At 57.0% G+C, this 56996-nt stretch carries 48 protein-coding genes and 1 tRNA gene (1 of these 49 cut by a window edge); 16 read left to right on the top strand and 33 right to left on the bottom strand.

The features are described 5' to 3' along the window. The first annotated feature begins 201 nt into the window (after nt 1-201). Nucleotides 202-3933, top strand: a complete 3732-nt coding sequence (locus EF096_RS04985; RefSeq protein WP_123888502.1) for a two-partner secretion domain-containing protein — start codon at nt 202-204, stop codon at nt 3931-3933. A gap of 107 nt (nt 3934-4040) precedes the next feature. Here EF096_RS04985 and EF096_RS04980 read toward each other — a convergent pair whose 3' ends face one another. Next, nucleotides 4041-4472: a putative quinol monooxygenase gene (locus EF096_RS04980; protein ID WP_218565700.1), complete on the bottom strand. Its 432-nt coding sequence runs from the start codon at nt 4470-4472 to the stop codon at nt 4041-4043. A gap of 166 nt (nt 4473-4638) precedes the next feature. Between EF096_RS04980 and EF096_RS04975 the strand changes: the two genes are divergently transcribed. Beyond that, complete coding sequence (locus EF096_RS04975) at nt 4639-5514, top strand: AraC family transcriptional regulator (RefSeq protein WP_123888501.1); 876 nt, start codon at nt 4639-4641, stop codon at nt 5512-5514. 151 nt (nt 5515-5665) lie between these two features. Here EF096_RS04975 and guaA read toward each other — a convergent pair whose 3' ends face one another. Both guaA and guaB read right to left on the bottom strand, forming a co-directional pair. After that, complete coding sequence (guaA, locus tag EF096_RS04970; RefSeq protein WP_123888500.1) at nt 5666-7246, bottom strand: glutamine-hydrolyzing GMP synthase; 1581 nt, start codon at nt 7244-7246, stop codon at nt 5666-5668. 84 nt (nt 7247-7330) lie between these two features. Next, nucleotides 7331-8800, bottom strand: coding sequence for an IMP dehydrogenase (gene guaB, locus EF096_RS04965; protein ID WP_123888499.1), 1470 nt, complete (start codon nt 8798-8800; stop codon nt 7331-7333). A gap of 135 nt (nt 8801-8935) precedes the next feature. On the opposite strand from guaB, the gene xseA reads away from it, so the two are divergent. The 3 genes from xseA to leuA all read left to right on the top strand — a co-directional run bounded on the left by xseA (nt 8936) and on the right by leuA (nt 13027). Continuing rightward, a complete protein-coding gene (xseA, locus tag EF096_RS04960) occupies nt 8936-10312 on the top strand; it encodes an exodeoxyribonuclease VII large subunit (RefSeq protein WP_123888498.1) in 1377 nt (458 codons plus the stop codon). A gap of 3 nt (nt 10313-10315) precedes the next feature. Beyond that, nucleotides 10316-11146, top strand: coding sequence for a M23 family metallopeptidase (locus EF096_RS04955; protein WP_123888497.1), 831 nt, complete (start codon nt 10316-10318; stop codon nt 11144-11146). Nucleotides 11147-11356: 210 nt separating this feature from the next. Next, on the top strand, nt 11357-13027 hold the full coding sequence (gene leuA, locus EF096_RS04950; RefSeq protein WP_123888496.1) for a 2-isopropylmalate synthase: 1671 nt from the start codon (nt 11357-11359) through the stop codon (nt 13025-13027). A 15-nt stretch (nt 13028-13042) separates the two neighbouring features. Here leuA and EF096_RS04945 read toward each other — a convergent pair whose 3' ends face one another. Beyond that, nucleotides 13043-13423 carry a winged helix-turn-helix transcriptional regulator gene (locus EF096_RS04945; RefSeq protein ID WP_256671226.1) on the bottom strand — a complete coding sequence of 127 codons (381 nt, stop codon included), beginning with the start codon at nt 13421-13423 and terminating at the stop codon, nt 13043-13045. A 139-nt stretch (nt 13424-13562) separates the two neighbouring features. Between EF096_RS04945 and EF096_RS04940 the strand changes: the two genes are divergently transcribed. Further along, nucleotides 13563-14669, top strand: a complete 1107-nt coding sequence (locus EF096_RS04940; RefSeq protein ID WP_123888495.1) for an alkene reductase — start codon at nt 13563-13565, stop codon at nt 14667-14669. A gap of 66 nt (nt 14670-14735) precedes the next feature. On the opposite strand, the gene der is transcribed toward EF096_RS04940, so the two are convergent. The 12 genes from der to trmJ form a co-directional block, all read right to left on the bottom strand. Continuing rightward, nucleotides 14736-16169: a ribosome biogenesis GTPase Der gene (der, locus tag EF096_RS04935; RefSeq protein WP_123888494.1), complete on the bottom strand. Its 1434-nt coding sequence runs from the start codon at nt 16167-16169 to the stop codon at nt 14736-14738. A 91-nt stretch (nt 16170-16260) separates the two neighbouring features. Next, nucleotides 16261-17406: an outer membrane protein assembly factor BamB gene (gene bamB / locus EF096_RS04930; RefSeq protein WP_123888493.1), complete on the bottom strand. Its 1146-nt coding sequence runs from the start codon at nt 17404-17406 to the stop codon at nt 16261-16263. After that, the gene (locus EF096_RS04925) at nt 17406-18050 is read right to left on the bottom strand and encodes a YfgM family protein (RefSeq protein ID WP_123888492.1); all 645 of its coding nucleotides are present in this window, start codon (nt 18048-18050) and stop codon (nt 17406-17408) included. Before EF096_RS04925 ends, bamB begins: the two co-directional genes overlap by 1 nt. 40 nt (nt 18051-18090) lie before the next feature. Next, complete coding sequence (gene hisS / locus EF096_RS04920) at nt 18091-19368, bottom strand: histidine--tRNA ligase (RefSeq protein WP_256671227.1); 1278 nt, start codon at nt 19366-19368, stop codon at nt 18091-18093. Between the two features lie 24 nt (nt 19369-19392). Continuing rightward, on the bottom strand, nt 19393-20505 hold the full coding sequence (ispG, locus tag EF096_RS04915; RefSeq protein WP_123888491.1) for a flavodoxin-dependent (E)-4-hydroxy-3-methylbut-2-enyl-diphosphate synthase: 1113 nt from the start codon (nt 20503-20505) through the stop codon (nt 19393-19395). 14 nt (nt 20506-20519) lie between these two features. Continuing rightward, nucleotides 20520-21491 (bottom strand): RodZ domain-containing protein, encoded by a 972-nt coding sequence (locus EF096_RS04910; RefSeq protein ID WP_123888490.1) that lies wholly within the window; start codon nt 21489-21491, stop codon nt 20520-20522. Between the two features lie 2 nt (nt 21492-21493). Beyond that, nucleotides 21494-22243: a type IV pilus biogenesis/stability protein PilW gene (gene pilW / locus EF096_RS04905; protein ID WP_123888489.1), complete on the bottom strand. Its 750-nt coding sequence runs from the start codon at nt 22241-22243 to the stop codon at nt 21494-21496. Nucleotides 22244-22266: 23 nt separating this feature from the next. Continuing rightward, nucleotides 22267-23421, bottom strand: a complete 1155-nt coding sequence (rlmN, locus tag EF096_RS04900) for a 23S rRNA (adenine(2503)-C(2))-methyltransferase RlmN (RefSeq protein ID WP_123888488.1) — start codon at nt 23419-23421, stop codon at nt 22267-22269. A gap of 39 nt (nt 23422-23460) precedes the next feature. After that, nucleotides 23461-23892, bottom strand: coding sequence for a nucleoside-diphosphate kinase (gene ndk / locus EF096_RS04895; RefSeq protein ID WP_123888487.1), 432 nt, complete (start codon nt 23890-23892; stop codon nt 23461-23463). A 116-nt stretch (nt 23893-24008) separates the two neighbouring features. Continuing rightward, entirely contained in the window at nt 24009-25163 is a 1155-nt protein-coding gene (locus EF096_RS04890) for an IscS subfamily cysteine desulfurase (protein ID WP_123888486.1), read from the bottom strand. Between the two features lie 9 nt (nt 25164-25172). Next, nucleotides 25173-25991, bottom strand: a complete 819-nt coding sequence (gene cysE, locus EF096_RS04885; RefSeq protein WP_123888485.1) for a serine O-acetyltransferase — start codon at nt 25989-25991, stop codon at nt 25173-25175. 2 nt (nt 25992-25993) lie between these two features. Continuing rightward, nucleotides 25994-26773, bottom strand: coding sequence for a tRNA (cytosine(32)/uridine(32)-2'-O)-methyltransferase TrmJ (trmJ, locus tag EF096_RS04880; RefSeq protein ID WP_123888484.1), 780 nt, complete (start codon nt 26771-26773; stop codon nt 25994-25996). Between the two features lie 135 nt (nt 26774-26908). Here trmJ and suhB point away from each other — a divergent pair, with 135 nt between their 5' ends. Next, nucleotides 26909-27724 carry a type III secretion system regulator SuhB gene (gene suhB / locus EF096_RS04875; RefSeq protein WP_123888483.1) on the top strand — a complete coding sequence of 272 codons (816 nt, stop codon included), beginning with the start codon at nt 26909-26911 and terminating at the stop codon, nt 27722-27724. A gap of 377 nt (nt 27725-28101) precedes the next feature. On the opposite strand, the gene secF is transcribed toward suhB, so the two are convergent. The 5 genes from secF to queA all read right to left on the bottom strand — a co-directional run bounded on the left by secF (nt 28102) and on the right by queA (nt 33530). Continuing rightward, nucleotides 28102-29016: a protein translocase subunit SecF gene (gene secF, locus EF096_RS04865; protein WP_123888482.1), complete on the bottom strand. Its 915-nt coding sequence runs from the start codon at nt 29014-29016 to the stop codon at nt 28102-28104. Nucleotides 29017-29026: 10 nt separating this feature from the next. Continuing rightward, nucleotides 29027-30898 (bottom strand): protein translocase subunit SecD, encoded by a 1872-nt coding sequence (gene secD, locus EF096_RS04860; protein ID WP_123888481.1) that lies wholly within the window; start codon nt 30896-30898, stop codon nt 29027-29029. 63 nt (nt 30899-30961) lie between these two features. Beyond that, on the bottom strand, nt 30962-31297 hold the full coding sequence (yajC, locus tag EF096_RS04855; RefSeq protein WP_123888480.1) for a preprotein translocase subunit YajC: 336 nt from the start codon (nt 31295-31297) through the stop codon (nt 30962-30964). Between the two features lie 59 nt (nt 31298-31356). Next, complete coding sequence (gene tgt, locus EF096_RS04850) at nt 31357-32475, bottom strand: tRNA guanosine(34) transglycosylase Tgt (protein WP_123888524.1); 1119 nt, start codon at nt 32473-32475, stop codon at nt 31357-31359. Between the two features lie 5 nt (nt 32476-32480). Beyond that, nucleotides 32481-33530: a tRNA preQ1(34) S-adenosylmethionine ribosyltransferase-isomerase QueA gene (gene queA / locus EF096_RS04845; RefSeq protein WP_123888479.1), complete on the bottom strand. Its 1050-nt coding sequence runs from the start codon at nt 33528-33530 to the stop codon at nt 32481-32483. 152 nt (nt 33531-33682) lie between these two features. Between queA and EF096_RS04840 the strand changes: the two genes are divergently transcribed. Further along, nucleotides 33683-33769: transfer RNA gene (locus EF096_RS04840), tRNA-Leu, on the top strand. Between the two features lie 102 nt (nt 33770-33871). Here the strand turns inward: EF096_RS04840 and EF096_RS04835 are convergent. The 5 genes from EF096_RS04835 to EF096_RS04815 form a co-directional block, all read right to left on the bottom strand. Beyond that, nucleotides 33872-35806 carry a DUF7844 domain-containing protein gene (locus tag EF096_RS04835; protein ID WP_235869631.1) on the bottom strand — a complete coding sequence of 645 codons (1935 nt, stop codon included), beginning with the start codon at nt 35804-35806 and terminating at the stop codon, nt 33872-33874. Further along, complete coding sequence (locus tag EF096_RS04830) at nt 35803-36117, bottom strand: DUF2388 domain-containing protein (RefSeq protein ID WP_123888478.1); 315 nt, start codon at nt 36115-36117, stop codon at nt 35803-35805. The genes EF096_RS04835 and EF096_RS04830 overlap by 4 nt, the downstream gene beginning before the upstream one ends. A gap of 131 nt (nt 36118-36248) precedes the next feature. After that, a complete protein-coding gene (locus EF096_RS04825; RefSeq protein ID WP_123888477.1) occupies nt 36249-36965 on the bottom strand; it encodes a ZIP family metal transporter in 717 nt (238 codons plus the stop codon). Between the two features lie 111 nt (nt 36966-37076). Beyond that, nucleotides 37077-38024, bottom strand: coding sequence for a thioredoxin-disulfide reductase (gene trxB / locus EF096_RS04820; RefSeq protein WP_123888476.1), 948 nt, complete (start codon nt 38022-38024; stop codon nt 37077-37079). A gap of 113 nt (nt 38025-38137) precedes the next feature. Further along, the gene (locus EF096_RS04815) at nt 38138-38737 is read right to left on the bottom strand and encodes a peroxiredoxin (RefSeq protein ID WP_123888475.1); all 600 of its coding nucleotides are present in this window, start codon (nt 38735-38737) and stop codon (nt 38138-38140) included. 138 nt (nt 38738-38875) lie between these two features. Here EF096_RS04815 and cysZ point away from each other — a divergent pair, with 138 nt between their 5' ends. Further along, nucleotides 38876-39619, top strand: a complete 744-nt coding sequence (cysZ, locus tag EF096_RS04810; RefSeq protein WP_123888474.1) for a sulfate transporter CysZ — start codon at nt 38876-38878, stop codon at nt 39617-39619. A 29-nt stretch (nt 39620-39648) separates the two neighbouring features. Then, a complete protein-coding gene (locus EF096_RS04805; RefSeq protein WP_235869630.1) occupies nt 39649-40875 on the top strand; it encodes a glycosyltransferase family 4 protein in 1227 nt (408 codons plus the stop codon). Nucleotides 40876-40896: 21 nt separating this feature from the next. Here the strand turns inward: EF096_RS04805 and EF096_RS04800 are convergent, their stop codons facing one another. From EF096_RS04800 to EF096_RS04790, 3 genes are all read right to left on the bottom strand, one after another. Continuing rightward, nucleotides 40897-42006: an NADH:flavin oxidoreductase gene (locus EF096_RS04800; protein ID WP_123888473.1), complete on the bottom strand. Its 1110-nt coding sequence runs from the start codon at nt 42004-42006 to the stop codon at nt 40897-40899. 87 nt (nt 42007-42093) lie between these two features. Next, complete coding sequence (locus tag EF096_RS04795; protein WP_123888472.1) at nt 42094-42681, bottom strand: TetR/AcrR family transcriptional regulator; 588 nt, start codon at nt 42679-42681, stop codon at nt 42094-42096. 156 nt (nt 42682-42837) lie between these two features. Further along, the gene (locus EF096_RS04790) at nt 42838-43323 is read right to left on the bottom strand and encodes an FKBP-type peptidyl-prolyl cis-trans isomerase (protein WP_123888471.1); all 486 of its coding nucleotides are present in this window, start codon (nt 43321-43323) and stop codon (nt 42838-42840) included. Nucleotides 43324-43548: 225 nt separating this feature from the next. On the opposite strand from EF096_RS04790, the gene EF096_RS04785 reads away from it, so the two are divergent. Genes EF096_RS04785 through EF096_RS04775 form a run of 3 tightly spaced genes read left to right on the top strand, consistent with a single transcriptional unit; the run spans nt 43549 to nt 47863 of the window. Then, nucleotides 43549-44754, top strand: coding sequence for an acetate kinase (locus tag EF096_RS04785; RefSeq protein WP_123888470.1), 1206 nt, complete (start codon nt 43549-43551; stop codon nt 44752-44754). Then, the gene (pta, locus tag EF096_RS04780) at nt 44751-46892 is read left to right on the top strand and encodes a phosphate acetyltransferase (RefSeq protein ID WP_123888469.1); all 2142 of its coding nucleotides are present in this window, start codon (nt 44751-44753) and stop codon (nt 46890-46892) included. Before EF096_RS04785 ends, pta begins: the two co-directional genes overlap by 4 nt. A 50-nt stretch (nt 46893-46942) precedes the next feature. Next, entirely contained in the window at nt 46943-47863 is a 921-nt protein-coding gene (locus tag EF096_RS04775) for an acyltransferase (RefSeq protein WP_123888468.1), read from the top strand. A gap of 83 nt (nt 47864-47946) precedes the next feature. Here the strand turns inward: EF096_RS04775 and EF096_RS04770 are convergent, their stop codons facing one another. The 4 genes from EF096_RS04770 to EF096_RS04755 form a co-directional block, all read right to left on the bottom strand. Beyond that, on the bottom strand, nt 47947-48600 hold the full coding sequence (locus tag EF096_RS04770) for an OmpA family protein (protein WP_123888467.1): 654 nt from the start codon (nt 48598-48600) through the stop codon (nt 47947-47949). A gap of 117 nt (nt 48601-48717) precedes the next feature. Next, nucleotides 48718-49362, bottom strand: a complete 645-nt coding sequence (locus EF096_RS04765; protein ID WP_123888466.1) for an MBL fold metallo-hydrolase — start codon at nt 49360-49362, stop codon at nt 48718-48720. A gap of 265 nt (nt 49363-49627) precedes the next feature. Then, complete coding sequence (locus tag EF096_RS04760) at nt 49628-50989, bottom strand: DUF1329 domain-containing protein (RefSeq protein ID WP_123888465.1); 1362 nt, start codon at nt 50987-50989, stop codon at nt 49628-49630. 445 nt (nt 50990-51434) lie between these two features. Further along, on the bottom strand, nt 51435-53117 hold the full coding sequence (locus EF096_RS04755; protein WP_123888464.1) for a fatty acid--CoA ligase: 1683 nt from the start codon (nt 53115-53117) through the stop codon (nt 51435-51437). 217 nt (nt 53118-53334) lie between these two features. On the opposite strand from EF096_RS04755, the gene EF096_RS04750 reads away from it, so the two are divergent. From EF096_RS04750 to urtB, 3 genes are all read left to right on the top strand, one after another. Then, complete coding sequence (locus EF096_RS04750; protein ID WP_123888463.1) at nt 53335-54516, top strand: acetyl-CoA C-acyltransferase; 1182 nt, start codon at nt 53335-53337, stop codon at nt 54514-54516. Nucleotides 54517-55076: 560 nt separating this feature from the next. Then, nucleotides 55077-56378, top strand: a complete 1302-nt coding sequence (gene urtA, locus EF096_RS04745) for an urea ABC transporter substrate-binding protein (protein WP_123888462.1) — start codon at nt 55077-55079, stop codon at nt 56376-56378. Nucleotides 56379-56482: 104 nt separating this feature from the next. Next, nucleotides 56483-56996 carry the beginning of an urea ABC transporter permease subunit UrtB gene (gene urtB, locus EF096_RS04740; RefSeq protein WP_123888461.1) on the top strand. Its footprint extends 1154 nt past the window's final position, so 514 of the gene's 1668 nt are visible here — the first part of the coding sequence; it begins with the start codon at nt 56483-56485; the stop codon falls past the right edge of the window.

Below are 56996 nucleotides of genomic sequence, written 5' to 3'. Positions count from 1 at the left end.
GGCGAGAAGGTCAGTTTTTCAGGTACCATTTTGGATAGCGGCTGTTGGTGCTTGGTGAACGGTGTAAGGTCCTGAAACTATAGCACTTTCAGCCGCTTTCTTTTATCCCCTCATGAGAAATCCGGGCTAGCTATTAACTCCCGTTAGATAAAGGCCGCTGCGCCCTGTGCAGCGGCCTACTGCATAGAAAAGGAACTCGCCATGAACCGTACCGGGAACCGCCCCGCCTTCGCCCCCACCGCACTGGCCATTGCCATCAGCCTGGTTACCGCCCACCTGCAAGCAGCAGACCTGCCCACCGGCGGCAACATCGTCGGCGGCTCCGGCAGCATCAGCCAGGATGGCAACAGCCTGAACGTGCAGCAGAACAGCGACAAGCTGATCACCAACTGGGACAGCTTTGATATTGGCGCGGGTAATACCGTCAATTTCCACCAGCCGGGCAGCAACTCGGTGGCGCTGAACCGGGTGATTGGTGAAGACGCCTCGGCGATCTACGGCAACCTCAATGCCAACGGCAAGGTCTTTCTGGTCAACCCCAACGGCGTGTTGTTTGGCGAGGGGGCGGCGGTCAACGTGGGGGCGCTGGTGGCCTCGACCCTCAGCCTGTCTGACCAGAACTTTAACGACGGCAATTACCAGTTTCAGGGTGACGGCAACAACGCCGCCGTGATCAACCGCGGCAGCCTCAAGGCCGACAACGGTACCGTTGCCCTGCTCGGTGGCCAGGTCAGTAACCAGGGGATCATTCAGGCCAACCAAGGCAACGTGGCACTGGCTGCAGGCGACAAGGTGAGCCTGGATTTTGCCGGCGATGGCCTGCTCAACGTCACCGTGGATGAAAGCGCCATTGATGCACTGGTCGAGAACCACCAACTGATCCGCGCCAACGGCGGCCAGGTAGTGATGACCGCCAGCGCCACCGATGCCCTGCTGCAAACCGTTGTCAACAACACCGGCATCATCGAAGCACAAACCCTGGACAAACAGAGCGGCACCATCGTACTAAAGGGCGGCTTTAACGGCGGTACCGTCAATGTCGCCGGCACGCTGGATGCCTCTGCCCCGGACAGCGGCGACGGCGGTTTTATCGACACCTCCGGCGCCCACGTAAAGATTGCCGACGGCACCCAGGTCACCACCAAAGCCAACAACGGCACCACCGGCGAATGGCTGATCGACCCCACTGATTTTTACATTACTGACAGCAGCGACCCGCAAACCGACAGCGGCATCGGTGCCGCCACCCTTAGCGCCAATCTGGAAGACAGCAACATTACCCTGGCGACCATTGAAGCGGGAACCGACGCTGGCGATATACACGTCGATGCCGCTGTTAGCTGGAATGCGAACACCACCCTTAGCCTAAAGGCCCATAACGACATCCACATTAACCAAGGCATCACCGCCACCGGCACTAACGCTGGACTAGTGCTGAACACGGGGGCGGATAAAGACTATTCCATTGCCTCTGGCGTTTCAGTCACCCTATCGGGCAGTAACGCAGCGCTTAATATCAACGGTACCGATTATACCCTGATCCATGATATGGCGGCGTTGGACAATATTGACACCACAGGGCTTGGCGGTGCCTATGCCTTAGCCAAAAACCTGGACGCCTCGGGCACGACCTACGACCATGTTTTGGTTGGCGTGGGTGCTACAGACGCCTTCACCGGCACCTTCGCTGGATTAGGCCATACCGTCAGCGACCTAACCATTGAGAACACCGCCGCGACCACCGAATACTGGGGCCTTTTCGGGCAGAACCAAGGTACCATCCGGGATATCGGACTTGTGGGGGGGGGGATTACAGTCGAAGGAAATAGTGGCTCTGTAGTGGGCAGCCTCGTGGGTCGCAACTTCTCCGGCACCATCTCCAACGCCTATGCAACCGGAAGCGTCTCAGCGATGAACGACGACATGGCTTACGTCGGTGGACTCGTGGGAGTCAATACCTACAAAGGCACCATCTCCAAAGCCTATGCAATTGGAGACGTCTCGGCGACAAGCAAATCAGGTTACGCCAAAGCGGGCGGCCTTGTGGGAAGTAACTTTGCAGCAATCACCAACGCCTACGCAACTGGAAACGTCTCAGCGATCAGCAATAGCGGTCGGTCCTACGCGGGCGGCCTTGTGGGAACTAGCTACACCACAATACCCGGCAACTTTGCCAGCATCACCAACGCCTACGCAACCGGGGCAGCGACGGCCAACGGAAGCGAGAACAGCTACACCACCGCAGCGGGCGGCCTCGTGGCAGAGAACGGGGGGAGCATCAACAACGCTTATGCAACCGGCGTAGCAACGACCAACGGAAACAGCTATAGATCTTTAGCGGGAGGCCTCGTGGCTGACAACCGTGATGGCACAATAAACAATGCCTATGCAACCGGGGCAGCGACGGCCAGCGATGGGGAAAATAGTTCAGCGGGCGGCCTCGTGGCAGAGAACACCGGCGCCATCACCAACGTCTATGCAACCGGGACAGCGACGGCTTTAGCGAGTCTATCTTCTTTGGCGGGCGGCCTAGCGGGAGAGAATTGGGGCTCCATCTCACATGCCTATTCAACTGGAATGGCCGTGACCAACAAAAACCAAGCGGGCGGCTTTGCGGGATACAATGACGGAACCATCACCGAGTCCTATTGGGACACGGACACCTCGGGCCTTACGACAGGAAGCGCATCCGCCCCCCCAACGGGCACTACGGGCCTGGTTACAGGCCTGACCTCTAACCAGCTGATGAATGCTGCCAGTTTTTCTGCTTGGGATATCAATGCGCAGGGCGGCACCGACAGCATCTGGCGCATCTACGAAGGCTATACCGCACCTCTGCTGCGTAGCTTTCTGACCACACTGGAAGTCAATGTCGACGACAGCAGCGTTACCTACGACGGCAGTTCCCACCAAGGTAGCTGGAGCGCGACTGCCGAGTACGACGTTAACCGTATTTTTGGCCACCTCAGCGGCGGCGGGCGCAACGCGGGCAACTACGACATAGACATGAGCGGCCTGCACTCTAATCAGCAAGGCTATGACCTGATCACCAAAGACGGCACCCTGACCATCAACAAGGCTCAGGCTACCGTCACCGCCAACAGCAACACCACCACCTACGACGGCACCGAGCAGAGCGGCAGCGGTTTTACCGCCACAGGCCTGGTAAACGGCGAGACTGAAAGTGTGCTCACCGGCGTCACCACCAGCGGTGGCGGGCGCAACGCCGGCACCTATAAGCTGACCGCCAGTGGCAGCGCCGATAACTACGAGCTGACCTTCGTCGACGGCACCCTGACTATCGAGCGCAAGGCCATCACCGGCAACATCAGCGCCGACGGAAAGACCTACGACGGCAGCACCTATGCCAATACCCACGGCACGCTCGACGATGTGATCAGCGGCGATGATCTGCAGTTCAACACCACAGGTGCCTTTGCCAACAAGACCGCCGGCGATGGCAAGCAGGTTGACGTCAGCGGTTCGCTCGGTGGCGGCGATGCCGGCAACTATGTGCTGACCACCAACAGCACCACCACGGCTAATATCGATCACAAGACCATCACCGCCGACGTCCGCGCCTTGGACAAGCTGTTCGACGGCTCCCTGGCCGCGACGCTGGAAGGCGTGCTCAACGGCACCATCAGCGGCGATGAAGTCGCGCTGCAGCTCAGCGGCCTGTTCGCCAGCCTCAAGCCGGGCGAGAACCGCGTGCTGGTAGATGCAGAACTGATCGGTGCTGACGCGGGCAACTATCGGTTGATTGCCCCTAGCGAGGTCATCGCCAGACTGCAGGGCTTTGTTCAGAGCGCTGATTACCAGTCTGCCATCGACAGTCAGCCACAAGAGCAGCGAGAGCTCAGTGCACCGAGCGACACGGGTTATGCGCTGAAGATAGACACCGATGCGCTGCGGCTATCTGCTGCCAAGTGAGTAACAAAGGTGTCGACTCATATAGGAGCCGACACCTGACTATGCTCACAGGCAGACATTGGCTCAGCCAAAAGAGCGTTCGCAAATCGCGGTAAACGTTAACGCGTTCAGTTGAACGCGTAGGAGAAGTAATCCTTACTGATCAGCACGTCCGCACGATGGACCTGCGCGGGATAGGCGAGGATGGCGTTCATTCTTTCAATATCGCGAAAAATGACCCCACCACCGCCCTCCACATGCGCCTGCCGCCCCGCCAGGTCAGGAAAGGCCTCGAAAATGGCGAAGCTGGAGGGGCCAAACCGCACGGCAAACCAGGGACCGGTAGCAGGCTCTTGCTCTACGCAGGCATTGATATCACGTAGCATCTGCAGCACCGCCTCTTCCTTGCCCGGCAACGCCTCTATTTGGATGTAGAATGCCTTTCTGCCCTCTGCTCCCTGCTCTCCTAGAACCTCCACTCCGCGATGATAGCCAGCAGAATCCTGCGTGGCCGGCCGGGTAACTGAATCGGATTGCTTTGCTGTCGGCTTATCTGTCATGACTTGCTCCTAAGGCAATTGGTAAAGATCACAGGGGTTGATCAACCCGCCAAGAAGACTCCACTCTAATAAAGCGGCAGCACAGCGTGGTGTCGAAACCTCGCAACTTTTTGCCTGATTGTCCATGCTAGCTTTACCCGATCACCGCCACACAGCAGAATACCTCATGGCAAACTCACTCCTGCAAACCGCCCATCAATACACTCAGACGCATAGCGATCGCGAGGGTATTGCGCGCACAACCGTGCCTGGTCTGGTACTGATCCGCAGCACGCGCCCGACTGAGCTGGAACACGCGATAGTGCGCCCGCTGTTATGTCTGGTATTACAGGGTTGCAAGCAAGTGAGTATGGGTAATAGCGATTGCAGCTTCGGTGCTGACGAGACCATGCTGGTTACCAGCAACCAGCCCACTGTCAGCCGCATTATCAGCGCCAGCCCGAGCAAGCCCTATCTGTCGATTGCGCTCGATCTGGACCCCAGTATCATTGCCGAGTTGAACCTGGCTAGCACCCAAACGCCAGGCAGCTCCGCGCTCCAGCATGACGCCTCGCTAGAGCTGAGGGAGGCCGTGCGCCGTTTGCTGCAGTTGCTGGAGCAGCCGCACTCACTTGCGGTATTGCAATCAGCTTTGCTGAGAGAGATACATCACTGGTTGCTGCTGGGCCCCCAAGGCGCTGCCGTGCGCAACCTAGGTATGCCGGATAGCCAGGTGCAGCGTATTGCTCGGGCAGTAGCGCTGCTACGAGAAAACTACAAACAACGGCTGACTGTAGAACGCCTTGCCGCCGCAGCGGGTATGGGCCGCTCGGCCTTTCACCAGCATTTTCGCGCCGTTACCTCGCTATCTCCGTTGCAGTTTCAGAAGCAGCTGCGATTGATTGAGGCGCGCAGACTGCTGCTCAATACCGGCCAGTCCATTAGCACGGTCGCGTTCAAGGTGGGCTACGAGAGCATCTCGCAATTCACTCGAGAGTACCGCCGCATGTTCAACCTGCCACCCCGACAAGATCGACAAGCGGCGCACATACGCGCTGAGTGACGTCAGCCAGTCTGCGCTGATAGGCGGCAACTTAGCTTGGGCTGGGACATCTAACAGAAGAAGATCGCAGAACAGAACGAAAAACGCCTGCTGCAAGCAGAAAGCTTGCAACAGGCGCTGAGAGCGCAGCGACCCTAGGGCCGCTTGGCGCTTACTCCCACTCGATGGTGGCGGGCGGCTTACTGGAGATATCGTAAGTAACTCGCGATACACCGCTGATCTCATTGATGATGCGATTGGATACCAGCTCCAGGAAATCGTAGGGCAGATGCGCCCAGCGGGCGGTCATGAAGTCGATGGTTTCCACCGCGCGCAGGGCAATAACCCATTCGTAGCGACGGCCATCACCCACCACGCCAACCGATTTGACCGGCAGGAAGACCGCAAAGGCCTGGCTGGTCTTCTGGTACAGATCGGCGCGATGTAGCTCTTCAATGAAGATATAATCGGCACGACGTAGAATCTCTGCGTACTCCTTGCGCACTTCCGCCAGAATCCGCACGCCCAGGCCTGGACCGGGGAAAGGATGACGGTAGACCATATCGTAAGGCAGACCCAGCTCCAGACCGATCTTGCGCACTTCATCCTTGAACAACTCACGCAGTGGTTCAACCAACTCGAACTGCATATCGTCCGGCAGGCCGCCGACGTTATGGTGCGACTTGATTACGTGCGCCTTACCGGTCTTGGCCCCGGCTGACTCGATCACGTCAGGATAGATGGTGCCTTGCGCCAGAAACTTGATGCCCTGAAGCTTGGTCGCTTCTTCATCGAAGACTTCGATAAAGGTGCGGCCAATGATCTTGCGCTTTTCTTCCGGGTCGGTGACACCCAACAGGCGCGACAGGAACTTGTCTTCCGCATCGGCGCGAATCACCTTGACGCCCATGTTTTCGGCAAACATGGCCATCACCTGCTCACCTTCGTGCAGACGCAGCAAGCCGTTATCGACAAAAACGCAGGTCAGTTGGTCGCCAATCGCGCGGTGCAGCAGCGCCGCGACTACAGACGAATCGACGCCACCGGACAATCCCAACAAGACCTTGGCATCGCCCACCTGCTCGCGCACGGTAGCGATGGCATCATCAACGATGTTGGACGGAGTCCAGAGTGCCTCACAGCCGCACAGCTCAAGAATAAAGCGCGACAGAATGCGCAGCCCCTGTTTGGTGTGAGTCACCTCAGGGTGAAACTGAACGCCGTAGAAATGACGGCTTTCGTCGCCCATGGCAGCAATCGGGCAGCTGGGTGTGCTAGCCAGAATATGGAAGCCTTCCGGCAGGCTGATCACTTTGTCGCCGTGGCTCATCCACACATCAAGCGCATAAGTGCCGGTATCGCTGACGGCATCTTCGATGCCTTCTAGAAACGCACCCTGCGCGACCAGATCGACACGGGCGTAGCCAAATTCGTGCTTGTCGGAGCCCTGTACCTTGCCGCCCAACTGCTCGGCCATGGTTTGCATGCCGTAGCAAATACCCAACACCGGCAGCCCAAGCTCAAACACCACTTGCGGTGCGCGTGGCGAGCCTGGCTGCGGCACAGACTCAGGCCCACCCGCCAGAATAATACCCTTGGGGGCAAACTCGCGAATCTCGGCCTCGGTCATATCCCAGGCGCGAATCTCACAGTAGACACCGATTTCACGCACGCGGCGTGCGATCAGCTGAGTGTACTGGGAGCCGAAATCAAGAATCAGAATGCGGTGAGCGTGAATATCGTGGGAAGCCATATCTGTCTCTAGCCTGAGCTGAAAGGGAAATCAAAACTACAGACCCTGCATGATGCAGGGTCTGTCGCGTCGCATACCTACGGATTAGCCAATCCGGTAGTTCGGTGCTTCCTTGGTGATCTGCACGTCATGTACGTGTGACTCACTCATGCCTGCACCGGTAATACGTACAAACTCCGGTTTGGTGCGCATCTCTTCAATATCACCGGCCCCGGTGTAGCCCATGGACGCCCGCAGGCCACCCATCAGCTGGTGGATGATCGCTGATAGCGAGCCTTTGTAAGGCACGCGACCTTCAATACCCTCGGGTACGAGTTTCTCGGCACCGGCACTGGAATCCTGGAAGTAACGGTCAGAAGAGCCCTGGCTCTGCGACATGGCACCCATCGAGCCCATGCCACGGTATGCCTTGTAAGACCGCCCCTGGAACAGCTCAACTTCACCTGGCGCCTCTTCGGTACCGGCGAACATGGAGCCCATCATCACCACCGAAGCACCCGCGGCAATCGCCTTGGACAGATCACCAGAGAAGCGGATACCACCGTCAGCAATCAGCGGTACGTCAGTACCTTTAAGCGCAGCAGCGACATCGGCAATGGCCGAAATCTGCGGCACGCCAACCCCGGCGACGATGCGGGTAGTACAGATAGAGCCAGGGCCAATACCCACCTTGACTGCATCGGCACCCGCCTCAACCAGCGCGATGGCAGCAGCGGCCGTAGCAATATTACCGCCCACTACCTGAATGTCAGGGAAGGTCTGCTTGACCCAGGTCACGCGATCCAACACGCCCTTGGAATGGCCATGCGCCGTATCCACGATGATCACATCCACACCCGCAGCGGCCAGGGCTTCAACGCGAGCCGGCGTCTCCGGACCAGTGCCTACCGCAGCACCCACCAACAGGCGACCCTGGTCGTCCTTGGCGGCATGGGGGTAAGCTTTGGCCTTCTCGATATCCTTGACGGTCATCATGCCCTTGAGGTGGAAAGCGTCGTCGACGATCAGCACCTTTTCGATGCGATGGCGATGCAACAGCTCACGTACTTCAGCGGCGGCGACCCCTTCCTTAACAGTAACCAGCTTGTCTTTGGGGGTCATAACATCACTGACTAACGCATTCATGCGCGTTTCAAACCGGATGTCACGGGCAGTGACGATACCAACGAGGTCACGGCCAGCGACGACGGGGACACCGGAAATGTTGTTCTGACGCGTCAGCTCAACCAGATCACCCACGGTGGCATCCGCTTCAATGGTGATGGGGTCCTTGACCACGCCGGATTCAAACTTCTTGACCTTGCGCACCTCAAGAGCCTGCTGCTCAATGGTCATGTTTTTGTGAATAATGCCCATGCCACCCTCTTGCGCCATGGTGATGGCCAGGCGGGCTTCGGTGACAGTGTCCATAGCAGCGGACAACAAAGGGATATTCAATTCAATACGCCGGGTAAGCCGGGTTTTGAGGCTGACGTCTTTCGGCAGCACCTCAGAATATCCGGGCACCAGCAGAACATCGTCAAAGGTAAGGGCTTCTTGGCTAATACGCAGCATAGCAGGGCTCCCGAGCGGGAAAATGGAAGCGCGCCATTATACCTATCCACTGCCCTACACTCAATTACAATGATGCTTCAATGCGAATTTACTTGGCGCGTACCCGAGCAGCAGCGAATGCACTAGAATGCTCGCATGAATGATGATGCCCTGTTTAAACAGCTTGGTGCCGAGCGCGACGTGCTCAGCGTCAGCCAACTCAACGCCCGCGCCCGACAATTGCTGGAAGATGTTTTCCCGCGTATTTGGGTAGAAGGCGAACTCTCGAATCTGGCGCGCCCCTCCTCTGGGCACCTTTATTTCAGCCTGAAGGACGATCGCGCCCAGATTCGCTGCGCCCTGTTTCGCCAGCATGCCTCCCGCCTGAAGGTCGCCATGAAGGATGGCCTGCAGGTGCGCGCACGCGGTCGGGTCAGCCTGTATGAGGGGCGCGGCGACTATCAACTGATTGTCGACAGTATAGAACCGGCCGGTGACGGCGCACTGCGTAAGGCGTTTGAGGCACTGAAGGCCAAGCTGCAGGCCGAAGGGCTGTTCGAGCAAAGCCTCAAGCGTCCGCTGCCAGCCCACCCACAGCGGATCGGCGTCATCACCTCAGCCAGTGGCGCGGCGGTGCGCGACATTATTAGCGTGTTTCAACGCCGCGCGCCCTTCATTGAGCTGGTTATCGTGCCCTCTGCCGTTCAGGGCCGTGAAGCCGCACCGCAATTGGTGCGCGCACTGCAGCAGGCTGACCGCGCCGGCTTTGATGCCTTGATCGTCAGCCGTGGCGGCGGCTCGCTGGAAGACCTCTGGCCGTTCAATGAGGAAATGGTTGCTCGCGCCATAGCCGATTGCCAGACACCCACCATCAGCGCCGTGGGCCACGAAACCGACATTTCCATTAGTGACTTTGTCGCCGATGTACGCGCGCCCACGCCCTCGGCCGCCGCCGAGCTGCTTAGCCCGGATACGCAGGCGTTGCTGCGCCAGGTCGAGCAGCTTGAGCGTCGTCTGCTGCAGCGCCTGCGCGAGCGCCTTGGTCGCGCGCGACTGCAACTGGATAATCTGCGCCAACGCCTTCGCCATCCTGGCGAGCGCCTGGCTCAGCAGGCACAACGGCTGGATGAGCTGGAGCTGCGCCTGCGCCGGGCACTGACCCAACAATTAACCCAACAGCAACAGCAACTGACGCACCTGCGCACACGCCTGCAGACCCAGCATCCCGGCCGTCACCTGAGCCAACTGCGCGACCAGCTAGAACAGCTTGAGGCTCGCCTGCCGCGCGCGATGCACAATCAACTCAAGCAGCAACGACAGCAGCTGGAGCAACTAGCGCAAACGCTACATCTGGTGAGCCCGCTGGCCACCCTGGGGCGCGGCTATAGCATTCTGCTGGACGACAACGGCACCGCGGTACGCAGCGCCAGCGCCGCCAGCGCCGGTCAGCGACTGAAAGCGCGTCTGCACGACGGTGAACTCAGCGTGCGGGTCGAGGCCGAAACGCCCTACACTCTTTCTTTATTGGACTAATTCATGCTTCGCAACCTAATCGCCGCCGCGCTGCTCGGCCTATTCAGCCTCTCCGCCCAGGCCGATGGCTTTATTACTCGCTTGCTCAATCACCCGGTGCCCGGTGGCGTGGCGGTTATCGCGCTGCCCGAGCAGGCAACCGCGCCACGCGCTGAATACCAGGGCAAGCCGGTACTCGTCATCCGCGAAGAACAAGAGCGCTGGATTGCCATTGTCGGCATTGATCTGAAAACAGCACCCGGCGAGCAGCAGCTGCAACTCGATAGCGGGCAGCAGATCAGCTTTGATGTGGGTAGCAAACGCTACGAAGAACAACACATCACCCTGCGCAACAAGAGTCAGGTAAACCCGGCACCCGCGCAACTGGCGCGTATTCAGCGCGAATTGGACGCCCAGCTGAACGCCTATGCCCAGTTCAGCCCACGCCAGCCGAGCAATCTACTGCTTGACCGCCCGGTACCCGGTTCGCTATCGAGCGCGTTCGGCTTGCGCCGTTTTTTTAATGGTGAAGAACGTAACCCGCATTCAGGCCTCGATTTTGCCGCGGCTACCGGCACCCCCATCAAATCGCCCGCCGCAGGCAAGGTCATTCTGACTGGCAACTATTTCTTCAACGGTAATACCGTCTTTGTCGACCATGGCCAAGGGCTGATCAGCATGTTCTGTCACCTCTCCCGCATCGACGTCGCCGTCGGCGACGAGGTGCCGCGTGGCGGCGTGCTCGGCAAGGTCGGCTCCACCGGCCGCGCCACCGGACCCCATCTGCACTGGAACGTGAGCCTCAATGGTAACCGGGTAGACCCGGCTATTTTCATCGGTGCTTTCAAACCCTGAAAAGTGACTGTCGCATTTTGCGCAAAACTGACGCACAAAATCGCCACAGCACAGAAAAATATGCGCAAAAAACAGAAAGTACGCGTATTTCTGCCAAACTTTTATTGCCTATTGAAACATTCTCGGCCAGTCATTACCTTTTACTGCAACAAACACCTACATTAACCACCCAGCCTTCACGAGAGGCTGGTGCAGCAGGGACATACAAAAATGAGCATGCTCAACGATCCATCCAGCAAATATCGCGCCTTCAAGGCCATCGACATTCCAGACCGTCAGTGGCCGTCAAAAACCATCACCGAGGTACCCTTGTGGTGCAGCTCTGACCTGCGTGATGGCAACCAGTCGCTGATTGAGCCGATGGATCCGGTGCGTAAGCTGCGTTTTTTCCAGACCCTGGTGCAGATCGGTATGAAGCAGATCGAGGTGGCGTTTCCCTCCGCTTCACAAACCGATTTTGATTTCGTGCGCACCCTGATCGAAGACGGCCACATCCCCGATGATGTCACCATCCAGGTGCTGACACAGGCTCGTGCTGACCTTATCGAACGTACCTTTGAGTCGGTACGTGGCGCGAAAAAAGCCATCATCCACGTCTACAATGCCACCGCTCCGAGCTTCCGCCGTATTGTCTTCAAGCAAGACAAACAGGGGGTAACCGATATCGCGGTCAACGCCGCCAAGCTGATCAAGCAATTGGCCGACAAGCAACCGGAAACCCAATGGACCTTTCAGTATTCACCGGAGATTTTTACCTCTACCGAGCTGGACTTTGCCATTGAGGTTTGCGATGCCGTGCTGGATGTCTGGCAGCCGACGCCAGAGAACAAGGCCATTCTGAATCTGCCAGCGACTGTTGAGGTATCTACTCCCAATATTTACGCCGATCAGATCGAGTGGTTCTGCCGCCATATCAGTCGCCGCGATAGCGTGTTGATCAGCCTGCACACGCACAACGACCGGGGAACCGGCGTCGCCGCTACTGAACTGGGCTTGCTGGCAGGGGCCGATCGGGTCGAGGGTTGCCTGTTTGGTAACGGCGAGCGGACTGGCAACGTTGACCTGGTCAACCTGGCACTGAATCTGTACACCCAGGGCATTAACCCGGGTCTGGACTTCTCCGACATAGACGCCGTGCGCAAGGTCGTTGAAGAGTGCAATCAGCTGCCCGTTCACCCGCGCCACCCTTATGTTGGCGATCTGGTTCACACCGCGTTCTCCGGCTCGCATCAGGATGCGATTCGTAAGGGCTTTGCAGTGCAACAGAGCGAGGGCGTCTGGGAAGTTCCCTATTTGCCGATTGATCCGGCTGATATCGGCCGCAGCTACGAAGCCGTAATTCGGGTCAACAGCCAGTCAGGCAAGGGCGGTATTTCTTATCTGCTGGAGCAGGAATACGGCATCAGTCTGCCGCGCAGAATGCAGATCGAGTTCAGCCAGGTAGTACAGGGCGAGACCGACCGCCTGGGTCTGGAACTGACTGCCGCGCAGATCCACGATCTGCTGGAGCGTGAATACGTGCAGGCGACTAACCCCTACGCGCTGATTCGTCACCGCTTACAGGAAGAGAACGGCACCAGCGCCGTCGATGTGGAAGTCCTGAACAAGGGTGAGACGCTGCACTGGCGCGGCCTGGGCAAAGGCCCGCTGGAAGCGCTGGTCGCCGGCCTGCCCGTCAAGGTAGAAATCATGGATTACCATGAGCACGCGATTGGCTCTGGCAGCAACGCCAAGGCGGCGGCCTATGTCGAAATCCGCTTGGAAAACGGCCGCCCACTGCACGGTATTGGCATTGACGAGAATCTGACCACTGCCAGCTTCCGTGCGCTGTTCAGCGCGCTGAACCGGGCGCTGCGCCAAGCCGACGCCAAAGCAGCCTGATCACCTGATGAACGACTAGGGCTTGGCAGCTTGTTGCTGCCAATGCCCCCTACCCCATAAACACATCGCCTCAAGCACTGGTCGCAAGCTAGCACCGTGCTCGGTAATTCGGTACTCCACTCGCGGCGGCACCTCGGCAAAGACGGTGCGGGTTATCACCCCGTTACGCTCGAGCTCGCGCAGCTGCTGCGTCAGCATCTTCTCGGTGACATCCGGAATCAATCGCTTCAGCTCGGAAAACCGCTGTGGCGCCTGAATAATATGGTAGGTAATAACCGACTTCCACTTGCCGCCAATCACCTCCAGCGTGACCTCAATGGGCGTGCTGTAAACCTTATCACCCTGCACCAGACGCTTGCCTTCCGCCATCTTGGCTTGCTGTTCACTGATCGCCATCTACTCGCCTCCAAAACCTTAACTTACCAATAGGTAAGTAACTGCTAAAATCGTACGTACTTGTTATAAGGAATGCCACCCCCATAATGACCTGCATGAAGGTATCAAACTGATACCGCGTTCAGGAGAGCTCCATCATATGACTACCCCGCTATTACTGCAGCCAGCCCGCATTGGCAGTCTTGAAGTCCCCAACCGCACCGTAATGGCGCCGCTGACCCGCCAGCGCAGTCAGCAGCCGGGCAATGTACCCTACGCACTCAATGCCGAGTACTACCGCCAGCGTGCGGGTGCTGGCTTGATTATCAGTGAAGGCACGCAAATTACACCTGAGGGTCAGGGTTATGCCTGGACACCCGGCATTCATAGCGAGCAGCAGATTGCTGGTTGGAAGCAGGTGACTGATGCTGTGCATGGTGCCGGTGGGCGCATGTTCGCGCAGCTATGGCATGTGGGCCGTATTTCGCACACGCTGGTGCAGCCCAACGGCAAGGCACCACAGGCTCCCTCCGCCATTCATGCCAAAGCGGACGTCTATGTGCAGGAGGCCGACGGTAGCCATCACAAGGCTGCCGCGTCAATGCCAAAAGCGCTCGAGACCGACGAAATTGCGGGCATAGTGCAAGCCTATGCACAGGCAACAACCAACTCGATCAAGGCCGGTTTTGATGGTGTTGAAGTGCACTCGGCCAACGGTTACCTGCTTGACCAGTTTCTCTGCTCAGACAGCAATCAGCGTACCGATGCCTACGGCGGGAGCCTGGAAAACCGCGCTCGACTGGTGCTTGAGGTGGTAGATGCGACTATTGCGGCAATGGGCGACGCCGGCCGCGTAGGCGTGCGTTTCTCACCGATGGGCACCTTCAACGATGTGAATGACGCCAACCCGCTGGAAACCTTCAGCTACCTGCTGAACGAGTTGAACAGCCGTCAGCTGGCGTATGTACACATCAACAAACCCGACTGGGCTGGTGGCAGCTACGAGGGCTTTGAAGAGCTACTGCAAGCGCTGCGTGAAGTGTACAAGGGCGACATCATCCTCGCTGGCGGTCTGAATGCCGACAGCGCAGAGCAGGCCATTACTTCCGGGCTGGCGCAGTTCGCTGCTTTCGGCCGCCCCTTTATCGCCAACCCCGATCTGGTCGAGCGCATCAAGCAGAGTGCCCCCTGGAATCAGATCAATCCCAACACCCTCTATGGCGGTGCTGAAGTGGGCTATACCGATTATCCCACCATGGCAGGCTAATACCAGCCAGCGGTATGCAGATACAAAAAAGCCAGCATCTCTGCTGGCTTTTTTGTATGCGAAAGATCAGCGACGATCCTTGCTCTTTTTCTTGCTCTTCTTGTTGTGGCTCATCAAACGCCGCTTCTTGTTAACCTGACGCTCGGTCAACTTGTTCTTCACTTCCGAGTAGGGGTTATCACCGCCCTTGTACTCTACCCGAATCGGCGTACCGGCCAGCTTGAGCACCTTACGGTAGGTATTCTCCAGATAGCGGGTGTATGAACGCGGAATCGAATCCACCTGATTACCGTGAACAATAATGATCGGCGGATTGGAGCCACCCAAATGCGCGTAACGCAGCTTGATCCGACGACCATTGACCATGGGTGGCTGATGCTCGGTGACGGCATCTTCGAGGATCTCGGTCATGCGACGCGTCGGGATTTTAGTCATGGCGCTTTCAAACGCCTTGTCCACCGACTTGTAAAGCAGACCCACACCACTGCCATGCAGGGCTGAAATAAAGTGCAAATCGGCGAACTGGGCAAAGATCAGGCGGCGCTGAAGCTCGGTTTTAACGAACTCCTTCTCCTCATTCTCCATGCCGTCCCATTTGTTCACCGCAATAACCAAAGCACGGCCGGACTCCAGCACAAAACCCAGTAGATGCAGATCCTGCTCGACGATGCCTTCGCGCGCATCAACCACAAAGATGACTACGTTGGCATCCTTGATCGCCTGCAAGGTCTTGATCACCGAAAACTTTTCGATGGCCTCAAACACTTTACCGCGGCGCCGCACACCTGCGGTATCAATCAGCGTGTAAGGTTTCTCGTAGCGCTCGTAGGGAATATAGATACTGTCGCGGGTGGTACCAGCCTGATCAAATACCACAACCCGGTCTTCACCCAACATGCGGTTAACCAGCGTCGACTTACCTACGTTAGGCCGACCAATGATGGCGATCTTGGTACCGATCGGCTCGACCACCATCGCAGTGCCGTCTTCACCCTCACCGGCAGCCTGCAAGCCTTCATCGTTAAGCACCGCATCGAGCATCGGATTGATGTTGCGGCCATGTGCCGCGGCGATGCCGATAGGGTGGCCCAGACCCAGCTGGGAAAACTCACCGAGAATCGCATCCGGATCGGCGCCATCAATCTTGTTGGCGATCAGATAGGTATGCTTGTTGCGCTTGCGTAGATGCTCGGCAATCAGCTCGTCACCCCCGGTACGACCGGCACGCGCGTCGACCAGAAACAACACCGCATCGGCTTCTTCGATAGCCTGCAGCGACTGGCCAGCCATGATCATATCAAGGCCTTGCTCGTCGCCGGTGATACCCCCGGTATCAACCACAATATAAGGTTTGCCCTGCCATACGGCTTCGCCGTATTGGCGGTCGCGGGTCAGGCCCGATACGTCGGCAACAATGGCGTCACGACTTTTGGTCAGACGGTTGAACAACGTGGATTTGCCGACGTTCGGCCGCCCCACGAGGGCGATAACAGGAACCATGATCACTCCGCGCACGCCTGGCGTGCCAAAAAAACAAAACGGCCGCTACGCAATTGCGCGCAGCGGCCGAAGAAGTATAACGCGTTTCGGTTTACTGCAGCTTATAGGCTGCCAGATCACCGCTATTACCGAACACAAACAGGGTATCACCGAGCACAATCGGCTTGGCGCGAAGGCCGTCGCCATCGACTTTGATGCGACCAACCATGCGACCGTCAGCCTGCGCCAGCAGGTGCAGATAGCCTTCAAAGTCGCCTACCGCCACATAGCTGCTGACGACTACCGGTGCTGTCAGCTGGCGTCGGGCCAAACTGTCATTGCTCCACAGCGCAGACGAACTACCTTCGTCAAAGGCCTCAACGGTGCCGTTAGCCTCACTAACAAAAACACCGCCGTAACCAACGCCAGGAGCAACATAAGTTGATGCTGGCTGCACCCACAAAGGACGGCCAGACTGCGCATCCAGGGCTGCTACATTACCCTGAAAAGAACCCACGTAGAGCTTGTCATCGGCAAGCAGAAGCTGGCCATCGATATCAACCATGCGCTCCAGCTCGGAGCGGCCCTGTGGCTGCGCTACGCGCTGCTCCCACATGGGAATGCCGTTCTCAGCAGCAAGCGCGACGACCTTACCGCTGGCCAAGCCGACAAAGACCTGACGCAAATTAACCAAAGGAGTGCTGGTACCGCGGACTGTCAGCACCGGCAGACTGGCTTCATAGATCCAGCGCTGATCACCGCTACTGATATCCAGCGCAACCACTTTGTCGTCCTGCGTCTGAACTACCACCACGTCGCCGTTGGTTTGCGGCGCAGCCAGAACTTCACTGGTGACCGATTTGCGCCACTCTTCTGTGCCGTCGGTATCATCCAGAACGATCACCTGACCGTCGAGCGTGCCGACCATAACGCGCCCACCGCCTGCACCCACAGCACCGGACAGCGGCTCGTCGAGCTTAACCTGCCATTTGACTGAACCATCATCACGATCCAGCGCGACAACGCGGCCCTTGGCATCGGCAGCGTACAGCGTCAAACCATCCATTGCTGGCGTCAGGTTGTTGTAAAGGTCACCCTGACCGTTGCCGATGTTGCGTTTCCAGACCCGGTCCAGCTCCACTTCGGCATTAAACTTTTGCAGCTCCGCTGGCGGCAATTCCTTCTTGCTGCTGCTACCGCAGCCAGCAACAACCAGCGCACTCAGCGCAACAACAAGATAACGAGACTTCAGGTTCACTAGGCTTCCTCCGCCAGATCATCCAGCTTCAATTGCAGCTGAGGGCGCGCTGACGCATCCTCCAACGCTTCCTTCGCAGCCTTGTAGGCTTCACGCGCCTCATCACCACGACCCAGCGTTAACAGCAGGTCACCACGTATCTCTTCACGAGTTGCGCGCAACTCAGCACCTTCAACCGGAGTGGAAAACAGCTCCAGCGCTTCTTCGGCGCGTTGCTCTTCACCCAGCACACGGGCCAGGCGCTGACGAGCCACTTCCTGCAAGGTCGCGTTTTTGCTGCCATCCATCACTTCGCGCAAACTTTGCTCGGCGACCGCAAAGTCTTTCGCTTCAACCGCCAGGCGCGCCTGCATCAGCGCGGCATAATCAGCGTATCGGGTACTGGCGTATTCCTCGCGTACTTGCGCCGCCAACTCGGCCGCACGCGCACGTGATGCCTCGGAGTCACTGGCCAATACGGATTCGAGCATCGATTGATAGAGCGTGGAGGCGTTACGCGCTTGGGTATCCTGATAGTTGTTCCAGGCCTGCCAGCCAAAAACGCCGGCCAGCGCGATAGCAACACCGGTCAGCAGAGGCATACCATGCCGACGCCACATATCCTTGATTTTCTCTACCTGTTCTTCTTCTGTCTCGTAAGCCACCCTTCACTCCTTAGCCTTCAACAAGCGATTCGATTGTCGCTCAAATAATCTGTGCAAGCCGAGCCGGCAGATCCTGCCAGCTCAGATTTTCCTGTTCTTCTTCAGTGCGCAGTGGCTTGAGACCTATCTGCTGTTGCTCTACTTCGCTCTCGCCCAGCACCAGCGCATAGAGTGCCGCCGACTTATCTGCCTTCTTGAACTGACTCTTGAAGCTACCGCCACCGGCGTGCACTACCAACCGCAGGTTCGGCAGCGCGTCACGTAACTCTTCTGCCAGGCGCAAACCGGCCATTACGGCCGCATCACCCAGAGTGACGAGATAGACATCAACCTGGCGAGCCAGTTCGGCGGGCACTTTATCAAGGGTTTCGATCAACAGCAGAAGCCGTTCAACGCCCATGGCGAACCCTACCGCCGGAGCGGATTTACCGCCCAACTGCTCGACCAGACCATCGTAGCGTCCACCGGCACAAACGGTACCCTGCGCTCCCAACTTGTCGGTCACCCATTCGAACACCGTGAGACCGTAATAGTCCAGCCCACGCACCAGCCTTGGGTTGATTTCATAAGGGACGCCAACCGCATCAAGCAGACTACGCAGCTCGGCAAAGTGTGCCTTTGCCTCTTCGTTCAGATAATCCGCCAACTTGGGGGCATCAACCAACAGCGCTTGGGTCTCAGGATTTTTACTATCCAGAATCCGCAGTGGATTAGTACTCAGACGACGCTGACTATCTTCATCCAGCTGATCAAAACGCTCATTCAGATAAGCTACCAGATCATCGCGATAGCGTGCCCGATCGGCCGACGTACCCAGGCTGTTCAGTTCAAGTTTGACTGCATCGCTGATCCCCAGGCGCTGCCATAAGCGCCAGGACAGCGCGATCAGCTCGGCGTCAATATCCGGCCCCCTGAGATTGAAGGTTTCCACGCCAACCTGATGAAACTGACGATAGCGTCCTTTCTGTGGCCGTTCATGGCGAAACATCGGCCCGGTGTACCAGACCTTCTGCCCTACGCCGCTCCCCAGCAGACCGTGCTGTACCATGGCACGCACACAACCCGCGGTACCCTCTGGGCGCAGCGTCAGAGAGTCGCCATTGCGGTCATCAAAGGTGTACATCTCCTTCTCGACAATGTCGGTCACTTCGCCGATGGTGCGTTTGAATAGCTCGGTAGGCTCAACAATCGGCAAACGAATTTGCTGATAACCATAGCTGGTCAGCAAATCTGCCACGGTGCGTTCGAGGTACTGCCAAAGGGCGCTATCGGCGGGCAAAATGTCATTCATGCCGCGCACGGCTTGCAGGGTTTTCAAAGCGTATTTCCTTTCATTGCCGCTTCAGCCGCGGACGATGGTATTGGCGTCCAGCGCCTGCTTAGCGGCAATCTTGTCGCGAATCATTTTTTCCAGCCGATCAACCAGATCAGCGTTATCTACTTTCTGGTCGGGTTTGCCATCCTGATAGATCAGGTTGTTAGGCGAGCCACCAGTCAGGCCGATATCGGCCTCTTTGGCCTCACCCGGACCGTTTACCACACAGCCAATCACAGCAACATCCAGCGGCGTCAGCACATCATCCAGACGGCTTTCCAGCTCGTTCATGGTTTTGATGACATCAAAATTCTGCCGTGAGCAGCTGGGGCAGGCAATAAAGTTGATGCCCCGCGAACGAAGGTGCAGCGACTTCAGGATATCGAAGCCTACCTTGATCTCCTCGACCGGATCGGCCGCCAGCGAGATGCGGATGGTATCACCAATACCCTCAGCCAAAAGCATGCCTAAGCCGACAGATGACTTCACGGTACCGGAACGCAGCCCACCCGCCTCTGTGATACCCAAGTGCAGCGGCTGATCAATCTGTTGCGCCAACAAACGATAAGCACCCACGGCCATAAACACGTCGGACGCTTTGACGCTGACCTTGAAGTCCTGAAAATCAAGCCGATCCAGATGCTCGACATGACGCAACGCGGACTCTACCAACGCGGCCGGGGTTGGCTCGCCATACTTTTTCTGCAGATCCTTTTCCAGCGACCCGGCGTTCACGCCTATGCGAATCGGAATCCCGTTGTGACGGGCCGCATCGACCACCGCCTTGACGCGGTCTTCACGGCCGATATTGCCGGGGTTGATGCGCAGGCAATCCACACCCAGATCGGCAACTCGCAGAGCGATCTTGTAGTCAAAATGAATATCAGCAACCAACGCCATGCTGGTCAACTTGCGAATTTCACCAAACGCCTCGGCCGCTTCCATGCTGGGAATCGACACCCGCACGATATCAGCACCGGCAGCTTCCAAACGCTGAATCTGGTCGACCGTAGCCGCCACATCACAGGTTTCGGTGTTGGTCATACTTTGTACTGAAATAGGCGCATCGCCTCCGACAAGAATCGAACCTACCTTGATCTGCCGGGACACACGACGCTTAATCGGCGATTGATGCTGCATAGCGGAATAACCTCTTACTGACCCAAGCGCAGGCGCGCGACGCCTGACTGACTCTGTTGCGGCAGCGTAATTTGCTCACCCCGATAGTTGATACTTTGCACGGCGCTACGATCGCCAATCACCAGATCGACAGCGCCCGGATGGCTCAGGTTCAGCGTTTGCCCGGCCTGCATCAAACCACTGTGCAACACCTCGCCACTCACCGCCTTTACTTGCACCCAGCAATTAGCCACAAAGCTCATACTCAAAGCAGCACTTGCAGACGGCTGCGCCTCAGCGGCAGCGATGGCAGGACTGTCTTGCGATGCAACGGCTGCAGCGCTATCAGCAACAACCGCTGTATCGACGCCACTGGCGCTCGCAGCATCTTCATCGCCACTCACATCCGTAACAGCCGATTGTGATTGCGCCTGCTCGACCTCATCCAGTCCGAGATTTCCGCCGGTCAGCGCCTCGGCCTGCTCTGCGATAGCCGCTGGCAAGGTGAGAGAGTCTACCTCGACCTCATCCATCAATTGATCGCCCGCCAGAGGATCAGCCGGTACTGACGGCACATCACTGCCGCGACTGTCATACCACCAGGCTACCGACGCGATCAGTATGAGAAGAATCAGCAAGCTGACCCAGCGCATCAGCCCGCCACCACTGCGACGTGGCTCGGCGATCCGGCTTATCCCATTAACCGAGCGCTCGCGTACTTCAATGCCGCGATAACGGTCAAACTCAAGAGCCAGGCGATTAGGATCGAGCCCTACCATACGGGCATAACTGCGAATATAGCCGCGTGCAAAGGTATCTCCGGGCAGGCGATCGTAAAGCCCGTTCTCGATACCATCGACAGCGGCAACGGAAATTTTCAGGTTTTGTGCAATATCGAGCTGCGACATCTTGCGCTCGGCACGCGCCTCCCGCAACGTCTCACCCGGGTTACTCATGAGCTGCTTTTCAGCGGGAGCTGCCGGTGCATCAGGGCGTTCTGAACTCATAATTATTCGGACTCCATAAGCGCTTTCGCTTCAGGACTAGCAGGGTAGAGTCGTTTGAGTTGCAAGGCATAGCTAGCCGCACGACTGTGATCTTCGAAGCGCTTGGCCAACTGGATACCCAGCGCCAGGCTGGCGGCATTCTGCCCCGACATGTCGGCAAAGGCTCGGTAATGCTGCCACGCCGGCACATAGTCCTGCGCCTGATATTCAAGCTGAGCCAATTCAAGCAGGGCGCGGGGCTGACGACTATTCAAGCGCAACGAACGTTCGAAGCTTTCACGCGCTTCGGTGGTTGCGCCCATGCGCTGGTAGGTAATACCCAGGTTCTCAAAAACCCGAGAACGTTCGCTGTAAAGCGTATCTTCCGCAGCCTGCTGAAAGTAACCCAAGGCCTCGGGATAGCGCTCCCTGTCCAGCAGGAAGGCACCGTAATTGTTCAAAATCCGTGAATCGTTGGGCTCCGCACTCAGCGCAGCACGAAAATGCTTCTCGGCCGTCTCGTACTCACCTTCGTACTGAAACACCAGCGCCAATGCCGTATTCGCGGAGGCAGACCGGGGGTCGATCGCCAAAGCTTCGCTGAGTGGCTTCTTGGCCCGCTCGGTTTCGCCTTTTTGCAGATAACCCAAACCCAGCTGAATATAGGAATCGCGTGCCTGAATCGGGTCAACCTTACGGCCAGTGTCGCCTGTGGTAACGCAGCCGCTCAAAAACAGGCTCAGCGTTAACATCAAGGCTGCAGACTTAATCATGCGCTCATCCTTTCTGGCAGAAACTACGAGTGATTGTTATCGCGAGCGGGTTCAACAACGTCCGCTTCGGCCGCCAATTGGCGCACTGCAATATAACGTTCACTGCGGCGAGTACGATCCATCACCTGGCCGACCAATTGGCCACAGGCCGCGTCAATATCTTCGCCACGCGTGGTCCGTACGGTGACGTTATAACCCGCCTGATGCAACATATCCTGGAAACGACGGATAGCATTGTTGCTGGGACGCTCATAACCAGAGTGCGGAAACGGATTAAAAGGAATCAGATTGATCTTGCAGGGAATATCGCGCAGCAACTCGATCATTTCCGCTGCATGCTCAGGACGATCATTAACATCCTTGAGCAGGGTGTACTCGATTGTCAGCGAGCGCTTCTCGCCGAGACCGGCAATGTACTTCTTGCAGGCCGGCAACAGCACCTCCAACGGGTACTTCTTGTTCAGCGGCACCAGCTGGCTACGCAGCTCGTTATTGGGCGCGTGAAGTGATAGCGCCAAGGCCACATCGGTAATCTCGCCGAGCTTCTCGATCATTGGCACCACGCCTGAGGTGGACAGTGTCACCTTACGCTTGGAAATGCCATAACCCATGTCATCCATCATCAACTGCATAGAGTCGACGACGTTATCAAAATTCAGTAGCGGCTCGCCCATGCCCATCATCACCACGTTGGTCACCGAGCGATCAACGGTGGCAGGCACCGAACCGAAAGATTTGTTGGCAATCCAGACCTGGCCGATAATTTCCGCCACAGTCAGATCACTATTGAAACCCTGTTTGCCGGTCGAGCAGAAGCTGCAGTCCAGCGCACAGCCCGCCTGGGAAGATACACACAAGGTGCCTCGTCCATTCTGCGGAATGTAAACCGTCTCTACACAACTGCCCGAGGCAACCCGCACGACCCACTTGCGTGTGCCATCGCGGGAAATATCCTCACTGACAACTTCCGGACCGCGGATCTCGGCGCAGGCCTTGAGCTTTTCGCGCAGGGCCTTGCCAACGTTGGTCATTTCATCAAAGTTGTCGACACCATAGTGATGAATCCACTTCATGATCTGGCCGGCGCGAAAACGCTTCTCTCCCAACTGCTCGAAGAAAGCTTCCAGTTTCTGCTGGGTCAAACCCAGCAAATTGGTCTTGCTGGTGGCATTAGTCATGGCGATCACATCACTTGGTTGGTGCAGATGAGTTTGAACTTAGCGAGTGCGTGGGCACAACTCAGTTTCTGCGAAGAAATAACCGATCTCGCGAGCGGCAGATGCAGCAGAGTCAGAACCGTGCACAGCGTTGGCATCGATAGACTCAGCGAAATCAGCGCGAATGGTACCGGCAGCCGCTTCTTTCGGGTTGGTTGCGCCCATCAGGTCGCGGTTTTTCAGCACGGCGCCTTCGCCTTCCAGTACTTGCACAACAACGGGTCCGGACGTCATGAAACCAACCAGATCCTTGAAGAAAGGACGCTCTTTGTGCTCGGCGTAGAAGCCTTCAGCATCGGACTGAGACAGCTGAACCATCTTGGCAGCAACGACGCTCAGACCAGCCTGCTCGAAGCGGCTCAGAATCTGACCAACAACGTTTTTGGCAACGGCATCGGGCTTGATGATAGACAGGGTACGTTCAACAGCCATGTAACTCTCCAGACAGTATTTTCGGATTGAAATGATAAAAAATGGTTAACCTGCGGATTATACGCAGGTTAAAGACAAATAGATAACAGCTGCAAGGATGCCAATTGAGGTTTGGCTCAACCGCCGTTTCGGAGGCGATTTACCACCAGGCAGATAACCTCGGCGGCGCGCGCCACGTCTTGCTCGGAGCTAAAGCGGCCGAGCGAAAGACGAATTGAGCTATGCGCCAGCTCATCACTCAATCCAATCGCCCGCAGCACATAAGAGGGCTCCACCGCCGCTGAGGTGCAGGCTGAACCACTGGACAATGCCAGATCCTTTAACGCCAGCAACAACAGCTCGCCATCAACACCGGCAAAAGCAAGATTCAAGTTGTGCGGCACGCGCGCATCAGCGCTGCCGTTGAGCGTTACCCCATCCAGCTCAGCCAAACCGGCCATCAAAGCATCGCGCAGGGCGCTAATACGCTGCACCTCAGCCAGCATTAACGAGCCTGCCAGCGCGAACGCCTCGCCCATTCCGACAATCTGGTGCGTTGCCAGGGTACCGGAGCGCATGCCGCGCTCATGCCCGCCGCCGTGTATCTGCGCCTCAAGCCGCAGCGGCAAGCCACGACGCACGAATAGCGCACCAATACCCTTGGGGCCGTAGGTCTTGTGGGCGCTGAACGACATGAAGTCGACAGGCAAAGCCTTCAAATCTATGGATAGCTTGCCGGTCGACTGCGCCGCGTCAACGTGAAACAGAACCTTGTGCGCGTGGGCGACGGCGCCAAGAGCAGCAATATCATTGACCGTGCCCAGCTCATTATTAACGTGCATAAGCGACACCAGCACGGTGTCGTCACGCAAAGCTGCCTCTAGCTGCTCGGGACTGATTATCCCTTCAGCGCCGGGCTGCAGATAGGTAACTTCAAACCCCTCGCGCTGCAGCTGATGGCAGCTATCGAGCACTGCCTTATGTTCTATTTTTGAGGTGATAATGTGCCGCCCCTGCTCGGCAAGCGCATGCGCCACACCCTTGATCGCCAGGTTATCGGACTCGGTAGCACCAGAGGTCCAGACCAGCTCACGCGGATCGGCACCAACCAAATCGGCCACCTGACGCCGCGCCATTTCCACAGCTTCTTCGGCCTTCCACCCGTACAGATGTGAACGTGACGCGGGGTTGGCAAAGTTACCGTCCAGCGTCAGGCAGGCCATCATCTTTTCCGCCACCTGCGGGTCGACTGGCGTTGTGGCCGCATAATCAAGGTAAATGGGTTGCTTCATGGATTCACCTCAGCGTGCAATGGAGTCATTACTTTCAGCATCCACTGCCACTTCGCCGTCATCCTTCAGCAACTCAAAATCCTCACCACCCAGCGTTGGCAGCTCCTTGGCGCAGTAATCGCTGCCCAGCTCGCTCAACGCATTGCACATACCTTCAAGCCGACCGTCCACCGCATGCATATGGTCCAGCATCTGGCCGATGGCACGGGCAACAGGGTCGGGCATGTCGCGACTGACGCCATAGGCGTCGAAGCCAAGCTTTTCAGCCATGGCCTGGCGCTTGGCCTGCTGTTGCTGATCAGCCGACTGCTCCGCCTCCTTGACGATTATTCGGCCTGGGATACCCACCGCAGTCGCACCAGCAGGCACCGCTTTGGTCACCACTGCGTTGGAGCCGATCTTGGCACCCTTGCCGACGGTGAACGGGCCCAGCACCTTGGCGCCCGCACCGACCACTACGCCATCTTCCAGGGTTGGGTGGCGCTTACCATGATCCCAACTGGTCCCCCCGAGCGTGACGCCCTGATACAGGGTGACGTCATCACCGATCTCGGCTGTCTCGCCAATTACCACACCAAAACCATGGTCGATAAAAAAGCGGCGACCCAGCTTGGCACCCGGGTGAATCTCGATACCGGTTAACCAGCGCGCGAGATGCGACACCATGCGCGCCAGTAAAAAGGCATTACGCACCCACAAACCATGCGACAGACGGTGCATCCAGACCGCATGCAAGCCTGGATAGCAGGTCAGCACTTCCAGCGTGTTGCGCGCAGCAGGGTCACGATGGAAAACACTGGCTATATCTTCTTTCATGCGTTCAAACATGCTTAACGTCTCCGCTCACCGGATGCTTTGACTCCGATGGCTTTTTGGGTTTCGGTCAAAATACCACGCAGGATGTTCATCTCCATCCGATTGACCTGAATACGACCGTACAAACGGCGCAAGCGCGGCATCAACTGTCTGGGTTTTTGAGGGTCGTGGAAGCCGATTTCAACCAGCACCTGCTCAAGATGCTGAAAATACTGCTCCAGCTCTCCGGCAGTAGCCGGGGTTTCATTAGGCAGCGCGGTGGTCTCAATCTTATGCATCTTGGTCGGTGCACCGGCGCGCTGCAACGACTGCATACGCAATTCATAGGCCAACACCTGCACCGCCGCGCCCAGATTGAGTGAACTGAAATCCGGCATTGACGGGATGTGCACGTGATACTGACAGCGCTGTAGCTCTTCACTGGTCAGGCCCGCATCTTCACGCCCAAAGACAATAGCGACCGGACCGCTTTGCTCGGACTCAAGACGATTCAGCACTTCATCTGCCGCTTCGCGCGGGTCAAGCACAGGCCAGGGAATACGGCGATCACGGGCACTGGTACCCAGTACCAGTACACAGTCGGCAATGGCCTCTTCCAGGGTTTCTACGATGCGCGCGCCCTGCAAAACGTCTTCAGCACCGGCAGCGCGAGCGTTGGCTTGCTGGTCAGGGAAACGCACCGGATCGACCAGCACCAACTCGTGCAGGCCCATGTTTTTCATCGCTCGCGCCGCACCACCGATGTTGCCAGGATGGCTGGTATTGACCAATACAACACGCACATTATTCAACACTGCAACACCTTTGGGCACCTGAATGAACCCTGCATATTACAAAAGCTATAGGGCGATAGCCATGATGCATTCATGTTGCCAAGGTTATCTGCTACAATTTCCGGCTTTTCATCTTCCCGACAGAGATACATCCCTATGCAGCCCATGCTGAACATCGCCCTCCGCGCCGCACGTAGCGCCGGAGAAATGATCTACCGTTCCATGGAACGTATTGATGTTCTTACCGTCGACGAGAAGGACGCTCGCGACTACGTGACCGAAATTGACCGCGCCGCCGAGCAGACCATTATTTCCCATCTGCGCAAGGCATACCCCGATCACAGCATCCAGGCTGAAGAGTCCGGATTTCAGCCTGGCCAGGGCGACGGCGCAGATACCGTGTGGATTATCGACCCACTGGATGGCACTACCAACTTCATCCACGGCGTACCGCATTTTGCGATCAGCATCGCTTGCCGGGTCAAAGGCCGCACTGAACACGCTGTAGTGTTCGATCCTATTCGTCAGGAAGAGTTTACCGCCAGCCGCGGCCGTGGCGCTGCCTTGAACGGCCGTCGCCTGCGAGTGAGCAACCGCAAAACCCTGGACGGCGCCCTGCTGGGTACCGGCTTCCCTTTCCGGGACAATCAGATCGACGCGCTGGACAACTATCTGGGCATGTTCCGCAGCCTGGTGGGTCAAACTGCTGGCATCCGTCGCGCTGGCGCTGCGAGCCTGGACCTGGCCTACGTGGCCGCCGGTCGCTACGACGCTTTCTGGGAATTTGGCCTGGCCGAGTGGGATATGGCTGCGGGCGCGCTTTTGATTCAGGAAGCAGGTGGCCTGGTCAGTGATTTCACTGGCAGCCACCACTTCCTCGACAAAGGCCACATCGTCGCTGGCAACCCCAAGTGCTTCAAAGCGGTGCTAACCGCCATTCAGCCGCACCTGACCTCCGGCATGAAACTCTAAGAGTTTCATGCCCAGCGGCAAGCTTTAAGCTACAAGCTACAAGCTACAAGCTACAAGCTACAAGCTGATTGTGCAGGCTTGAATAGAAAGGCCCATACGTTAGTTCGGTGTGGGCCTTTTTTTGTGGGTATTTTTTTGGCTGGAAGCTGGAAGCTGGAAGCTGGAAGCTGGAAGCTGGAAGCTGGAAGCTGGAAGCTGGAAGCTGGAAGCTGGAAGCCAAGGATGTCCCGCGCGAACCCAGAGTCAAGTCCAGCAACGAAAAAAGCCCATACCAAAATCCGGTATGGGCTTTTTGTTCTAGCTTCTAGCTTCTAACTTACGGCTTACGGCTTACGGCTTGCAGCTTGCGCCTTGCAGCTACATCGGCAAAGCCGATGCTAGGGCCGGTCGTCAATGGCCTCTTCGATCTGCGGCGGGATCAGGTCATCACGCGTCAGCTTCATAGTCACTAGCAAACCACCGGCAATGTAGATGGAGGAGTAGGTACCCACACCCACACCGATCAGCAACGCCGTCGCGAACCCGTGAATATTCTCACCGCCAAACCAGAACAGCGCGAGGAGCACCAGAATGGTCGAGAAAGAGGTTGCCAGGGTACGCCCCAGGGTTTGAGTGGTCGAGATGTTGATGATGTCGGTCAACTCGGTCTGACGCATCAACCGCATATTCTCCCGCACCCGGTCGAACACAACGATAGTATCGTTCAGCGAATAGCCGATTACCGCCAGCAGGGCCGCCAGCACCGTCAGATCGAATGACAGACCGAACAGTGAAAATATGCCAAGGGTAAAGATCACGTCGTGGAACAGCGCGACGATGGCCGACACGGCAAACTTCATCTGAAAGCGCAGCGATACGTAAAGCAGAATACCACCGAGCGCCAACAGCATGCCGAGGCCGCCCTTGTCGCGCAGCTCTTCACCTACCTGTGGGCCGATAAACTCGACACGCTTAACCGATACGTCATTGCCATCCTGGCGCTTCACCAACTGGGCAATTTCAGCGCCCAGATCAGGATTCTCGCTGGGCAGACGAATCAGCACATCCGTCGACGCGCCAAAGTTTTGCACCACCGCATCGTTCCAGCCGTTCTCGCGCAGCACACCGCGAATTTCTTCCAGATCAGCCGGCTGGCTATAGTTCAGCTCCACCAGCGCACCACCGGTAAAGTCGAGCCCCAGATTGAGCTGCTTGACTACCAGACTGGCAATCGACGCCAGCATCAGCACTATGGCAAGACCAAAGAAGACCTTGCGCAGCCCGAGGAAATTAATGGTTTTAATGTTAGTCATGGGTTGATCCTCACAGCCACAGCTTCTTGATGTCGCGTCCACCGACGGACAAGTTGACCATGGCACGGGTGACCATGATGGCACTGAACATCGAGGTCAGAATCCCCAGCGACAGTGTAACGGCGAAGCCCTTGATCGGACCGGAACCCATGGCAAATAGGATTACCCCGACCAGCAGCGTCGTCAGGTTACCGTCGATAATGGCGGAGAACGCCTTATCGTAGCCCTCATGCACAGCGCGCTGCGGCGATATCCCGTTGGCAACTTCTTCCTTGATACGCGAAAAGATCAGCACGTTGGCGTCGACCGCCATACCCAGCGTCAGCACGATACCGGCAATACCGGGAAGCGTCAGCGTGGCACCCAACAGCGACATAAGCGCCAACAGCAGCACAAGATTGAAGGTCAGCGCTATGCCAGCAAACACGCCGAATGCGCGATACACCAGCACCATGAAAATCAATACCAGCGCAAAACCGACCTGCGTAGCCGTCACACCCTTGGCAATGTTCTCTGCGCCCAGGCTGGGGCCGATAGTTCGCTCTTCAACAAAATGCATCGGCGCAGCTAGCCCGCCTGCACGCAATAATAGCGCTAGCTCAGAGGCCTCAGCGGGCGAATCCAGACCGGTGATGCGGAACTGGTTACCCAGCGCGCTTTGGATGGTCGCCAAGCTGATGATCGATTTCTCTTCAACAAAGGCCGGAATCTCGACCTGCTGCTCTACCCCATCAACTTCCTGGGTAACAGTGCGACTGATCTCGCGCTGCTCGATGAACAGTACCGCCATGCCACGACCGATATTGCTGCGCGTAGCGCGGTTCATCAATTCGCCGCCGTGACTATCTAGTTTGATATTAACTTGCGGGCGACCGTTTTCGTCGTAGTTGGACTGGGCGTCGGTAACCTGATCACCGGTAATGATGAGACTGCGCTCAACCTGAGCCGGCGGACGGCCGTTGCTGCCCCGATACTCAAAAGTTTCGGTGGTTGCCGCAGGCGCATCAGGCTCAGCAGCGAGACGAAACTCGAGGTTCGCAGTCTTACCCAGCACCCGCTTGGCTTCAGCGGTATCCTGAACGCCCGGCAGTTCAACCACGATACGATTGGCACCCTGACGCTGCACCAGAGGCTCGGCCACACCGAGCTCATTGACTCGATTACGGACAGTGGTCAGGTTCTGCTGAACCGCATATTCACGAATGTTGGAAATTTCCGCTTCGGTCAGGGTCAGCTGCAACACCTGCTGATCGCCCCGCTCGACCGAGTTCAGTGCAAACTGGGGATACTGCTTACCGATCAGGCGCCGCGCGGCCGACAGATCCTCTTCATTGGCGAAGCCAAATTGCAGGGTAGTGCCCTGGGTAGGCAAGCTGCGATAACGCAACTTTTCGGTACGCATCAAGCCACGCACTTCACTTTGATAGACATTGACCCGCGTCTCCAAAGCCTTGTCCATATCAACTTGCAGCAGGAAGTGCACACCACCGGAGAGATCCAGACCCAGAGTCATAGGTCCTGCGCCGATATTCATCAGCCACTCTGGCGTGGTTGGCGCCAGATTTTGTGCTACCACGTAATCGCGGCCCAGCGCATCGCGCACCACATCCTGCGCGCCCAATTGATCAGAGCGATTTACCAGGCGCACCAGACCAGAACGGCCATTACTGCCCAGTTCACTGCCCTTGGTCTGCAGGCCAGCACTGGCCAGCGCCTGCTCAATAAGATCAAGGTCGGCCTGTTCGATAGTTTGCGTGGAGCTGGCACCGGAAATCTGAATGGCAGGATCGTCCGGATACAGGTTAGGCGTGGCATAGATCAGGCCAAGCGCGAGCACGACCACAATCAGCAAATACTTCCAGAGGGGGTAACGGTTGAGCATATCAGGGCCTGATAGCAGTCCGGGCGCCTTATCGGCGCCCGGAACAGAGTTCTACATGAGGGATTAGATGGCTTTCAGCGTGCCCTTGGGCAACACGGCGACAATAGCGCCTTTCTGAAACTTCAGTTCCTGACTGTCAGTCACTTCCAGCACCACGAACTCATCTGTCACTTTCTTGACCTTGCCCAGAATACCGCCACCGGTCACTACTTCATCGCCGTTGGACAGATTTGCCAGCAGGTTCTTGTGCTCTTTCGCACGCTTGGACTGCGGACGCCAGATCATCAGATAGAAAATAACGACGAAGCCGACCAGAAAAATCCATTCAAAACCGGCACCCATAGGCGCGGCTGCGCCGCCAGCTGATTGCGCCATAGCGGCGGGGATGAAAAAGCTCATGTGATACTCCTGTTATTAAACTGCTAGAAAATCGGTTATGGGGGCGATCCGAGCGCCAATCAAGCCTGCAATGGAGGAACCGGCAGACCCAGCTTGGCGTAGAAGTCTTCCACAAAGTCGGTCAATGTACCCTGTTGAATGGCACTGCGCAAACCTGCCATAAGCCGCTGATAATGCCGCAGGTTATGGATAGTATTGAGCATACTGCCAAGCATTTCGCCACACTTGTCCAAGTGATGCAGGTACGCCCGTGAGAAGTTCTGACAGGTGTAGCAATCACAAGCTGAATCAAGCGGGTTCTGATCGTGACGATGCACCGCATTACGGATCTTGATGACACCCGCCTCGGTGAACAAATGCCCGTTGCGTGCATTACGCGTAGGCATCACGCAATCGAACATATCCACGCCGCGCCGCACACCTTCCACCAGATCTTCCGGCTTGCCAACACCCATCAAGTAACGAGGTTTTTCTGGCGGCATGTGGCCGGGCAGAAAGTCCAGCACGCGCATCATCTCGTCTTTGGGCTCGCCCACTGATAGGCCGCCAATCGCCAGACCATCAAAGCCGATCTCGCACAGCCCTTCCAGCGAACGCAGGCGCAGACTTTCGTGCATACCACCCTGGACGATACCAAACAGCGCCGAAGGATTACCTTCGTGTGCTGCTTTAGAGCGCTTGGCCCAGCGCAACGACAATTCCATAGAGCGCCGCGCGGTATCTTCATCGGCGGGATAAGGCGTACATTCATCAAAGATCATCACAATGTCAGAGCCCAGCTCACGCTGAACCTGCATGGACTCTTCCGGCCCCATAAACACCTTGGCGCCATCGACCGGCGAAGAAAAGTAAACACCCTCTTCCTTGATCTTGCGCATAGCGCCCAGGCTGAACACCTGGAAGCCACCGGAGTCAGTGAGAATCGGGCCCTTCCACTGCATGAAATCATGCAGGTCGCCATGTTGCTGAATCACCTTGGTCCCTGGGCGCAGCCAGAGGTGAAAAGTATTACCGAGAATAATCTGCGCGCCGATCGCTTCTACATCGCGCGGCAACATGCCCTTGACGGTGCCATAGGTACCTACAGGCATAAAGGCAGGCGTCTCCACGACACCACGCGGAAAGGTCAGGCGTCCGCGACGGGCCTTGCCATCGGTGGCCAGCAATTCAAAGGACATGTGACTCATGGGGTAACCTCGGGGCCGCGAGCGGCTGGATTGCGGGTGATAAACATGGCATCACCGTAACTGAAAAAACGATAACCACCGGCTACAGCCGCCGCGTAAGCGGCCATGGTTTCGGGATAGCCAGCAAAGGCCGACACCAGCATCAGCAGCGTCGACTCCGGCAAATGAAAGTTGGTCACCAGCGCATCGACGACATGAAAGGTCTTGCCCGGATACAGAAAAATATCGGTATCACCTGTGAACGGCTTGATCTGCCCATCACGTGCTGCCGACTCCAGCGAGCGCACGCTGGTAGTGCCAACCGCGATAACACGACCGCCACGGGCCTTGCATTGCTCGACCGCCGCGACTACCTCGGGACCGACCTCAAGCCATTCCTGATGCATCACGTGATCTTCAATGCGCTCAACCCGAACCGGCTGAAAGGTACCCGCGCCAACATGCAATGTCACTTCTGCAGTCGCTACGCCCTTGTCCGCTATGGCCTGCAGCAATGCCTGATCAAAATGTAGTCCGGCGGTGGGCGCGGCTACTGCGCCTTGACGTTTGGCATAAACCGTTTGATAGCGCTCACGGTCCGCCTCTTCATCCGGCCGATCAATATAGGGCGGCAACGGCATATGCCCGATGCGATCCAGCAGCGGCAAAACCGGCTCGGCAAAGCGCAGCTCAAACAGCGCATCATGGCGCGCCACCATCTCAGCGACACCCTCACCATCAAGCAAAATCCGGCTGCCCGGCTTGGGCGATTTGCTCGAGCGGATATGCGCCAGCACGCGATACTCATCCAGCACCCGCTCAACCAGTACTTCCAACTGACCGCCGGTTTCCTTGCGACCAAACAGGCGCGCTGGAATTACCCGCGTATTGTTGAACACCATCAGGTCGCCCGGGCGCAAATAATCGAGCAGATCAGCAAAATGCCGATCACTCAGTGCGCCGCTAGGCCCATCCAGGCAGAGCAAACGACTGGCCCGGCGCTCAGCCAAGGGATGACGCGCGATAAGTTCGTCGGGCAGATCAAAGGCAAAATCACTGAGACGCATGCAGGCAGCGGTTCCGGAGGAGTTTGAAAGGGCGCACATAATAGCGGAAAACACGCCTCTCCGCGATCACTCGAAAAAACGAATGCTATTTGAGCATTGACCTTTATGCCCACAGCTTCGTATACTCCGCGCCGGCTTGCATGAAGCGCAAAGCCTCGATGGCGGAATTGGTAGACGCGGCGGATTCAAAATCCGTTTCTGGTGACAGAGTGGGAGTTCGATTCTCCCTCGAGGCACCATCTGACTCACTCAGATGGTTGTGGCAAGACCCTGAAAACAACCAGCTCTGAGCTGGTTTTTTTGTGCCTGAATTCCAGCTCTACCGCGCCTGTGGGTGAGAGTCAGGGTAACTGCACGCCACCCTCCGCGCGATGCAGTGCACGCAGACGCCCAGCCAACCGGCGAATATTGCGCTTGCCCAACTCAATCTCATTGCGCCGCCCAGCATCCAGTAACGCCAGCAGCTGCTCATCAAGATTACCGGCCATATCCAGCAAGCCCTGACGCCGCTCGGCGCTGCGCTGCTGCAATTGCTGCCATTCGCTTGCCTGCGGCAGGCCATAACCGGCGCCCAGCAACTCGGCGGGACGACTGAGATAACCACTATTCGCCAGTAACTGCTGCATCAGTTGCTCCGTGTCATCCAGGCCTTTGTGCCCGGTACCACGTAACGCCTGATAGCGCGCCTTCAGCTCCTGACGCACCAGCAGCAACTGGCGGCGCTGCGCGGCCTGCTCCAGCAGAAGCAGTGCTGCTGTAGTGCGCTGATCGCCCGCTGACAGCCATGCTGCGCGCTGCGCGGCACCCAACGTCAACCAATCATCGACACGCTCGACAGGCACCTCAAGGTTGGCCCGGACCACCTCAAGCATGACCTGATAGCGCTCACGGTAGGAATCAAAGAAATAGCCGCGGCGCATCGCCCATTCGCGATCAGCCAGCTCGCTGTCATCAGCCAGACCTCGCCCCTCAAACAGCGCCAACAGCCCTGTGGGCGTGATGCTCTCAAGATCCGTCAGTTCGGCATTGGCCGTGCCGCTGCGCAGCAGCTTGAGCGTTTCTACCGCGCAGTTATTGGTGATGAAATAATAGGTGCCGTCATAGCTCCAGTGCAGCTGTGCAGCCTGCTCAATCAAACCTTTACGCTCCTGCTCATTGAGCTGCAAGGGAATCGAGCTGAGGCTTCGCAGCTCCAGCTTGGTGTATTCATCGACGACCTGAGTGAGCGGCAAAATGAACAGCCGAGAGGGGTAGTTGCCGGTGAGGCCGTCCCAGCTGGAGAGCTGAACATCCTCTACAAACGCACGAAACGACAGGACCAGATGCTGATCGACGTCCAGCATACAGTCCGGTCCAACCGGGCGGCCCGGCGCACAGATCACCAGGCGCAGCATGCTGTGCCCCCAGCGACTAGCCCAGGCCTGGTTAGGCTCGGCCAGCAGATAGTGCACCGCATAAACACGCTGCGGATCGATTCGCCCCAACGCCTGCTGCGCAGGATCCAGGCTAGCATTGAGGTAGGGATAACTAGCGGAGCAGGACTGCACATGCTCCGGCGCCCAGTTAAAGTGCTGACGGAAAAAAGCAAACAGCGCCGGGCGCCGACAAGCGTATTGCGGGTCGAGCAGGAAATACTCGACATTCACTGCGACGAACTCACTGGGACTGGTCAGCTCGTAACGATCAGGGCTGCGATCACGCTGATGGTTAACTTTGACGCGTGCGCCGCGCTCACCTACCCGCTCGGGCCAGCCAGCCAAGTCAAGCAAACGTGGATCATCACTGAGGCTAAAGCGTCGCTCGCCTTGCCCACGGCACCACGACGGCAACCCCACCAGCCCAAGGCTTTGTTGCTGTGACTGGCAGCGCTGGAACAGCCGACGCTGCCGGTCGGAGCCGTAGCGGCCTCGGTCGTAGAGATGAGCTATCTCATGAACCAGGGTTGCCAGCAGTTGCTGGCGTGTAGGATCAGCGTCCTGCGCAGCGACAAGCACAGACAGCTGCCGACGATTGAGCAGGAGCTTGCCACTTGCGCTCGCTCGACCGACCACACTGGCATCCAGTGCTGAGCTCCAGCGCACAGGCACCTCGGCATCAAGCCTGCTGAGCAGAACAGGTGGCAGCACCCTGCTGACGTCAGCCAACAGCGCCTGGCTGGCCGCCAGTTCCGCCTGATTCAAGTCGTCAGACTGCAAGACCAGACGCAATGCTGCCTGTGCCGGCAGGCACAACAGCAGCAGCAAAAACGTCAGCAGGCCAAGTCGAACGCCGCTCAACGGGCGAGGATAGCCTCAGCCAACTGCATGTCACTGGCACTCAGCGCAGGCTGTTGTTGACGAATGTGCACCAGCGCAGCTTCCAGGCGCACACCACGAATACTGCCACCACTGGCAACGAAGCTGGCCGCATCATCCTGCGCTTGCAGCAGCACCTTGTCGTTGCCGCCCGAGCTAACGTCACTGGTACCTTCCACACTATTAGCCAGGGACGCACCAATGGTATCTGTAGTAGCGATAAAGCTGCTCGCAGAGGCCAGACCAGAGAAAGCAAACACACCGATAGCAGCAAACAGGGAAAGACGTTTCATGGAAGCGCTCCTAAGCAAAGCAAAAGTGACACCCGCTGCAACCAATCAACCAGGGCAACAAGGCGCTTACCGCCGCTAAATAATAGCTGGTTTCACCAGCCGATACTCGCGGACTCTGTCACAGACCGCCGTTACGCCATGGTCAATTGGTGCCCCACCATACCCAGGACAAAGCCCAAGACGGCCCCCATGGGCGGCCCCCAATGTTTCTCCAGCTGTGCCTGAGGGGCAATATCCTGAAATACCGAGTAGCAAATCCCGCCGGCGGCAAATAGCATGACCATAGCAACCACTGAGGGATAAGCTGACAGCCAGCTGTATCCAAGCACGCCAAACATCGGCCCAAGCAAGGCAATTGCTGCAAAAATCAGCGCGATACGCCGAGCTCCATAATGTGTAGCGGCACGTAACTCTCGGCAGGCGTTGAATCCTTCCGGCAGATTCTGCAGCGTCATCAGACAAGCCAACAGCACACCACTGCTTTCGCCCACGGCAAAAGCGGCGCCCAGCGCCAGCGACTCGGGGAGAAAGTCGGATAGCATCGCAGCCAACTGCCCCGCTGGCGTCTTTATACGATCAAGCAGAACATCCAGAGCCATAAAGGCGACACCACCCGCCACAAAGCAAAACGCAGCCAACCAGGTCGATAACGGTGCGATGCCCTCTGGCACCAAGACCAGCGCCACCGCTGACAACAAGGCGCCGCCACCAAAGGCGATGATGCCGTGACGATATTCATCCGTCAGCCAAGTGGGCCGCAGCTGATCAACGCCCGCCAGCAACGCGCCCAGCGGCATGGCCATACCCGCCATGAAGGTCAGTGCGATGACCAGATAAAACTCCTGCATCTACCTCTCCATTTTCAATACCGGTCGCTACGCTTGTCATCATCGCGCGCAGACACAAAAAAGCCCTGCACAAACAGGGCTTTCCTAACCACTCAGGTCACTATCTGCGCCTTACAGTTCGTCCAGAAAACGCTCGGCATCCAGTGCTGACATACACCCGGCACCAGCAGAGGTAATCGCCTGGCGGTAGACGTGGTCAGCGACGTCACCCGCAGCAAAAACGCCGGCGATATTGGTTTGCGTCGCATTGCCTTCGGTGCCGCTCTTGATCTTTAGATAGCCGTCGTGCATATCCAGCTGGCCTTCGAACAAGCTGGTATTCGGTGTATGACCAATGGCGATAAAGACCCCGGCCAACGCAATATCCTCAGTACCGCCACTGTTCAGCGCGATACGCATGCCGGTCACGCCGGTTTCATCGCCCAGCACTTCATCCAGCGTCGCGTTCAGCTTCAGTTCGATTTTGCCTTCGGCAACACGAGCCAGCAGCTTGTCGACCAGTATCTTCTCAGCGCGGAAAACTTCGCGGCGATGCACCACAGTTACTTTTTTGGCGATATTAGCCAGGTAGAGTGCTTCTTCGACCGCTGTGTTACCGCCACCCACGACCGCAACTTCCTGATTGCGGTAAAAGAAACCGTCACAGGTGGCGCAGGCAGAAACCCCCTTACCCATAAAGGCTTCTTCAGAAGGCAAGCCCAGGTAACGAGCAGACGCGCCAGTGGCAATGATCAGCGCATCGCATTGGTACTCACCGCTGTCGCCCCACAAAGTGAAGGGACGCTTGCTGAGGTCAACCTTGTTGATGTGATCAAACTGAATCTCGGTCTCGAAGCGCTCGGCGTGCTTGCGCATGCGCTCCATCAAGTCAGGACCCTGCAGACCTTCAACATCACCCGGCCAGTTATCCACTTCGGTCGTGGTGGTCAACTGACCGCCCATCTGCATACCGGTGATCAATAACGGCTTGAGATTGGCTCGAGCGGCGTAAACCGCTGCACTGTAGCCGGCCGGGCCCGAGCCCAGAATGATCAGACGAGAGTGACGCACTTCAGACATAAAATCCTCCGATTCACCACCACAGTGGCGAGCTAAAAAAGCAGAGCAATCCTGGGGTAAGGGGACCCCGCCAAGCGGCTGATCACTCTGGAAAATCGATTCGAACTTAGAACCTAGAGCTTGGCGGCGTGCTCAGCGAGGTAGCTGGCGACCCCTTCCGGGCTCTCCTGCATACCTTTCTGCCCCTTGCGCCATCCGGCGGGACACACCTCACCATGCTCTTCGGTAAATTGCAGCGCTTCAATCAAACGAATCATCTCGTCGACCTCACGCCCCAGTGACAAATTATTCACTACCTGGTGCTGCACTACGCCAGCGCGATCAATCAGGAAGGAGGCACGCAGCGCTACACCGTCTTCATGCTCTACCCCATAAGCCTGCGTGATCTCGTGTTTGACATCAGCCACCATGGTAAAGCCGACCGGACCAATACCGCCCTTCTCTACTGGCGTATTGCGCCACGCGTAATGGGTGTACTGCGAATCAACCGAAATGCCCACTACTTCAACACCCAGCGCACGAAACTTCTCCATGCGATTATTGTGGGCAATAATTTCCGAGGGGCAGACAAAGGTAAAATCCAGCGGCCAGAAAAATACCACAACATATTTGCCGCGCAGCGAAGAGAACGCGAAATCCTCTACAATACTGCCGTCAGCCAATACCGCTGGTGCGGTAAAATCTGGTGCCACCCGGTTAACCAGTACACTCATAGCGACCCTCCCGAGCCATCTACAGGGACGCAGCTTAAAGCGTCCAAAGACATGTGGAAATTGCAAAGACTGTATCAGCCAAATAGTTTACCCCTATAGCCTTTGCCTAGCCCGTTTTTCATTGAGGAACCCAACACCATGAAGGATACATTCGACGTACTGCGCGGACCCGATTACCTCAAAGAGGGCTGGCGTACTATCAGGCAGCCAGGTCTGCGCCGCTTCGTGTTGATTCCGCTGATACTTAACCTGATCGTATTTGCCGCGCTCATCAGCTGGGGCGCCAAGCAGTTCGATCTGCTGATGCTGCGCTTGATGCCGCAACTGCCTGAATGGGCGAGCTTCATTGAATGGCTGCTCTGGCCGCTGTTTGCGTTGGTGGTACTACTGGTGCTGTTCTTCGGTTTCAGCGTCGTTGCGAATATCATCGCGTCACCATTCTATGGCTTTCTCGCCGAGAAGATCGCCGAGCGCGAGCGCAATGAAGTCAGCCCGCCTACCAGCTACCGCGATATCTTGCTGGTAGTCCCCCAAAGTATCGGGCGCGAACTGCGCAAGCTGCTCTACTACCTGCCACGCTTGGTGATATTGCTGTTGCTGACGCTGATTCCAGTGGTCAACCTAGTTGCCTCACCGCTGCTGCTGGTGTTTGGCGTTTGGATGATGGCGGTGCAGTACATCGATTATCAGGCAGACAACGAGAAAGTCAGCTTTATCGATACGCTGCGCTGGATGCGCGGCCGCCGTGGGCTTTCGCTGGGATTTGGATTTCTCGTTTATATAGGCATGCTCATCCCGCTGGTCAATCTACTGGTCATGCCATCCGCAGTAGCGGGTTCCACCCTGCTGTGGATACGCGAGCGGCGCGTTCAGCCATCATAAAACCGTAATAAATATGTCACGCCGGCATCATGCCCCGACTCCATACTCGGGGCATGAACATAGCCCAGCCTCCCGGCCAGTGCTTCGCACTGGTTACCGAAACCTATCCTCCGCAGATTAACGGGGTCAGCAATACGCTGGGCAAACTCTGTCAGGGGCTACTTGGCCGCAACCATCGAATCCAGCTGATCAGACCCGCCCTGCCGGGCGAAAAGCCCGGCTCACGCCAAGCCGGAAACTTGCTGGAACGTTGCGTGCGCGGCCTGCCGATACCTGGCTACCCCGGCCTCCAGTGGGGCCTACCGGCACAGCGCAAGCTTAAGCAACTGTGGAGCAGAGAACGTCCGGACGCGATCTACCTGGCAACTGAAGGCCCACTCGGCTGGTCTGCACTGCGCTTGGCACGGCGGATGAAAATCCCGGTCATTAGCGGCTTTCACACCAACTTCCAGCAGTACAGTAACTACTTTCATCTGGGCTTGTTTCACGAGCCCGCCATGCGCTACCTACGCTGGTTTCACAACCAGACGCAACTAACCCTGGTGGCCAGCACAACACAGCAGCGGGAACTCACTCGCCTGGGTGTACAGCACCTCTCGATGCTCGGACGCGGCGTGGATTGCGAACAGTTTCACCCTGCCCATCGTTGTGAAATGCTGCGCAGCCAATGGGGTGCAGGTACAAAAGATACCGTGCTGCTGCACGTAGGCCGGTTGTCACCGGAGAAGAACCCAGGGTTACTGGTAGAGAGCTGGAGCAAGCTGAAAACGGCTTACCATGATGCCGAGCGAAAGTTACATATGGTTATCGTGGGTGACGGGCCCTCGGCAGACGAGCTACGCAAACGCATGCCAGACGCTATATTCACCGGCGCTCTGACCGGCTCCGCCCTCGCAGGCGCCTATGCCAGCGCGGATATTTTTGTCTTCCCGAGCTTGACCGAAACCTTCGGCAATGTGGTTACCGAAGCCATGGCATCCGGCTTGGCAGTGTGCGCTTTTGATACCGCTGCCGCGCACCAGCATATCCAGGATCGTTACAGTGGCAGCCTTGCACCAGCCGGTCACGATCAGTTGTTCAACGACAATTTACAGTGGTTGGCGCAGGACGTAGAAGGCCGTCGCAGTATTCGACTGCACGCCCGGCACCGGGCTTGCCAGCTGGACTGGCAAGCCATAGTGCAACGCTTTGAGCGCTACCTGCAACATGCAGCGCTCAGTCATACCATCCCGGCGCAAGCAGTTCCAAGCAAATAGAACCGCTTGCGCGCGCAAGGCTCAGACCAGCGTTTTCAGCGCTTCGCGGCTGAAGGGTTGAATGTCGCCAAAGCGGCCTTCGCGCACTTTGTCAGCCCACTGAGGATCAACCAGCAACGCACGCCCCACGGCAACCAGGTCAAACTCGTTGGCCGCCAGGCGAGTCAGCAGGTCATCAATATTGGCCGTCTGCGCTACCTTGTCGGTATTGACCATGAACTCCAGAAACTCACCATCCAGACCAACACTACCGACGGTAATCGCGGGTTTGCCGGTGATGTTACGCGTCCAACCCGCCAGGTTGAGATCGGAACTTTCAAACTCCGGCTCCCAGAAACGACGCTGTGAACAATGGAAAATATCCACACCAGCGTCAGACAGCGGTGCCAGGAACTGCTCCAGCAGCTCAGGCGTTGGCGCCAATCGTGCGGTGTAATCCTGCTGTTTCCACTGCGAGAAGCGGAAAATTACTGGATAATCAGGCCCGACAGCAGCGCGTACCGCACGCACGATTTCAACCGCGAAACGACCACGATTCTCCATGCTACCGCCATAATTGTCGGTACGCTGGTTAGTGCCTTCCCAGAAGAACTGATCGATCAGATAACCGTGGGCGCCGTGCAGCTCGATGGCATCAAAACCAATCTCTTTAGCGTCTTTGGCCGCCTGTGCGAAGCCGGCAACCACGTCATCGATATCAGCCTGCGTCATACCCTTGACCAGGACTTTGCCTTCCTTCTGCTTTTCCATCGGGCCAAAACCCGGTACGTCCGGATAAGGTTCGGTACCTAAACGGCGCACGTTACCTACGTGCCAAAGCTGCGGAGCGATCTTGCCACCGGCGGCGTGCACAGCATCGACAACCTGTTTCCAGCCAGCCAGCGCGTCTTCACCATAAAAGTGCGGCACACTTGGGTAGCCACTGGCACCCGGATGGTTGATCACGGTGCCTTCCGTCACGATCAGGCCTACACCTGATTCAGCGCGGCGACGGTAATAATCAACCACCGCCTGACCCGGCACACCCTTGGGTGAAAAATTACGCGTCATGGGCGCCATAACGATGCGGTTACTCAGGGTCAGCGGACCCAGTTTAAAGGGGGTAAACAGTGGAGTTACATCTGCAGACATGCATTAATCCTCATAGATCGTGAACAATAGGTTGGTCTAAAGCAGAGCTGACCGGTCGTCTTGGTTTTTTTTTGCAGGGAGCGCGGATCAAACTTGCAGCATGCGCTCAAGCTGATCGATAAATACCCTTAGCGGGGCGATCTGCCGATCCGTTTTCATTCGCAGCAGAGCCCCCTCCCAGGCAGCGCCGATAAAGCTGGCAAGCGCAGCCGGGTCCTGATCCTGTGGAATCTCACCAGCATCGCGCGCCTGCTGCAGACACTCAGCCAGCACCCGGCTGGAGCTGTGCAATATGGCCGCCGCAGCAAAGCCTATTGGCTGACTTTCATCAGCCTTTTCATGGCAGAGACTACCAATAAAGCACTGATGCAGCGGCTGTTCCTGATTGGCAAAGTAGCCAATCAGGTCACGATAACAACGCAGGATGCGCTCGCGTGGTGATAGCTCTGGTGTACTCAGAGCGGCAGCAAATCGTTCAATTCGAGGCGTGTAATAGTAGTGCAGCGCCTGAATAGCGAAGTCTTCCTTACTCTCGAAATAGTGATAGAAAGAGCCCTTGGGAACACCGGCACCCTGAGTAATTTCCTGCACCCCGGTGCCGTTGTAGCCCTTGCGCAACATCACGCTGGTGCCGGCCGCCAAAATGCGCGCACGTTTATCCTGGATCGTATTCATGTGAGTACTATACGACTGGTCAACTTGCTTGAATACAAAAGCCGCCCATCATTGATTCTATTGATGACGAGGAATCCATTTTGCCCAGCGCCAAACGGCAGGCGAAAAAAAACCAGCCATCGCTGGCTGGTTTTTACTGCGCAAGCTTGGGGGAGCTTAGTGCTCCACGCCACCCTCACCATGAATATGACCGTGGGCCATTTCATCTTCAGTTGCGTCACGCACTTCAACTACCTTCACATCAAAGGTCAGCTGCTCGCCGGCCAGCGGGTGGTTGCCATCTACAGTAACCTCATCGCCTTCGAGCGCCTTGATAGTAACAATCTGCATGCTACCGTCAGGACCGGACGCATGAAACTGCATGCCCACTTCCAGCTCGTCAACGCCTTCAAACATGTTGCGGCCCAGCACAGCAATCAGCTCGGCATTAAACTCGCCATAGGCTTCGGCAGGCTCAACAGTCACATTGACCGCATCACCAGCCTGCTTACCTTCCAATGCCTTTTCCAGACCTGGAATAATGTTGCCAGCGCCCTGAAGGTAGACGAGCGGAGCGCCACCATCGGAGGAATCCAGCACCTCGCCATCTGCATTGGTCAGGGTGTAGTCGATGGAAACAGCCTTGTTGGCAGCAATCTGCATAATATCGTTCCTATCTTTTGCTTAAAAATCGTGAGTGTACGCGGATTAGGTCGCAAACGCACGGCTTGACCCGACTAGCGGAGCGACTGAAGATGTCAGATATACGACGTTACGCCAGCTGAACCTTGCGTACCGATAAGCATCCAAGCGAGCACACGCTACGCTGAATGCGGTTTATTACCGGCAGCAAAAACTGCCCATAGACACAGGAACATTGACGTTACCATGACACACCGCCTGGTATTGGTCATCAACGGTGGCAGCTCCTCGATTAAGCTGGCACTGCGTAAACAGGGAAGTTCAAAACCCGTATTTGAAGCTCAGGCCGAACGCCTGAATACCCCGCAAGCCAGTTACAGCTTTCCGGGTGGCAGCGAATGCAGCCTACCCGATGCCAACCATCAAGATGCATTGAATGCGCTACTGCCACTACTCGACGCGCACCTCGATCAACCGATCAGCGCGGTGGGCCATCGCGTCGTTCACGGCGGCGAGCAGTTTACCGGGCCACGCCTGATCAACGATGAAGTGCTTGCAGGTATCGAGGCCAATGCACCACTGGCGCCCCTGCATAACCCAGCTAACCTCAGCGGGATTCGTGCCGCCATGAAACTGTTGCCAGATATTCCGCAAGTCGCGGTATTCGACACTGCCTTTCATCAAAGCATGCCACCGCACGCCTTCCGCTATGCGCTACCCGACGAGCTGTACGCCGTACACGGCGTGCGCCGCTATGGTTTTCATGGCACCAGCCATCAATATGTAGCGCATCAGGCCAGCCTGCTGACCGGCCGCGCCGAAACGGCTGGCGCCTGGCTTAGCGCACACCTGGGCAATGGCTGTTCCAGCTGCGCCATCCTCGATGGCAAAAGCATGGACACCAGTATGGGACTGACACCGCTGGAGGGCCTGGTCATGGGCACGCGTAGCGGCGATGTAGACCCTAACCTGCACGCGCATCTGGCGCGCACCCTGGGCTGGGATCTACCCCGCATTGAACGCCTACTCAATCGCGAGAGCGGCCTGCTTGGTCTTTCCGGGTTGTCGAACGACATGCGCGAGCTGGAGCAGGCTCGCGCTCAAGGCCACGGCGGCGCCCAGTTGGCCATTGAGGTGTTCTGCTACCGCCTTGCGCGCTCACTGGCAGGCCTTGCCGTCGCATTGCCGCGCGTCGATGGCTTGATCTTCACCGGCGGCATCGGCGAAAACTCGGCACTCACGCGAGCACTCACGCTGAGCCATCTGGCGGTCATGGGCCTGCACGTCGATCCGGACCGCAATAGCGCGCTGAAACGCGGCGAAGCGGGCCGCATTGAAGCAACAGGTTCGCCCGCCATTTTGGTCATACCCACGGATGAGGAGCGGCAGATTGCCGAAGAAAGCCTCACCCTTCTAGATCGTCAGCACCTGGAGATGGAAACCCCGGCATGAGCCAGCATACTTTCTTTATCGCCCCTACCGGCTTTGGCGTCGGTCTCACCTCTACCAGCCTTGGGCTGATACGTGCACTCGAACGCACCGGCTTGCGCGTGCACTTTCTCAAGCCCATTGCCCAGCCACACCCTGGCGATGAAGGCCCCGAGCGCTCCACCGAACTGATCAGCCGCACCCTGGGACTAACGCCGCCCCCTGCTATGCCGCTGGCACAAGTAGAACATCTGCTGGCGATCGGCGAACTGGACGACCTGATGGAAGAAATGGTCGGGCGTTATCAGCAGGCCGCACAGGATGCGGATGTAGTGGTGGTCGAAGGCATGGTACCCACGCGCCAAAGCAGCTATACCGCGCAGATCAATCAGGCTCTGGCCAAAAGTCTGGATGCCGATGTCATCCTGGTCACCACACCGGATGGCGACGACATGGCCACCCTGGCTGATCGCATAGAGATTCACGCCCAGGCATTCGGTGGACCAACGCATCCCAAGGTGCTTGGGGTCATCGTCAACAAGGTACACGGACTGGAAGACGAAGCACTGGCCGATGTGCCAGACGGACGTGCACTAAAAAGCACGCTGAAAACGTTCGCACAGGAACTGAAAACAGCATCCGCCCGACTGGACACTGAAGACTTTCGTCTGATTGGCTGCGTACCCTGGCAGGACGAACTCAACGCGCCACGCACTTCCGACATTGCCAACTTACTGAAAACCACCATCTATCATCCCGGCGAGATGCACCAGCGCCGTGTAATGGAGATAGCGCTCTGCGCACGCACGGTACCCAATATTATCGACCGGCTTAAACCGGGCACATTGATAGTTACCCCAGGCGACCGCGACGATATCATCATCGCCAGCAGCCTGGCGTCACTGGCTGGCACGCCGTTGGCCGGCCTGTTGCTGACCGGCGACATGCCGCCTGATCCGCGAGTGGTGCAGTTATGCCAGCCCGCACTGGATCAGGGGCTGACCATCCTCGGCGTTGCCACCAACAGCTTTGACACCGCCACTCAGCTCGACCGCATGAACCGCGAGATTCCCATTGATGACCGTGACCGCGCCGAACGCGTCACCAACTTTGTCGCCTCGCACATTGATCAAACCTGGCTCGCCAAGCGCTGCGATACGCCCCGCGAAAAACGCATGTCACCACCCGCGTTTCGCTATGAGCTGGTACGTCAGGCCCAGCGTGCAGCCAAATGCATTGTGTTGCCCGAAGGCGATGAGCCGCGCACCGTGCAAGCCGCTGCCATCTGCCAGCGTCGCGGCATTGCCAACTGCATACTGCTGGCCAAGCGCGACGCTGTAGAAGCCGTTGCCCGCGCGCAGCACATCACCTTACCTGAGGGGCTACAGATAGTAGACCCGGACGAGGTACGCGAGCGTTACGTCGACCCCATGGTTAAGCTGCGCGAAGGCAAGGGCCTTAATGGACCCATGGCGCTGCAACAGCTGGAAGACAATGTGGTGCTGGGAACCATGATGCTGGCACTGGATGAAGTCGACGGCCTGGTCTCCGGTGCCATTCACACCACAGCCAATACGATCCGCCCGGCTTTTCAGCTGATCAAGACGGCACCTGGCTATAACCTGGTGTCCTCCATCTTCTTTATGCTGCTACCCGAGCAAGTTCTGGTTTACGGTGACTGCGCGGTAAACCCAGACCCCAGCGCTGAAGACCTGGCAGAAATTGCCATCCAGAGCGCGCGTTCGGCAGAAGCATTCGGCATCCCAGCCAAGGTCGCGATGATCAGTTATTCAACCGGCAGCTCAGGCAGTGGCAGTGAGGTCGAGAAAGTACGTGAAGCCACCCGCCTGGCCAAGGAGCGCGAGCCAGGGTTGTTGCTCGACGGCCCGCTCCAGTATGATGCCGCCGCCATTGCCAGCGTTGGTCGGCAGAAAGCGCCAGATAGTCCGGTAGCCGGTCAAGCCACCGTGTTCGTGTTTCCAGACTTGAACACCGGCAACACCACCTACAAGGCAGTCCAGCGTAGCGCCAACGTCGTCAGTGTCGGCCCGATGTTGCAGGGGCTGCGCAAACCGGTTAACGATCTGTCACGAGGGGCACTGGTAGACGATATCGTTTACACCATAGCCTTGACGGCTATACAGGCCTATAAAAACCAATAACATAACGAGAATGACCGCCTTAAGGCGGTCCTGCCGAAGAGCCCAACATCATGCTTTCATTCCTGCCAGCGTTTTTGCGCGGCACCCTGGCTATCCTATTACTGGCCTTGAATACCATCTGCTGCGCTTCAGTTCTATTTCTGTTGGCGCTGGTCAAGCTTCTGCCTATTCCCACGCTGCAGAAACGCTGCACGATAATCATGATCCGCGTTGCGGAATTCTGGATACTCTGCAACAGCGGGTGGATGGCCTTGACCGGCAATACCCGCTGGGAAATAGAAGGCCTGGAGCAACTGGACTACCGCGGGTGGTATCTGGTCACCAGCAACCACCAGAGCTGGGTAGACATCATTGCCCTGCAGCACGTACTGAATCGTCGCATGCCCATGCTCAAGTTCTTCCTCAAGCAGGAGCTGATCTGGGTACCCATCATCGGTCTATGCTGGTGGGCGCTCGATTTTCCGTTTATGAAACGCTACAGCAAGGCGTATCTGGCCAAGCACCCCGAGAAGGCTGGTCAGGATCTGGCAACCACGCGTAAAGCCTGCGAAAAGTTTAAGACCACGCCGGTCGCAGTATTCAACTTCCTCGAAGGCACGCGCCTGACACCGGCCAAGCATGCTGAACAGCAATCACCTTTCAACTACCTGCTCAAGCCAAAGTCTGGCGGTATTGCCTTTGTGCTGGACGCGATGGGCAATCAGTTACGCTCACTGCTGGACATCACCATTCACTACCCAGGCGGTAATCCCAGTTTCTGGGACCTGCTCAGCGGCAAGGTGCCAGAGGTAGTCATACATTGTGAGCTAAAGCCGATTCCGCCCGAGTTTCTTGGCAAGGATTACCAGAATGATGAAGCGTTCAGGGCCGAATTTCAGGCTTGGGTAAACCAACTTTGGGTCGATAAGGACGCGCACCTGGCTCGACTGCACGCCCAGTACCCTACCCCGGCTGACCGCGCCAAAAAGTAACACCCGTAGTACGTTTTTAAAGACAGCATACGCGCACAAAAAAGCCGCGCCGGAATGATCCGGCGCGGCTTTTTTACTGCGTATTACAACTGACGCAGGTTAATTTCTACCCGGCGATTTTGCGCACGACCCGACTCGGTATCGTTGCTGGCAATTGGCTGGCTAGGACCTACACCCGCGCTGCTGATACGACCGCCAGGCACGCCCTGACCAGACAGGTAAGCCGCTACCGCGCTGGCACGCTCACGGGACAAACGCATGTTCAGTTCGTTGGAGCCAGTGCTGTCGGTATGGCCGACGATATTGATGCCGTTCTGATCAAATTCCTTGAACACCTTCACTAGCGAGTTCAAGGTGGGATAGAAGCTGCTCGAAATATCAGCAGAGCCGGACGCGAAAGTAATATTACCCGGCATCACCAGCTGAATGCTGTCGCCATTGCGGACAACTTGCACACCGGTCCCGGTAAGCTCCTGACGCAGACGCTGTTCTTGCTTGTCTACGTAAAAGCCATAACCACCACCCGCAGCGCCGCCGACAGCAGCACCGATCAAAGCGCCCTTGCCGCGGTCGTCACTGCTAGAGGTAGCCGCACCAATGGCTGCCCCGGTTACCGCGCCAATACCGCCGTAAATGGCAGACTTACCTGCTTGTTGTTCGCCAGTGTAAGGATTATTAGTACAACCAGTCAGAACCAACGCGCACACGCCGGCAGCAATCAAAGCTTGGCTTTTCATAATTTTTTCCCTTTCATCTATTATCTTTAACATCTAACACCATAACAGGAAATGAGGCCGGACAAGCGTCAACGGCTTACTCCCCTAAAGCTGTATCAGACAGGCTGGTCGCTCACACTAACCACGAATAAAGGGGTTAGTGCGAATCTCATCACCGATACGTGTATCTGGACCATGGCCAGTTACCACTACAGCCTCTTCATCCAGAATATAGAGCCGATCACGAATAGATCGTTCAATTTTCTGATAGTCACCACCCCACAGATCCGTGCGGCCAATGCCACCACGAAAGAGCGTATCGCCCGCAATCAGCAACTTGTCCCGCTCAAACCAGAAACTCATTGAGCCCGGCGTGTGCCCGGGTGTATGCAAAGCGACACCACAACCGCACGCCAACTCCTCATCATCGTGCAGCCACTGATCAGGGGCCGGTACCGGCTTATAGGGCACGCCAAACATCTTGCACTGCATTTCCAGGTTATCCCAAAGAAATTGATCTTCTTTATGCAGATGTAAACTAGCGCCAGTCACTTTCTTTATTTCACCCGAAGCAAGAAAGTGGTCCAAGTGCGCGTGGGTGTGAATGATACTCACCACCTTCAGACCGAGCGCCTCCAGGCGATCCAGAATCAACTGATGATCACCACCGGGGTCAATTACCAGTGCCTTTTTTGTCACCGGGTCGCCAACGATAGTGCAATTGCACTGCAGCGGACCTACCGGGAAAGTCTCGCGGATCAGCGCGGGTTGCGGGGCTGTCATGCAAACTCCTGTAGGGGCCAGGGCGAAAAGGCCAAAGCCTTATATCGAATAGCAATCAGTATACCCAGCAGCGCCTGTTTTTTCTTTCGCAGGATGCAAAAGCCGCGGCTACCATCAGCGCGCTAAAACAGCAACAGTCAGAGCCTGCTCGGATCGTAGAGACACCCTGCAGGAATAAAAAAAGGCGCGCGGAATCGCTTCCACACACCTTTTTTTACGGGCGAAGCCAGCGAGCGTGCCGCAAGCTGGCTCGATAGCACCCTAGTTAGCGAACACCTGCCTGACGCAGCGCGGTTGGCGTGAAGTCATTGCTTGACGCCTTGTAGCTGTAGTCATAATTGCTGCGCTCTTCGTTGTTCATGCCCATTGCCAGATAACGCCCGGCCATGAGGTCATACAGGGTCTCCATAGCATAGCTAGGCACCTTGTCCGGGAAGCGCTGCAGGGTCTCAGCCTCGGCCACACGCCACAGCTCACCGCGCGCGTCGTAATGATCGATGTGAGCCGCCTGCCAGGAATCCTCGTCGAGGAAGACATGACGCTTGGCATAAATATGCCGCTCGCCCGGCTTGACGGTTGCTTCAACATCCCAGACACGGTGCAGCTCATAGCGCACCAGATCCTGATTGATGTGACCTGCTTTAAAGATCTGATCGTACTTGACGTCGGGCGAGGCCAGCTCGAAGTTATTATAAGAAACAAACATCTCGCGCTTGCCGTTAAGTTTCCAGTCATAACGATCGGGCGCACCGTTGTACATATCCAGATTGTCAGAGGTACGCATACCATCAGCTGCGGTACCTGGACCATCATAGGAAACCTGAGGTGCGCGGCGCACGCGGCGCTGGCCGGCGTTGTAGATCCACGCCATGCGAGGGTTGGCGACCTGGTTGATGGTTTCGTGTACCAACAGCACATTACCGGCCAGACGGCTCGGATCCGTCACCTGCTGCTTGAAGTAATACAGCATTTCAGTGCTGTCGCCAGCGCTATAATCGCTCAGCGCACTAGGCAACACGTACTCTTCTACAAAGCGCACAATGTTGTAATTACCATTTACCTGAGGCGTGGCCTGCGTAACGGTGCGCTGGAGTGAAGCACCACGGTAGCGCGTAATCTGGTTCCAGATAACTTCAAGGCCGTCATTGGGGATTGGGAAAGCATAAGCCATCTGATAGTTGGTCAAGCCATTGCCGCCGGCAACCAGCTCGGTATTGGCTGCGTTGTGCTTGGCCGCATCATTCACTGCTTGCGGCAGGGCGGCGCTGCGGCGACTTTCAAACACGCGCATCTTGAAGGTTTCAGGATAACGCTTGAACATGGCGATCTGACCGGGAGCCAGGTTATCGGCATACTCTTCGTAGTTGGCCGCAGTGATAACGAACAACGGCTGATCGTCAGCATAAGGGTTGGCAAAAAAGCCGTTTGCATCAACCGCAGCAGCATCAGTTGCCAAACCACCGGTCCAGGCGGGGATGGTGCCCGCCGCGTTGCCGGCCGCTTCAGCGCCGACAGGAGTGAGAGAATTGCCCAGTTCGGCAACTTGCTGGGCATCGGCAGCAGCAAAGCTAATTTGAGCAGCCAGCGCAGAGGCCAGGAAAGTAGAAGCAAGGATAATGGGTTTCATCGATTCGCCCTGTTTTGCTTGTTTATTTACGGCTCAGCGCTGCTGACACAGTGCACAGCAGAAGGCCGGACGGGTGACGACAAGGAAGCACTGCCATTACGCCCGCCACTGAAGCGGACGCACGAAAACGCCCGTGTTGTACCGACATAGTAGACGGTGACATCACAGCGTTCAGGATTATTAGGCTTTTTATATTCCTTGAGGAGATGGGCACTTTATAGGCTGGCGTGCAGGCAATCAAGCCCAAGTGTCCCACACCAGAGCAGTTGGCACTTCACCATACAGCGCTGAAGCGCTTTATTTACGCGATCTGCAAGACAACTTGATACCGTATTACATCCACAAAAATGAGACAGTAAGCAACTATTGATCAGCGTCTTGCTACGCACAAAAAAACCGCCAATCGATTGCTCGGCTGGCGGCTTGCGGTCACGCAGGGCGCGATTTACAAGGATGAAATACAGTCGTCGCCCGACTCAATCCATTGTGCAATTTCGGTACGAATCCGCTTTTTATCAAGCTTGCCGACACTGGTCTTGGGAATGTCACTGACAACCGCAATCTGTGTGGGGATCGCCCACTTATTAATGCGACCGTCGTCGACAAATGGCTGTAAGTGCTCACACAACGAGGCCGCCGTCACTTGCTGCCCTGGCGCAGCAACCACCAGTGCGAAGGGTCGCTCGTCCCAGCGCGGATCAGGAATACCGACCACAGCTACGTCACTGACTGACGCGCTGCGACTGATCAGATCTTCCAGCTCCAGCGAAGACAACCATTCGCCACCAGTCTTGATAACATCCTTGATGCGGTCGCGAATGTCGATAAAGCCCATCGGGTCGATGGTGGCCACATCACCGGTATGCATCCAGCCGCCAGCCCAGAGCTCCTTGCTTTTCTCAGGCTCACGGAAATAGGCTTGGGTCAGCCAAGGCGCGCGCAAAACCAATTCGCCCTGCGTCTTACCATCATTGGGTAAAAAGGAGCCATCTGGCGCCATGATTTTCGCTTCCACCAAAGGCCCAGGGACCCCGGCCTTGATCAAGTGCGAAATGCGATCATCTTCGCTACCGGCTTCCAGCTCAAGGTTGACGTAACCCGCCGAGATCAAAGGACAGGTTTCCGACATACCGTAGGCTGCGCCCAGATGCATACCCTTGGATTTGGCTAAATCAAACAGCGAACGATTCAGGGCGCTGCCACCGATAATCACACGCATACCACCAAAGTCATGGTCCTTGGCTCCCTCGGCCTTGAGCACCATCTGCAGAATGGTCGGTACGCAATGCGAGAAGGTCACGCCGTGATCCTTGATCAACTTGACCAACATCTCAGGCTCATAGCGGCCTGGATAGACCTGCTTAACCCCCATCAAGGTGGCGGTGTAGGGAATACCCCACGCGTGGACGTGGAACATCGGCGTGATTGGCATATAGACATCACGGTTACCCAGCTGACGCACGCTATCCAACCCGGACAGTGACGCTACCTGAGACAGCGTGTGCAACACCAACTGACGATGAGTGAAGTAGACGCCCTTCGGGTTACCCGTAGTCCCCGTGGTGTAGAAGGTAGTAGCAACCGAGTTCTCATCGAAATCGGCAAATTCGTAGGTAGGCTCGGCGGCGGCCAACAATTGTTCATACTCACCCGCCAGACCGGGTAGATCAGCTACTTTGCTTTCTTCGTCAGTCAGCAAAATGGTGGTGGTAACCGTCGTCAGGTCATTCTCGATGGCCTTGTATATGGGTACAAATTCACTGTTAACCAGTACCACAACGTCTTCAGCGTGGTTCATGGTGTAGAGAATCTGATCCGGCGACAGGCGTACGTTAATGGTATGCATAACCGCGCCAAGCATGGGCACAGCAAACATGCACTCCAGATAGCGATGGCTATCCCAGTCCATCATGGCGACCGTATCGCCAGCCTTGACGCCAGCCTTGGTCAACGCATTGGCCAGGCGGCAGACGCGCTCATTAAAGGTAACGTAATCGTACCGGCTGATATCGCGGTAGATAATTTCCTGGGTACGCTCGTAACGCTGACCGGAAAGTAGCAAATTCTTGATCAGCAGGGGCGTGGAGCGTGCCTCGTCTGTGGGCTTGAGGATACGAGTATTGAGCATGAAATGACCTAGTGTTGTTGGGATTGTCAGGGCATGGGAGCTTTGCTAGAGCTCACGCGACCACTCGAAAGCAGTCTAGAGAATAGCGCAGGTAGCTTAAACGCTAAATATGATACGGATTTTATCTGAGCTCATTAAGGGTATTATTGTAAGTAAAAGTCGCCTTGTGACTAATATTCAAACCGTAGTCAGAAAATATAATACCGGAGCAATAAACATGTCCGACAACAGCATTGTCATCGTCAGCGGAGCACGCACGCCCATGGGCGGCTTTCAGGGCAGTCTTTCCAGCATCAGCGCAGTCGAGCTTGGCGCACTGAGCATTCGTGAAGCCGTTAGCCGTGCAGGCATTGAAGCCGACGCCATAGAAGAAGTCATCATGGGCTGTGTCTTGCCTGCTGGCTTGAAACAGGGCCCTGCCCGCCAGGCCAGCCTCAACGCCGGGCTCCCCGCCGCAACTGGCTGCACCACCATCAACAAACTCTGTGGTTCTGGTATGAAAGCCGTGATGCTCGCGCATGATTTGATCAAGGCGGGCAGCAACAGCATCATGGTCGCTGGCGGCATGGAAAGCATGTCCAATGCACCTTATTTGCTGGAGAAGGCCCGAACTGGTCTGCGCATGGGCCATGGCGAGATCAAGGACCACATGTTTCTCGATGGCCTGGAAGATGCGCGCAGCGGCCGCTTGATGGGCTCCTTTGCACAGGGTACCGCCGACCAGAACGACATCACCCGTGCCGACATGGACGCCTACGCCATTGAGTCGTTAAAGCGCGCCCAGGCAGCAATCGAGAGCGGCGCGCTGGACAAGGAAATCGTCCCGGTCACGGTAAAAACCCGCAAGGGTGAAGTAGTGGTCAAACACGATGAGCAGCCACACAACGCCAACCTGGACAAAATCCCCAGCTTGAAGCCAGCGTTCAAGTCAGACGGCTCCATTACCGCCGCCAACGCCAGCTCAATCTCCGACGGTGCCAGTGCACTGGTGCTGATGAGTGCAGCCGAAGCTGAACGCAGAAGCCTGAAGCCACTCGCCCGTATCGTCGGCCATGCGACCCAGAGTCAGGACCCTAGCGAATTCACCCTTGCGCCCGTTGGCGCCATGAGCAATCTGTTTGCCAAGACGGGCTGGAGCGTTGCAGACGTCGATCTGTTTGAAATCAACGAAGCCTTTGCCATGGTGACCATGCTGGCCATGCGTGAGCACAATCTGGATCACGCCAAGGTCAACATCTACGGCGGCGCCTGCGCGCAGGGGCACCCGGTTGGCTCTACCGGCTCACGCATCATCATCACGCTGATCAACGCACTACAGAACACTGGCGGTAAACGCGGTGTGGCCTCGCTGTGCATTGGTGGTGGTGAAGCAACGGCTATCGCTATCGAACTGATCTAAGCCTTCCAGAGGTGGCGCTGTCTTGGCGCCACCTCTTCTTTACGCGCTCGCATTTACGCCCTCTCCTATCCGGCCCATCCCTGCATCAATCAGCAACGCACCAAGCTGGAGCGACGCACCAAATAGGCGCATGCATCTGCCCGGGTGATGCGCTGCGATTCGCGCCAACCTACTGTCAGCCCTGCCAGAAAAGCCTACAAACCGTTGTTTTAACGTCACTTTTTTTGACAATGTCACACATTGTCAAGTTTTGGCACGGTCCCTGCTCTGCTCTTGAAGCCTACAAGGCAATCAACCGCGACGGACAGGACACCGATGACTCGCTTAATACAGGGGCACCACCAGAGCACCAAGAGCCACTACCGCTTCGCGGTCATGGCAGCCCGCCGTACCCGTCTTCCAATTACTCCGCGACGCCCATCCGGCAACGGCCAGCGCCTCGCGCCAAACCTGCCTGCGGACGCCTTGTTTACTCCTTGCAGCGGCAAAGGCCCTGGTGGCCTCGGCGCAATGCTGTCTTTACCCCAACTGGACACAATCACAACAATGGAGATATACCCATGAAACTGAAGAATCTGGTCAAAAAGGCTGGCGCACTTGGCGTCGCTTGCAGTATGGCGCTCGGCGCGCTGAGCGTGCAGGCAGAAGAAACTATCAAGGTCGGCGTACTGCATTCGCTGTCCGGCACCATGGCGATTTCAGAAACCACACTGAAAGACACCATGTTGATGCTGATTGAAGAGCAGAACAAAAAGGGCGGCCTGCTCGGCAAGAAGCTGGAACCGGTAGTCGTTGACCCGGCGTCCAACTGGCCGCTGTTTGCCGAGCGCACCCGCGAATTGCTGGAACAGCATCATGTGGATGCCATCTTTGGCTGCTGGACCTCGGTTTCACGCAAGTCAGTGTTGCCGGTCATCGAAGAGCTGAACGGCATGCTGTTTTATCCCGTGCAGTACGAGGGTGAAGAATCATCACGTAACGTGTTTTACACCGGCGCCGCGCCAAACCAGCAAGCGATTCCGGCGGTTGATTACCTGAAAGACGAACTGGGTGTAGAGCGTTGGGTACTGGCCGGTACCGACTACGTTTACCCGCGCACCACCAACCGCATTCTGGAGGCCTACCTGAAGTCAGCCGGCGTGGCGGAAGATGACATCATGATCAACTACACGCCCTTCGGTCACTCCGACTGGCAGAACATTGTGGCCGAGATCAAACGCTTCGGCAGCACCGGTAAAAAGACCGCAGTGGTTTCAACCATCAACGGTGATGCCAACGTGCCGTTCTATCGCGAGCTGGGTAACCAGGGCGTATCCGCTGAAGATATTCCGGTGGTTGCCTTCTCTGTAGGTGAAGAAGAGTTGTCCGGTATCGATACCACTCCGCTGGTTGGCCATATGGCTGCCTGGAACTACTTCATGAGTGAAGACACGCCAGAAAACGAAGCCTTCATCAACACCTGGCACGAGTTCACCGGCGACGAGAAGCGCGTCACCAATGACCCGATGGAAGCGCACTACATTGGCTTCAACATGTGGGTAAAAGCAGTTGAGAAAGCCGGCACCACCGATACCGACAAGGTAATCGATGCCATGGTTGGCGTAGAAGTGCCCAACCTGACCGGCGGCACCAGCACCATGCTGCCTAACCATCACATCACCAAGCCGGTCCTGATTGGTGAAATCCAGGATGATGGCCAGTTTCTGACAGTTTCCAGCACCGATGAGCTGGTTCCCGGCGATGCCTGGTCCGACTATCTGGAAGGCAGCAAGGATCTGATCTCCGACTGGACAGCTCCGATCAGCTGCGGCAACTACAACACTAAAACCAAAACCTGCGTCGGCGCCCAAGCTGAAGAATAAGCAGGATCGAACCCGCTGGCGGCAATAGGCGCCAGCGGAGCGGGAGGTGTGTACAACCACACCTCCTTTGCTTGCCCCGGAATAACACCTTCAGGACCGCAGTTATGAACCCACTTTGCCGCATTACACCCCGGCATACCCTGCCCGCTGTGCTGCTCTGGCTGACCTGCCTGCTGCCTTTGCACGCCAACGCGCAAACAACCGATTCCGCGCCCGAAGAGACGCCGTCCACCGCAGCTGCGGAGGCGCAACAGCCCACCTTCGAGCAACTGGTACAACAACTGGCCGGCGGCAGCCTGCGTGACCGTGCTGCCACCGTTAACCAGCTTTCCAGCCAGAGCGATGAACGCCTGGCCGATGTTTTCAACGCTCTAGTGGCCGGTGACTTGCTGGCCAACAAGGACAAACCGCCGGTGATCGCGATCCGCGACGGTGAGCGTCTGACTGACGCCCTCAGCGGCGCCGACCTGACCGGCACGCAGCGGCTGCGCCGTATTCCGGTCAACAACAGCCTGCGCACCCAACTGCGCGGCCAGGTGGCGCAACTCAACCTCAACCACCCCAATACCGACAAGCGCTATGCTGCAGTAGAGCGCTTTATTCGCGATGGCGTAGACG

Origin of the sequence: Pseudomonas neustonica, assembly GCF_003797945.1 — a bacterium.
Classification (GTDB): domain Bacteria; phylum Pseudomonadota; class Gammaproteobacteria; order Pseudomonadales; family Pseudomonadaceae; genus Halopseudomonas; species Halopseudomonas neustonica.
The sequence above is the reverse complement of the archived record's forward strand: the minus strand, read 5'-3'. Positions and strand labels throughout refer to the sequence as shown.

Coding starts and splice junctions, on each gene's coding strand:
- EF096_RS04985 (WP_123888502.1), top strand. CDS start 202: ATGAACCGTACCGGGAACCGCCCCGCCTTCGCCCCCACCGCACTGGCC.
- EF096_RS04980 (WP_218565700.1), bottom strand. CDS start 4,472: ATGACAGATAAGCCGACAGCAAAGCAATCCGATTCAGTTACCCGGCCG.
- EF096_RS04975 (WP_123888501.1), top strand. CDS start 4,639: ATGGCAAACTCACTCCTGCAAACCGCCCATCAATACACTCAGACGCAT.
- guaA (WP_123888500.1), bottom strand. CDS start 7,246: ATGGCTTCCCACGATATTCACGCTCACCGCATTCTGATTCTTGATTTC.
- guaB (WP_123888499.1), bottom strand. CDS start 8,800: ATGCTGCGTATTAGCCAAGAAGCCCTTACCTTTGACGATGTTCTGCTG.
- xseA (WP_123888498.1), top strand. CDS start 8,936: ATGAATGATGATGCCCTGTTTAAACAGCTTGGTGCCGAGCGCGACGTG.
- EF096_RS04955 (WP_123888497.1), top strand. CDS start 10,316: ATGCTTCGCAACCTAATCGCCGCCGCGCTGCTCGGCCTATTCAGCCTC.
- leuA (WP_123888496.1), top strand. CDS start 11,357: ATGAGCATGCTCAACGATCCATCCAGCAAATATCGCGCCTTCAAGGCC.
- EF096_RS04945 (WP_256671226.1), bottom strand. CDS start 13,423: ATGGCGATCAGTGAACAGCAAGCCAAGATGGCGGAAGGCAAGCGTCTG.
- EF096_RS04940 (WP_123888495.1), top strand. CDS start 13,563: ATGACTACCCCGCTATTACTGCAGCCAGCCCGCATTGGCAGTCTTGAA.
- der (WP_123888494.1), bottom strand. CDS start 16,169: ATGGTTCCTGTTATCGCCCTCGTGGGGCGGCCGAACGTCGGCAAATCC.
- ispG (WP_123888491.1), bottom strand. CDS start 20,505: ATGCAGCATCAATCGCCGATTAAGCGTCGTGTGTCCCGGCAGATCAAG.
- EF096_RS04910 (WP_123888490.1), bottom strand. CDS start 21,491: ATGAGTTCAGAACGCCCTGATGCACCGGCAGCTCCCGCTGAAAAGCAG.
- pilW (WP_123888489.1), bottom strand. CDS start 22,243: ATGATTAAGTCTGCAGCCTTGATGTTAACGCTGAGCCTGTTTTTGAGC.
- rlmN (WP_123888488.1), bottom strand. CDS start 23,421: ATGACTAATGCCACCAGCAAGACCAATTTGCTGGGTTTGACCCAGCAG.
- ndk (WP_123888487.1), bottom strand. CDS start 23,892: ATGGCTGTTGAACGTACCCTGTCTATCATCAAGCCCGATGCCGTTGCC.
- EF096_RS04890 (WP_123888486.1), bottom strand. CDS start 25,163: ATGAAGCAACCCATTTACCTTGATTATGCGGCCACAACGCCAGTCGAC.
- cysE (WP_123888485.1), bottom strand. CDS start 25,991: ATGTTTGAACGCATGAAAGAAGATATAGCCAGTGTTTTCCATCGTGAC.
- suhB (WP_123888483.1), top strand. CDS start 26,909: ATGCAGCCCATGCTGAACATCGCCCTCCGCGCCGCACGTAGCGCCGGA.
- secF (WP_123888482.1), bottom strand. CDS start 29,016: ATGACTAACATTAAAACCATTAATTTCCTCGGGCTGCGCAAGGTCTTC.
- secD (WP_123888481.1), bottom strand. CDS start 30,898: ATGCTCAACCGTTACCCCCTCTGGAAGTATTTGCTGATTGTGGTCGTG.
- yajC (WP_123888480.1), bottom strand. CDS start 31,297: ATGAGCTTTTTCATCCCCGCCGCTATGGCGCAATCAGCTGGCGGCGCA.
- tgt (WP_123888524.1), bottom strand. CDS start 32,475: ATGTCCTTTGAATTGCTGGCCACCGATGGCAAGGCCCGTCGCGGACGC.
- queA (WP_123888479.1), bottom strand. CDS start 33,530: ATGCGTCTCAGTGATTTTGCCTTTGATCTGCCCGACGAACTTATCGCG.
- EF096_RS04830 (WP_123888478.1), bottom strand. CDS start 36,117: ATGAAACGTCTTTCCCTGTTTGCTGCTATCGGTGTGTTTGCTTTCTCT.
- EF096_RS04825 (WP_123888477.1), bottom strand. CDS start 36,965: ATGCAGGAGTTTTATCTGGTCATCGCACTGACCTTCATGGCGGGTATG.
- trxB (WP_123888476.1), bottom strand. CDS start 38,024: ATGTCTGAAGTGCGTCACTCTCGTCTGATCATTCTGGGCTCGGGCCCG.
- EF096_RS04815 (WP_123888475.1), bottom strand. CDS start 38,737: ATGAGTGTACTGGTTAACCGGGTGGCACCAGATTTTACCGCACCAGCG.
- cysZ (WP_123888474.1), top strand. CDS start 38,876: ATGAAGGATACATTCGACGTACTGCGCGGACCCGATTACCTCAAAGAG.
- EF096_RS04805 (WP_235869630.1), top strand. CDS start 39,649: ATGCCCCGACTCCATACTCGGGGCATGAACATAGCCCAGCCTCCCGGC.
- EF096_RS04800 (WP_123888473.1), bottom strand. CDS start 42,006: ATGTCTGCAGATGTAACTCCACTGTTTACCCCCTTTAAACTGGGTCCG.
- EF096_RS04795 (WP_123888472.1), bottom strand. CDS start 42,681: ATGAATACGATCCAGGATAAACGTGCGCGCATTTTGGCGGCCGGCACC.
- EF096_RS04790 (WP_123888471.1), bottom strand. CDS start 43,323: ATGCAGATTGCTGCCAACAAGGCTGTTTCCATCGACTACACCCTGACC.
- EF096_RS04785 (WP_123888470.1), top strand. CDS start 43,549: ATGACACACCGCCTGGTATTGGTCATCAACGGTGGCAGCTCCTCGATT.
- pta (WP_123888469.1), top strand. CDS start 44,751: ATGAGCCAGCATACTTTCTTTATCGCCCCTACCGGCTTTGGCGTCGGT.
- EF096_RS04775 (WP_123888468.1), top strand. CDS start 46,943: ATGCTTTCATTCCTGCCAGCGTTTTTGCGCGGCACCCTGGCTATCCTA.
- EF096_RS04770 (WP_123888467.1), bottom strand. CDS start 48,600: ATGAAAAGCCAAGCTTTGATTGCTGCCGGCGTGTGCGCGTTGGTTCTG.
- EF096_RS04765 (WP_123888466.1), bottom strand. CDS start 49,362: ATGACAGCCCCGCAACCCGCGCTGATCCGCGAGACTTTCCCGGTAGGT.
- EF096_RS04760 (WP_123888465.1), bottom strand. CDS start 50,989: ATGAAACCCATTATCCTTGCTTCTACTTTCCTGGCCTCTGCGCTGGCT.
- EF096_RS04755 (WP_123888464.1), bottom strand. CDS start 53,117: ATGCTCAATACTCGTATCCTCAAGCCCACAGACGAGGCACGCTCCACG.
- EF096_RS04750 (WP_123888463.1), top strand. CDS start 53,335: ATGTCCGACAACAGCATTGTCATCGTCAGCGGAGCACGCACGCCCATG.
- urtA (WP_123888462.1), top strand. CDS start 55,077: ATGAAACTGAAGAATCTGGTCAAAAAGGCTGGCGCACTTGGCGTCGCT.